Origin of the sequence: Methylocaldum sp. 14B (assembly GCF_002005105.1) — a bacterium.
GTDB lineage: Bacteria > Pseudomonadota > Gammaproteobacteria > Methylococcales > Methylococcaceae > Methylocaldum.
In genome coordinates this window covers 1-57,671 of the sequence record NZ_MSCV01000023.1, presented here as the reverse complement: position 1 = coordinate 57,671, position 57,671 = coordinate 1, and the positions used below count along the sequence as shown (strand labels likewise).

General features: G+C 60.3%; 47 protein-coding genes (1 of these 47 running past the window's edge). 24 read left to right on the top strand and 23 right to left on the bottom strand.

The annotated features are described in order from the left end of the window. The 5 genes from B2A78_RS16490 to B2A78_RS16470 all read right to left on the bottom strand — a co-directional run. Positions 1–326: the 5' portion of a CBS domain-containing protein gene (locus tag B2A78_RS16490; protein WP_077731108.1), read on the bottom strand. The gene continues 124 nt to the left of window position 1, outside the view; 326 of the gene's 450 nt are visible here — the first part of the coding sequence; its start codon is at positions 324–326; its stop codon lies beyond the left edge, outside the window. A gap of 132 nt (positions 327–458) precedes the next feature. Then, positions 459–785 carry a hypothetical protein gene (locus B2A78_RS16485; RefSeq protein ID WP_077731107.1) on the bottom strand — a complete coding sequence of 109 codons (327 nt, stop codon included), beginning with the start codon at positions 783–785 and terminating at the stop codon, positions 459–461. A gap of 739 nt (positions 786–1,524) precedes the next feature. Next, positions 1,525–1,836, bottom strand: coding sequence for an RNA-binding protein (locus tag B2A78_RS16480; protein WP_077731106.1), 312 nt, complete (start codon positions 1,834–1,836; stop codon positions 1,525–1,527). Positions 1,837–1,865: 29 nt separating this feature from the next. Continuing rightward, positions 1,866–2,171, bottom strand: coding sequence for a hypothetical protein (locus B2A78_RS16475; RefSeq protein WP_077731105.1), 306 nt, complete (start codon positions 2,169–2,171; stop codon positions 1,866–1,868). Between the two features lie 35 nt (positions 2,172–2,206). Then, on the bottom strand, positions 2,207–3,460 hold the full coding sequence (locus tag B2A78_RS16470) for a DEAD/DEAH box helicase (RefSeq protein WP_077731104.1): 1,254 nt from the start codon (positions 3,458–3,460) through the stop codon (positions 2,207–2,209). 739 nt (positions 3,461–4,199) lie between these two features. Here B2A78_RS16470 and B2A78_RS16465 point away from each other — a divergent pair. Next, positions 4,200–5,624 (top strand): UDP-N-acetylglucosamine-peptide N-acetylglucosaminyltransferase, encoded by a 1,425-nt coding sequence (locus B2A78_RS16465; protein ID WP_077731103.1) that lies wholly within the window; start codon positions 4,200–4,202, stop codon positions 5,622–5,624. A 933-nt stretch (positions 5,625–6,557) separates the two neighbouring features. After that, positions 6,558–9,635 carry a transglycosylase domain-containing protein gene (locus B2A78_RS16460; RefSeq protein WP_077731102.1) on the top strand — a complete coding sequence of 1,026 codons (3,078 nt, stop codon included), beginning with the start codon at positions 6,558–6,560 and terminating at the stop codon, positions 9,633–9,635. Positions 9,636–9,678: 43 nt separating this feature from the next. Here the strand turns inward: B2A78_RS16460 and B2A78_RS16455 are convergent, their stop codons facing one another. The 5 genes from B2A78_RS16455 to B2A78_RS16435 all read right to left on the bottom strand — a co-directional run bounded on the left by B2A78_RS16455 (position 9,679) and on the right by B2A78_RS16435 (position 18,069). After that, positions 9,679–11,304 (bottom strand): phosphatidylserine/phosphatidylglycerophosphate/cardiolipin synthase family protein, encoded by a 1,626-nt coding sequence (locus B2A78_RS16455; RefSeq protein WP_168175459.1) that lies wholly within the window; start codon positions 11,302–11,304, stop codon positions 9,679–9,681. A gap of 518 nt (positions 11,305–11,822) precedes the next feature. After that, on the bottom strand, positions 11,823–13,043 hold the full coding sequence (locus tag B2A78_RS16450; protein ID WP_156879985.1) for an endonuclease/exonuclease/phosphatase family protein: 1,221 nt from the start codon (positions 13,041–13,043) through the stop codon (positions 11,823–11,825). A 147-nt stretch (positions 13,044–13,190) separates the two neighbouring features. Next, positions 13,191–14,012: a nucleotidyltransferase family protein gene (locus B2A78_RS16445; protein WP_077731099.1), complete on the bottom strand. Its 822-nt coding sequence runs from the start codon at positions 14,010–14,012 to the stop codon at positions 13,191–13,193. Positions 14,013–14,020: 8 nt separating this feature from the next. Further along, positions 14,021–14,821 (bottom strand): metallophosphoesterase, encoded by an 801-nt coding sequence (locus tag B2A78_RS16440; protein ID WP_077731098.1) that lies wholly within the window; start codon positions 14,819–14,821, stop codon positions 14,021–14,023. A gap of 221 nt (positions 14,822–15,042) precedes the next feature. After that, the gene (locus B2A78_RS16435; protein WP_168175458.1) at positions 15,043–18,069 is read right to left on the bottom strand and encodes an MASE1 domain-containing protein; all 3,027 of its coding nucleotides are present in this window, start codon (positions 18,067–18,069) and stop codon (positions 15,043–15,045) included. 537 nt (positions 18,070–18,606) lie between these two features. On the opposite strand from B2A78_RS16435, the gene B2A78_RS16430 reads away from it, so the two are divergent. After that, complete coding sequence (locus B2A78_RS16430; protein ID WP_086133294.1) at positions 18,607–18,879, top strand: hypothetical protein; 273 nt, start codon at positions 18,607–18,609, stop codon at positions 18,877–18,879. Positions 18,880–19,165: 286 nt separating this feature from the next. Here the strand turns inward: B2A78_RS16430 and eutC are convergent, their stop codons facing one another. The 7 genes from eutC to B2A78_RS16395 all read right to left on the bottom strand — a co-directional run bounded on the left by eutC (position 19,166) and on the right by B2A78_RS16395 (position 26,898). Beyond that, positions 19,166–19,936 (bottom strand): ethanolamine ammonia-lyase subunit EutC, encoded by a 771-nt coding sequence (eutC, locus tag B2A78_RS16425; RefSeq protein WP_077731096.1) that lies wholly within the window; start codon positions 19,934–19,936, stop codon positions 19,166–19,168. Next, positions 19,933–21,330 (bottom strand): ethanolamine ammonia-lyase subunit EutB, encoded by a 1,398-nt coding sequence (locus B2A78_RS16420; RefSeq protein WP_077731095.1) that lies wholly within the window; start codon positions 21,328–21,330, stop codon positions 19,933–19,935. Before B2A78_RS16420 ends, eutC begins: the two co-directional genes overlap by 4 nt. A gap of 363 nt (positions 21,331–21,693) precedes the next feature. Further along, a complete protein-coding gene (locus B2A78_RS16415) occupies positions 21,694–23,172 on the bottom strand; it encodes an aldehyde dehydrogenase family protein (protein WP_077731094.1) in 1,479 nt (492 codons plus the stop codon). Positions 23,173–23,655: 483 nt separating this feature from the next. Next, entirely contained in the window at positions 23,656–23,925 is a 270-nt protein-coding gene (locus B2A78_RS16410; protein ID WP_077731093.1) for a hypothetical protein, read from the bottom strand. Between the two features lie 55 nt (positions 23,926–23,980). Then, positions 23,981–24,724 carry an AAA family ATPase gene (locus B2A78_RS16405; RefSeq protein ID WP_077731092.1) on the bottom strand — a complete coding sequence of 248 codons (744 nt, stop codon included), beginning with the start codon at positions 24,722–24,724 and terminating at the stop codon, positions 23,981–23,983. A 112-nt stretch (positions 24,725–24,836) separates the two neighbouring features. After that, positions 24,837–25,625 carry an HNH endonuclease gene (locus tag B2A78_RS16400; RefSeq protein ID WP_168175457.1) on the bottom strand — a complete coding sequence of 263 codons (789 nt, stop codon included), beginning with the start codon at positions 25,623–25,625 and terminating at the stop codon, positions 24,837–24,839. 535 nt (positions 25,626–26,160) lie between these two features. After that, positions 26,161–26,898 carry a DUF2272 domain-containing protein gene (locus tag B2A78_RS16395; RefSeq protein WP_077731090.1) on the bottom strand — a complete coding sequence of 246 codons (738 nt, stop codon included), beginning with the start codon at positions 26,896–26,898 and terminating at the stop codon, positions 26,161–26,163. Between the two features lie 165 nt (positions 26,899–27,063). Here B2A78_RS16395 and B2A78_RS16390 point away from each other — a divergent pair, with 165 nt between their 5' ends. Both B2A78_RS16390 and B2A78_RS16385 read left to right on the top strand, forming a co-directional pair. After that, positions 27,064–27,540: a hypothetical protein gene (locus B2A78_RS16390; RefSeq protein ID WP_077731089.1), complete on the top strand. Its 477-nt coding sequence runs from the start codon at positions 27,064–27,066 to the stop codon at positions 27,538–27,540. 26 nt (positions 27,541–27,566) lie between these two features. Continuing rightward, positions 27,567–28,208, top strand: a complete 642-nt coding sequence (locus tag B2A78_RS16385) for a DsbA family protein (RefSeq protein WP_240502566.1) — start codon at positions 27,567–27,569, stop codon at positions 28,206–28,208. A gap of 290 nt (positions 28,209–28,498) precedes the next feature. On the opposite strand, the gene B2A78_RS16380 is transcribed toward B2A78_RS16385, so the two are convergent. Continuing rightward, positions 28,499–28,738 (bottom strand): hypothetical protein, encoded by a 240-nt coding sequence (locus B2A78_RS16380; protein WP_143735199.1) that lies wholly within the window; start codon positions 28,736–28,738, stop codon positions 28,499–28,501. A gap of 109 nt (positions 28,739–28,847) precedes the next feature. Here B2A78_RS16380 and B2A78_RS16375 point away from each other — a divergent pair, with 109 nt between their 5' ends. The 3 genes from B2A78_RS16375 to B2A78_RS16365 all read left to right on the top strand — a co-directional run bounded on the left by B2A78_RS16375 (position 28,848) and on the right by B2A78_RS16365 (position 32,437). Then, positions 28,848–29,813, top strand: a complete 966-nt coding sequence (locus B2A78_RS16375) for an NAD(P)-dependent alcohol dehydrogenase (protein ID WP_077731087.1) — start codon at positions 28,848–28,850, stop codon at positions 29,811–29,813. 80 nt (positions 29,814–29,893) lie between these two features. Next, positions 29,894–30,109 (top strand): hypothetical protein, encoded by a 216-nt coding sequence (locus tag B2A78_RS16370; protein WP_077731086.1) that lies wholly within the window; start codon positions 29,894–29,896, stop codon positions 30,107–30,109. A gap of 57 nt (positions 30,110–30,166) precedes the next feature. Beyond that, entirely contained in the window at positions 30,167–32,437 is a 2,271-nt protein-coding gene (locus B2A78_RS16365; protein ID WP_077731085.1) for an autotransporter domain-containing protein, read from the top strand. 311 nt (positions 32,438–32,748) lie between these two features. Here the strand turns inward: B2A78_RS16365 and B2A78_RS16360 are convergent, their stop codons facing one another. The 3 genes from B2A78_RS16360 to B2A78_RS16350 form a co-directional block, all read right to left on the bottom strand. Continuing rightward, positions 32,749–35,700, bottom strand: coding sequence for a transketolase (locus B2A78_RS16360; protein WP_077731084.1), 2,952 nt, complete (start codon positions 35,698–35,700; stop codon positions 32,749–32,751). A gap of 233 nt (positions 35,701–35,933) precedes the next feature. Further along, a complete protein-coding gene (locus tag B2A78_RS16355; RefSeq protein ID WP_077731083.1) occupies positions 35,934–37,121 on the bottom strand; it encodes an FAD/NAD(P)-binding oxidoreductase in 1,188 nt (395 codons plus the stop codon). A gap of 70 nt (positions 37,122–37,191) precedes the next feature. Continuing rightward, on the bottom strand, positions 37,192–37,617 hold the full coding sequence (locus B2A78_RS16350) for an OsmC family protein (protein ID WP_077731082.1): 426 nt from the start codon (positions 37,615–37,617) through the stop codon (positions 37,192–37,194). A gap of 262 nt (positions 37,618–37,879) precedes the next feature. Here B2A78_RS16350 and B2A78_RS16345 point away from each other — a divergent pair, with 262 nt between their 5' ends. From B2A78_RS16345 to B2A78_RS16285, 15 genes are all read left to right on the top strand, one after another. After that, positions 37,880–39,418, top strand: a complete 1,539-nt coding sequence (locus tag B2A78_RS16345) for a serine/threonine-protein kinase (RefSeq protein ID WP_077731081.1) — start codon at positions 37,880–37,882, stop codon at positions 39,416–39,418. 378 nt (positions 39,419–39,796) lie between these two features. Continuing rightward, positions 39,797–40,351 (top strand): c-type cytochrome, encoded by a 555-nt coding sequence (locus B2A78_RS16340; protein ID WP_077731080.1) that lies wholly within the window; start codon positions 39,797–39,799, stop codon positions 40,349–40,351. Continuing rightward, positions 40,348–41,391 (top strand): cytochrome c oxidase subunit II, encoded by a 1,044-nt coding sequence (gene coxB / locus B2A78_RS16335; RefSeq protein WP_077731079.1) that lies wholly within the window; start codon positions 40,348–40,350, stop codon positions 41,389–41,391. The genes B2A78_RS16340 and coxB overlap by 4 nt, the downstream gene beginning before the upstream one ends. A gap of 345 nt (positions 41,392–41,736) precedes the next feature. After that, positions 41,737–41,862, top strand: coding sequence for a hypothetical protein (locus tag B2A78_RS26910; RefSeq protein ID WP_276205403.1), 126 nt, complete (start codon positions 41,737–41,739; stop codon positions 41,860–41,862). A 64-nt stretch (positions 41,863–41,926) separates the two neighbouring features. Further along, positions 41,927–43,879 carry a cytochrome c oxidase subunit I gene (gene ctaD / locus B2A78_RS16325; RefSeq protein WP_240502565.1) on the top strand — a complete coding sequence of 651 codons (1,953 nt, stop codon included), beginning with the start codon at positions 41,927–41,929 and terminating at the stop codon, positions 43,877–43,879. Beyond that, entirely contained in the window at positions 43,876–44,484 is a 609-nt protein-coding gene (locus tag B2A78_RS25730) for a cytochrome c oxidase subunit 3 (protein ID WP_143735197.1), read from the top strand. The genes ctaD and B2A78_RS25730 overlap by 4 nt, the downstream gene beginning before the upstream one ends. Before the next feature lie 13 nt (positions 44,485–44,497). After that, the gene (locus B2A78_RS26135) at positions 44,498–44,866 is read left to right on the top strand and encodes a hypothetical protein (protein ID WP_168175456.1); all 369 of its coding nucleotides are present in this window, start codon (positions 44,498–44,500) and stop codon (positions 44,864–44,866) included. Between the two features lie 8 nt (positions 44,867–44,874). Next, a complete protein-coding gene (locus tag B2A78_RS16320; RefSeq protein ID WP_168175455.1) occupies positions 44,875–45,831 on the top strand; it encodes a cytochrome c oxidase assembly protein in 957 nt (318 codons plus the stop codon). Positions 45,832–46,045: 214 nt separating this feature from the next. Next, on the top strand, positions 46,046–47,911 hold the full coding sequence (locus tag B2A78_RS16315) for a methanol/ethanol family PQQ-dependent dehydrogenase (protein WP_077731076.1): 1,866 nt from the start codon (positions 46,046–46,048) through the stop codon (positions 47,909–47,911). Beyond that, positions 47,892–48,317 carry a c-type cytochrome gene (locus tag B2A78_RS16310; RefSeq protein WP_077731075.1) on the top strand — a complete coding sequence of 142 codons (426 nt, stop codon included), beginning with the start codon at positions 47,892–47,894 and terminating at the stop codon, positions 48,315–48,317. Before B2A78_RS16315 ends, B2A78_RS16310 begins: the two co-directional genes overlap by 20 nt. A gap of 202 nt (positions 48,318–48,519) precedes the next feature. After that, positions 48,520–49,977, top strand: a complete 1,458-nt coding sequence (locus B2A78_RS16305; protein ID WP_077731074.1) for a hypothetical protein — start codon at positions 48,520–48,522, stop codon at positions 49,975–49,977. A 186-nt stretch (positions 49,978–50,163) separates the two neighbouring features. Next, a complete protein-coding gene (locus tag B2A78_RS16300) occupies positions 50,164–50,628 on the top strand; it encodes an MgtC/SapB family protein (RefSeq protein WP_077731073.1) in 465 nt (154 codons plus the stop codon). A 247-nt stretch (positions 50,629–50,875) separates the two neighbouring features. Further along, the gene (locus B2A78_RS16295; RefSeq protein WP_077731072.1) at positions 50,876–51,496 is read left to right on the top strand and encodes a glycoside hydrolase family 19 protein; all 621 of its coding nucleotides are present in this window, start codon (positions 50,876–50,878) and stop codon (positions 51,494–51,496) included. A 102-nt stretch (positions 51,497–51,598) separates the two neighbouring features. Continuing rightward, a complete protein-coding gene (locus B2A78_RS16290) occupies positions 51,599–52,189 on the top strand; it encodes a DUF1176 domain-containing protein (RefSeq protein WP_168175454.1) in 591 nt (196 codons plus the stop codon). 203 nt (positions 52,190–52,392) lie between these two features. Then, the gene (locus B2A78_RS16285; RefSeq protein WP_077731070.1) at positions 52,393–53,478 is read left to right on the top strand and encodes a hypothetical protein; all 1,086 of its coding nucleotides are present in this window, start codon (positions 52,393–52,395) and stop codon (positions 53,476–53,478) included. Between the two features lie 140 nt (positions 53,479–53,618). Here B2A78_RS16285 and B2A78_RS16280 read toward each other — a convergent pair whose 3' ends face one another. After that, a complete protein-coding gene (locus B2A78_RS16280) occupies positions 53,619–54,722 on the bottom strand; it encodes a hypothetical protein (RefSeq protein ID WP_077731131.1) in 1,104 nt (367 codons plus the stop codon). A gap of 623 nt (positions 54,723–55,345) precedes the next feature. Between B2A78_RS16280 and B2A78_RS16275 the strand changes: the two genes are divergently transcribed. Continuing rightward, positions 55,346–56,839: a hypothetical protein gene (locus B2A78_RS16275; protein WP_077731069.1), complete on the top strand. Its 1,494-nt coding sequence runs from the start codon at positions 55,346–55,348 to the stop codon at positions 56,837–56,839. A 75-nt stretch (positions 56,840–56,914) separates the two neighbouring features. Here B2A78_RS16275 and B2A78_RS26130 read toward each other — a convergent pair whose 3' ends face one another. Further along, positions 56,915–57,064 (bottom strand): hypothetical protein, encoded by a 150-nt coding sequence (locus B2A78_RS26130; protein WP_156881698.1) that lies wholly within the window; start codon positions 57,062–57,064, stop codon positions 56,915–56,917. Between the last annotated feature and the right edge of the window lie 607 nt (positions 57,065–57,671).

Genomic DNA, 57,671 nt, shown 5'->3' with positions numbered 1-57,671 from the left:
CTTCGATCGGCTACCGGCACACGCCGGATTCGATGTTCTTCCATCACCTTGCAGCAGTCTTCCAGCGAAGTTTCGGGTGTAACCGTGACGCACGGGGTGGACATGCATTCCCGTGCGGTCATGTCCATTGGATTCTTGCCCTGAGCCAAGCTGCGGCAGACGATATCGCGATCGGTGACGACGCCGACCAGCCGCATCGATTCCTCGTTCTCGACGACCGGTATCTCGCCGCAGTCGTGCCGTACCATCAGTCGTGCGATAGCTTCCAAATGGGTGTCCGGGGTACAGCAGACCGGGTTGGGGGTCATGATTTCTCTTACTTCCATGGGGTTTCCCTCCGTTCTCGGATTTTCATCATGCTGACGATCAAGAACCGCCTGCTTGCGGTCCGTAACAGTGGGACAGGGCGAGCCGACGAAGGTTCGGCACGCGTCGGCAGTTTGGGAGCGATCGGCCCCTCACGAGTGAAAGGGTTTTGAGGCGCGTCTCCGGCGCCCGACGGCCTCTTCCAATTGCTCGGGCGAGGACGGTTCGGCGCCGTTCGAGCATTCGGCATTCATCGGTGGGTTGAACGGAGCAGACCTGGAGCGGGAAGCGGAGCCGAAATGATAATGACGAGGGGGCGTGATCAGCGGATTTCTACCCTGCAATCTTTCGACGAGACCTAGGAGACGGTTAAGTCTGGCGCGGTTTCCCTGAGGATCGAGATAGATCATGTCGGCTGCATCCAATAAGCGTTGAATCAATTCCGGATGGTGGCACAGGCGATATTTTCTAGTCGCCATCGTTTCCCTCTGATTTCAAGATCTCATGTAAAAAACTGGCACCTAGTCTCTAGGTGCCGTCGATATTCGGAATTTCGGCTAGAAGGAGACCCACTCTGGTCGGAGGGGCTAGGAAAAGTTAAGGAAGCTCTGAACAAGTGGATTCCGTTCATGCCCTTCGACTTGGCTCAGGACAGGCCTGTCGAAGGACTTAATCAGAGCTTCCTTAACCTCTGCGGGGCTCCGACTTTCCGCCGAAGAACACTTGTGTGAGGAAGGTTCCCACGCCGGCATATTCGGGATAGCGACCGCGCCATGGGGGCTGCACCGGATGGTCAACCGTCACTGTCGATCTAGGCGTGAACCAACAGTAACACTTTCAATTTGAAATGAATTTGACATCAGTCACGAAATCTCCGTTTGACCGCCGCCATTAGAGGAGATCTACGTAAGAGCTCGCACGTATTTTTTTCGGCCGAAGCTCGGCGCTTAAATAAATCGCACTCGAAAGGGCGGTAGGGAAGCGGCATTCGAGCACAGAAATAGGGATGTCGCGTCGCCCCCCAGGAAGGGATAGGCCGACATCCCGCTAATTCATGTTACCACTGGCAACTGACCCGGCTAGCGGAAAAGCGAAGGGTTAAGGTTTTTATATTTCGATGGCAAAAAAGGCCGGCGGCGCGATGGCGCAGATCGGCCTTTTTTATGCGTTGATCTTTGTCGGCCGGGATAACGGCCGGCTTCCAGGCCGAAGCGGTTTTTAGTACCGGCGTCCACCCCCGAAACCACCGCGACCACCGCCAAAGCCGCCGCCGGATCTTTCCTCTCGCGGACGCGCTTCGTTGACGGTCAGACTGCGCCCGTCGACATCTTTGCCGTTCAGGGCGGAAATGGCGGCCTGAGCCTCTTGGTCGTTGCTCATTTCAACGAATCCGAAGCCTTTGGAGCGGCCGGTGTCGCGGTCCATGATGACATTCGCGGAGTCCACCGCGCCGTGCGTGGCGAACATCTCTTCGAGATCGCGGCTGCTCACGGTGTAGCTCAGATTGCCGACGTACAATTTCTTGCTCATAAAAAACTCCTAAAAGGAAAAATAAAAAATCAAAAGGATGGCTGCCGATACGGTCGATCAGCCGTTAAACGACGCCTTTTGCCGCCGCTTCGCCCACGGGGACGCTCTTCGCTGATACGAAGACAGTTGCCGCGCTGGGCGTACCTTTTCAGGACACTGATCGCGGCGCGGGCCTCGCGGCCCTTGATTCCAACGAGGCCGAAACCGGGGCAGCGGCCGCCGGAAGTGAGCCTTGCCAGTTCCATAGCCCGCACTCGGCGGTGCTGGCCGAACAAACCGGTGAATTCGTTTTCGGTGAAGTCGGACGGCGAATCGCCGGCATAGATTCCCTGCATCAATCGGTCTCCTCTCGGTAGCGCTCAGCGAGGTATCAAAGTGCGCGGCGAGGCGGGTTTGCAGTGCGATGGCGCGTATTCGCGCGGGCATTTGGACGCGGCATGGGCTTCGGCGGCGTGCGCGGAACCGCCGGCTCTGTCGTCATGGTCGACAGGATTTCTTCCGGCACCGGGTGGGCGGGCAATCGCCGACCGAGCAGGCGCTCGATGTCCCGCAACTGCGGAGCCTCATCCCTGCATACGAGCGAAACCGCGGCGCCGTCCGCGCCCGCACGGCCGGTACGGCCAATGCGGTGCACGTAATCCTCGGGAACGTGCGGGAGTTCGTAGTTGACCACATGGGGAAGCTGCTGAATGTCCAGGCCGCGGGCGGCGATGTCGGTGGCCACCAGAATCTGCACGCGGTCCGCCTTGAAATCGGCCAGAGCCTGGGTCCTCGCGGACTGGCTCTTGTTGCCGTGAATCACCGCGACGCGAAAACCATCCCGGTCGAGCTGCTCCGCCAACTTGTTGGCGCCGTGCTTGGTTCGAGTGAAGACCAGGGTCTGACCCCAGCGCCCGCTGGTGAGAAGATGAGCGAGCAATACCTGCTTTCCCGTCTTCGGCACGTGATAGATCGACTGACTGACCATCTCGGCCGGCGCATTGCGCGGTGCCACCTCGATGCTCAGAGGCTGATGCAGGAGCCTCGCCGCAAGCGTGCGGATGTCATCGGAGAAAGTTGCGGAAAACAAGAGGTTCTGGCGGACTTTCGGCAGTAATCCCAGGATACGCCTGATGTCATGGATGAACCCCATGTCGAGCATGCGGTCGGCCTCGTCCAGCACGAGATACTCGATTCCGGCGAGGTTTGCGTGTTGCTGAGCTATGAGGTCCAGCAGACGTCCGGGGGTAGCGATCAGAAGATCGGCGCCCCGGCGCAGAGCGGCCACCTGCGGCTGAAACCCTACGCCGCCGAAAATTACCGCCGTCCGGATCCCGGTGTATCGGCCATAGATGCGCACGCTTTCGCTGACCTGCGCGGCCAATTCGCGGGTAGGCACCAGAACCAGCGCTCTAGGGGAGCGGTCCGGCCGATGATGGGTTCCGCTGCTTTCGGTCAAACGCTGCAGCAAAGGCAGGGTGAAGGCGGCAGTCTTGCCGGTTCCGGTTTGGGCCGCGGCGAGCAAGTCCCGGCCGTCGAGTACGGCGGGAATCGCCTGGGCTTGAATAGGCGTGGGGGCCGCATAGCCTTGTTCGGCCACGGCGCGCAAAAGGGCCTTGGAAAGCCCCAGAGAAGTAAAAGCCATTATCTTTTTTTCCTGGCTCTGGCCTGCCGCGTGAAACGCACGGCACCGGTTGAGCGTGAGCGATTGGGTTGATGTGACCACAGGGTCGTCCGAAACGGACGCACCGCGTGCGGTTTGCAGGAGGAGGCGGGATTAACAGGTGCCTCGCGGCATGGACTGAGTGGGAAATTCCGTATCCTCGTGGCGAAGACCGGTCTTCAGCCGCGACAAACTAGCGTCAGGATACGCGCATTCTTCGGAATAACCTAATTAAATTTATTTCGCCCGTCTTCTGGACATTTCTCCGCCGAAAGCGCACTGTTCTAAGACCAAGGACAATTCGTACAGGAATGCTAGGGATCATTCGGAATGCCTTGGGCAAGCCTCCTCGGGCAGGCTGATGGCGAACCAAACTTCAGAGGTCGAGATGCTATCCACGAGTTCAACACCCTGCGATTCTTCTCTCACGGCCAGCAACTTCCAACAAACCTGCGGGTTTTGCGGCTGCGTGTTCCGTGTGGAAATCACGTGGCGAATATCCTATTCATATTCCTCCAAGGCCCTTCAGGACACACAAACTTATTCCTGCCCGGAGTGCCGGAGGGATTCCCAAATCAAAACGTCTACGGAGCCGCGTGTGAGCTTGATTTCAAGACGCACCGATGGCCGCAAGGGTCCCTGTCCGCTTAAATAAGGAGCTCAGCGCAAGACCGATGTATCTTTCGGCGGGTATCGGCGCCGGTTCCAGAGTGAAAACCCCATGAAGTTCTACGACTTGAGCCGACGCATGTGCGAGTGGGAGCGTCTCGACGAATGGCGCGGAAAGATACGAGCCATCCTCGCGAAAAGCGAGACAGGGATGATTTCGCCGTTTCACTTGCTGTCCCTGCCCGGCATGAGCGCGGGCGAGCAGCGCGCGTGTGCCGATCTCTGGATGAAGACGCGCATCGAGGCGTCCGCTGCGGAGCGGGCCGCTCTGGCGTTTACGTTCCGCTCGGCGGCGAGGCCGAAAATACGTTTGGGGTACCTGTCCTGCGATTTTCACGAGCATGCCACGTCGCTGCTGCTGGTGGAGTTGCTCGAATCCCACGACCGGGAGCGCTTCGAGGTATTCGCCTATTCATACGGCCCGGACGACGGCAAGGGCATGCGGGAGCGCCTCAAGAAAAGCTTCGACCGATTCGTCGACATCCAGACTTTGTCCACGTCCGAGGCCGCCCAGGCGATTCATCAGGACGAAGTGGACATTCTCATCGATCTCAAGGGCTATACCCAGGCTACCCGCACCGCCATTCTTACCTTCCGCCCGGCGCCCATCCAGGTGAATTACCTGGGGTATCCCGGAACCTTGGGCGGCGAATTCTGCGACTACATCATCACCGATCCGTTTCTGACGCCGCCCGGCAGCGCGGACGACTACAGCGAAGCCTTCGCGTACCTGCCCAACACCTATCAGCCTCACGGCCGCCAAAGCCCGATAGGGGTTCGGCCCACGCGCGCCGAGGCCGGATTGGCAGAACAGGGATTCGTGTTTTGCTGTTTCAACCAGGCTTACAAAATAACGCCGGACGTTTTCGACATCTGGTGCAGGCTGCTTGCCGACGTGCCCGGAAGCGTGCTCTGGCTGCTTAAGAGCACACTGGCGGAAGGCAATCTCAGAAATGAAGCCTATCAACGCGGGATCTCGCCGGATAGGCTCGTTTTTGCGGATGACAAGCCGCAGGTCGAACACCTGGGCCGCCTGGGGCTCGCTGACCTGGTGCTGGACACGCTGCCCTACAATGCGCACACGACGGCCAGCGACGCACTGTGGGCCGGCGTCCCCCTGGTGACCTGCGCGGGCGAAACCTTTCCTTCGCGGGTGGCGGGGAGTCTCTTGCACGCGATCGGTTTGCCCGAGCTGATCGCCGACGATCTCGAAAGTTACTACGACCTGGCGTTCGACCTGGCCACCCGCCCGGAGCATCTATCCCGAATCAAACACAAACTTGCCGCGAATCGGCTTAGCGCGCCGCTGTTCGATATCCGGGCTTATACGCGCCATCTGGAAGGCTTGTTCGAAGCGATGTGGCAGCGGTATCGCGATGGCGAGACGCCGGCGCTCATAGGGGAGACAACCGATTGGCATGGCTGGTCATTCCGGCCTCACGGAGAGACGACGCCGTCGGAATGCGAAAGGGCGTGAAGCTCACGCAATATTCCACTTAAATTTCTCAAGAAGTATGTTCATGAAAAAGCAAGAGAAAACCTATCTTCAGTCTTCCAAGTACCGATGTCCTTTGTGCAAGCAAATGGTTTTGTCATCCGACTACCTATTCTTGCGTCGGCGGTCCGCAAGCGGTGCCTGGACCATCGTCGAGTGTTGCCGGAAGTGCAAGGATTCCGGTTGTTAGGAGGTTTCGGCATCTGAAACGGGGCGGCGTGAAACGGATCAGGCTTTTATCGTTTGCCTTGCGGTCCTTTCGTGTCGGTAGGCGTCGGTCTTTCGCTTAAGGAAAACTAAAGCAAATAACCAAAGCCCGATGCCTCCGCCGTCCCTCTTCAATGCTTTCCGCCGGGTACGCGATAACGTCGATTTTCCGGCTTTCGGATTCTTTTCTGAAGCGACAAAATAAGCTCGGAGACAGTCGCAGACTGTCCGAGGGGGCTGATTCACGAGGCTTTCCGATTTTCGCTTCATGCGGCGGTACATGGGACACGTCGATTTGACACCCTTTTGGATATCCCGCTCTATGTCCTGCTCGGATCGGCAATGATGCGCAAAGACTTTGTCGGCTGAATCGGCGGATTGCACGTAACCGGTGGGTTGTAGACTGGCTGGAGTCGGCCAATCTGAGCCCAGGACATGAAACGTCGCACTCCCGTAGAATCTACCGCGGACCCCATTGGCATCGAATGGAAACTTGTCTTGCAATCGCGGCGCACGCACGATATTCGCGGCGCCCTGTTTGGGGCTATTATTTTGGTTAATCCGGGGCAGGGTTTCCTTAGCGCGGCGACAAGCCGCGTGAGCCAAGGTCGGGCCTGTACCGGCCTTGGCGGCGGCCCGTAAATACCAGGAGGGTATTTACGGGCCTGATTGATAAATTCTTGGCGGGCGGGAGGACCTTTAGCTTATATGAGCCAACGCAGCGGCGCACTGTTCAGGATCACCGTTTGGAGCACGGCCGGGGCATTGCTGGCGCTCACTGCCATTTACATCTTCCAGGAAATCAAGACATCGGATTTCCAATCACGCTATCTCTCTTCGATCGACGAGCATCTGCGCTTCCAGGTGGAGCCGGGAGGTAGCGCCGCCATCCGCTATCCGAGCGCCGGGCCCTACGATGAACGGCTCGGGTACACGGCCCTTCCGAGCTTTCAGCAGCGTCTCCGGAACCTCGGCTTCTCCATAACCGCGCAGGCACGGTTTTCGCCGCAATTGCTGCGTGTGGTCGACAAGGGCTTTTATGCCACCTATTTCGAGAAGATCCAGGCCGGTCTCACGATCTTCGATCGCGATAGCGAAGTCCTGTTCAGTAAAACCTACCCCACCCGAATTTATCCCGATTTCGACGCCATACCGCCATTGGTGATCAAAACCTTACTCTTCATCGAGAACCGGGAATTGCTCGATGACCGTTATCCGCACCTCAATCCTGCGATCGAGTGGGACCGCTTCGCGCGGGCGACCATGGAGCTGATCGCACGCAAGCTCGGAGCCGACATCAACGTGGCCGGCGGCAGCACACTCGCCACCCAGATGGAGAAATACCGCCATTCCCCCGGCGGCCGTACGGACAACCCCATGGAAAAGCTGCGGCAGATGAGCAGCGCCTCGCTGCGCGCTTACCTCTTAGGCCCCGACACCCGGAAGGCACGGCGCGGCATCGTTCAGGCCTACCTGAATTCCATGCCGCTCGCCGCCGTACCGGATTCCGGCGAAGTGCACGGACTCGGCGATGGTTTGCAGGCATGGTTCGGATCGGATTTTGCTGCGGTGAACCAGTTACTCGGCGCCGCGAACCTGTCCACCGGCGAGGGGATCACCGCGGAACAGGCGCTGGCCTATCGCCAGGTGTTGTGCCTCCTGCTGGCGCAACGTCGCCCCGCGTATTATCTCCTGGCAGGGCGTGCCGACCTGGAGAACCTGGCCGACAGCCATCTGCGCGTGCTGGCCGCGCAGGGGGTCATCCCAACGGCGCTGCGCGATGCCGCGCTGAGCGTGTCAGGCGCTACGAGCGTCCAGGCCAATCTGACGCCCGCGGCACCCCTCATCGATCGGAAGACCGAAAGCGTATTGCGCGCCCGGCTTGCCACCGCCTTGGGTGTGAGCCGGATCTACGACCTTGACCGGCTCGATCTGACCGCCCGCTCGACCATCGATTACGACATTCAGCAGGCGGTAGCCCAGGCTTTGCGCAGATTGCGCGAGCCCGAGCAGGCGCGTGCCGCAGGGGTTTTGGGTTTTCGGCTCCTCAGCACCGACAGTGATTTTGGCGAGATCGTTTACAGCTTCGTTCTGTACGAGCGCAGCAGCCAAGGAAACCTGTTGCGGGTGCAGGCCGACAACAACGAGCAGCCGCTCGATGTGAACGAGGGCATCCGGCTGGACCTCGGTTCGACCGCCAAGCTGCGCACCCTGGTGCATTACCTGGAAATCATCGCGGAACTTTATGACCAGTATGCCGGCCAACCGAGCGAGACCCTGCGCCGGGCCGAGATTCACCCGCGCGATCATCTGTCGCGGTGGGTTGTCGATCAGCTCCTTGCGAACCGCAAGATCGGGTTATCAGCCATGCTCGAGGCGGCGCTGGAGCGCCGCTACTCGGCCAGCCCGGGAGAGGCTTTTTTTACCGGCGGCGGGCTACACACTTTCGCCAATTTCAATAAGGACGATAATTCCAAGATTATGTCCCTGCGCGTGGCACTGCAGGAATCGGTGAACTTGGTCTTCATCCGGCTCATGCGCGACGTGGTCTACTACCACCTGTATAAGCCCGATGGCGTGGCACGCTGGATGGACGCGAAGGACAGCGAAAAGCGGCAGCAGTATCTGGAGCGCTTCGCGGACCAGGAAGGGAAAGCGTATCTGCGCCGCTTTTATGCCAAGTACCGGAACAAAACCCCTCAGGAAGCCCTGGATATCCTAACCGGGAGCGTGCACCCCGTTCCCAAACGGCTGGCCACCGTATATCGCTCGGTCTACCCGCGTCGCGACGTTGCCGCTCTTCGGGATTATTTGCAGGCGCACCACGTGGGCCAAGGCCTATCCGCCGAAGACATCACGGACCTTTACGAAAAATACTCCACGGAGCGCTTCGACCTGCAGGATCGCGGGTATATCGCGCGTATCCATCCCCTTGAGCTTTGGTTGGTGAGCTATCTGGTCGAGCATCCGAACGCCACCCTTGGCGAGGTCGTCGGCGCCAGCGCACAGGAGCGTCAACAGGTGTATCGCTGGCTATTCAAGACCAGCCGCCGTTACGCGCAAGACAAGCGCATTCGCACCTTGCTGGAGAACGAGGCTTTTGCCCAAATCCACCGGGCGTGGAAACGGCTCGGTTACCCGTTCGGGGCTCTGACGCCTTCCTATGCCAGCTCCATCGGCGCCTCGGGAGACCGTCCGGCCGCACTCGCCGAATTGATGGGCATCCTGTTGAACGACGGCGTGCGCCTCCCGATGGTACGCTTCGACGCCTTCCACTTCGCAGCGGATACGCCTTACGAGACACTCATGCAGCTGACGCAGGCACAAGGCCGACGGGTGTTGTCGCCGGAGGTGGCGGCGGCTGCGCGCAGCGCCCTGATCGATGTCGTCGAGCGCGGCACTGCGATACGGGTCAAAGGCGTGTACAAGGGCCCCACGGGTACGCCCCTCGTCATGGCCGGCAAAACCGGGACGGGGGATCATCAACGCGAGATTTTCGGACCCGGCGGACGGCTGATCGCAACACAGGTCATCAGTCGTACGGCGACATTTGCCTTCATGCTGGGTGATCGCCACTTCGGAACAGTGACTGCGTACGTGACCGGACCCGCCGCCGCGCGTTATCGCTTCACGAGCGCCTTGCCGGTGCAAGTGCTCAAATCCCTCGAGCCAACGCTGACGCCGCTGATCGCGCGTGCCTATTCCGAGCCGCCGGAGTCTCGTCCTCACACTGTCACTGCCGCCACCGCCAAAGGCTTCGAGCCGGCGCCGACGACACAGCGATAGACCGTTTCCCCGAGGCTTTGGCTATACGGTTCCGAGCAGCACTTTAGAAGAACGAGCGTCCGCTCACGGCCGCCAGTCCGCGAACCAGCCACCGGTAGCGCCGGACGGCTGTCCAGTCGTCCCGCTCAAGGTGATCGTTCGGTCCGAAAGCGACGATTATCCGTCCTTCTTCGTCGCGGCTAGGGCGGCCCTCATCGTCGCGCGCGATGCGGTATTCGTAGGCGGTCGGCGGGCCCGCGGCGATAAGTTGTCGTCCCGTTTCCAGCAGTTTTTCGGCGAACCGGGCAGACCATACGGCGGCAACCAGTTCGCTGTTGAGGGCCATGCTGAGGGGGTCGAGGTTGTAAGTCCCCAACAGGCCGAGCTGATCGTCGATCACGGCGAACTTGCCGTGCAGATTGTGGCGGTCCCCGGCGACGAACAGCCGCAGCGTCGGAACCCGCGCCAGGAGTTTCGGCCATTGCTCGAGGAAAAAAGCCTGGCTGAGGGGATTATCGCTGGACACGGGGCTGTTGGTGAGTACCGTGATTTCTACGCCGCGCCGAGCCGCATCTTCCAATACACTTACGGCTTGCTCCGAAAGCACCAAATACGGGTTGGCGACGAAAATCGATTTCTTGGCGCCGCGCACCAGCCGGCCAAGGCTGACTGTAATGGGATCGTCGGTTCTGATCAGGCGAGTGCGGCTGTCGAGAAAACGAACGGGCGCCTGCACCGATTCAGGGGCCGGTCTGGCCAGAGCGCCGTGGAGCATGGGACGAGCCTGAAGCTCGTCGATCCAGGGCAACCGGCGATCGCGAATCCGGGCGGACACGGCTTCGGGTATGGGTTCGCCCCGCAGCCAGTAATCCATAGCCTGGTAGGCGAGCAGCAAGTCACTGGTCGAATCGAGCAAGTCCACTGTTTCGCGGGTGACAGCATGAGCCTCTCCACCGTCGTATTGCGATTCGAACACGGCTTCGAGCACGGCTCCGGCCTCTCGTCCGGTCAATACCGCGTCCGCATCGCGAAACGCCTTGGGATCGAAGTTCAGGTCGGCAAAATACTCGGTCGCGATGTTCCGTCCTCCGATCAGGCCGTGAACGCCGTCCGCCAGGAGAATCTTGTCGTGGTCGCTGGCAACGATTGCCGCGGGATTCAGGGTGAGAAAGGCATCCTGGAAGCGATAGCGCAGCGGGCGGTACAGCTTTACGGTGACATTGGCCGTCTGTACCACTGTATCGAGGTAATCGTTCCCCTGGACGTCGCGCGACATCGTGGTGCCTATGGCGTCGAGCAGCACCCGGACCGTAAGGCCTTGACCGGCCTTGTGGACGAGATGGCCGAGAAAAGCGATGCCGAAGACATCCTGTTCCAGAATGAAATAGCTGATGTCGAGACGCTTTCGGGCGTTAGCCAACAGGCGCCAGCGTTCGACCCAGGCCATCACGTTATCGTCCAACAGGGTCACCTGGGACACGGTGGCGCCCTCGGCGGGCAAGGATTCGAAGATTTCGCGCATTGATCGATCCTCATCGTCGGGTCGCCCGGCATCCGTCGATGTAACGAGCGGATCGGGGAACTGGACGTCGAGCAGCAGATGACCGACGAGCCAGATCGCTATCACGCCGGCCAGAACAATTAAAACGAGGCGGCCGAATCGATGGGTTCGGCGTCCATATCGATTCATGGTCATCCTTGCATTTTGCAGCGTATACCTCGTTGTTCCAATGAAACGGCGAAAAGGCGGGTTACGCGGGTATGCTAACCCGCCCTACCATCGTACTTCGAATGGCAAACGGGCGTTTTGCATATTATTAACCCGGCCTATAAATATAGGCCGGGTTAATCCGGGGCAGGGATGCCCCGGCGCGGCGACAAGCCGCGTGAGCCCAGGCCGGGCGTGTACCGGCCTGGGCGGCGGCCCGTAAATACCAGGAGGGTATTTACGGGCCTGATTAATAGGATGCGCTGCACGAAGGGACAAATCGGCAGGGCAAGACGCAACGCGACGAGGCCGATTTACTCGTCTCATCCATGAGACTCGCCCTTCGGGCCGTGCTTCCCACGTTCCAGTTCGCTCCCGGCGAACTGGTGCACGGTAAGTCCGCCCGTAGGGTGCCGGACAGGGATTGTCCGGCATGAGCCGCATCGATCGCGAACTTTTCGACATCCTCAAACCGGGGAGAAGGCAGACGATGCAACAACTTAGCCCCCGTCCTGAGGAGTATCCTTTGATCCTCCGCCGATGCCCGAGAGGATACTCACGAACCCGGTGTTCGTTTTCAGCCATTCGAGAACGCGGTGCTTGTCCGGAATGCGCTTCGGGACGTCGCAGTCGACGAGACGTGCCAGTTGGTGCTGACGCACGGCATCGTGCCAGCGGATGAAGGCGGACTTCGCTTCGGGCGTCAGCCAGCCGTAGGTGACCGACAGTCCGCGGTGATCGGATTCGTCGGCGCCGATCACCTGAACGGCTTGAGGTATCAGATCGGGTGTGGCGAACGATCCGTCCAGAGGCCATACCGGAGCAAGGGCCGGGAAGGTTGCCCAACCCGAAAAATCGTTGACGCCCTCGCGCGCTGCGACGACAACCCGCGCATCCGCGAGGTCGCCGCTGGTCAACACGTCGTGAGTGCGGTCGGCGGCGAAGTGAGGACGTTGGTATGTCAGGGCGGTCGGAACCGTGTTCATGTCGCCGAGGAGAATCGAAGTCCGGCCGGACTCGACGAACCGCTGCAGGAGATCGGCCGCCTGCGCTTCCCGGCGCGCGGGGTTGAAGGCCTCGAGGTGGGTAACCAGGAAGTCCACCGGCTGGCCGAAGAACCGAATGCGTAGGTGAAGCGCTCCGCGCGGCTCGTTCAAGATCCGGTCCAGAGCGCTCACCGGGAAAGCCGAGGCATAACTCGTCTTTTGCGTCTTTTCCAGAATCCGGGCATCCACGGCAAGCGCCGAGTGCCGGAACAGTACGGCGTTGCCGAAGCGGACCTCCAGGCCGGGTGTATCCCGGCGCCAGGTTTCGCCGCGTGCCACCGCGTAGGCATGGCCGGTGCGACGCTCGAGTTCGTCCGCCAGAAATGCGGCTTGATCGATCCAGCCGCTACGGCGCGAGCCGAAGTCCACTTCGTTAAGCGCGACGACGTCTATGGGCATTTCCGGTGATGCTCCCGCGATCCGGTCGGCAATGCCGGTGAGATTGCGTTCGACCTCCCGGCGGTCGGCAAAAACGCGCCAGCGAGGCCCGAGTCCGGAATGGAGGTTATACGTGACGACCCGGAGTTCAGGGAGGTCGCTACGGGTTTCCAGTTGCGGAAACGGGGCGGCATGCTCCCAGTCGGTCGACGGGACCGTGCAGGAAGACGGTGCGTCCGGACGCCCGAGTGTGCTGGCCAACTGATAGCCGTCCCAGAAATCGGTCAAGGTCGTCATGGTCAAAGCGCCGGACACGGCGGTCAATAGAGCGATTCGAAGAAGTCGGAACACGTATGGTTAGATAGCAAGAATGGACTGATTGCGCTGCCAGATCGCAGCATTCGACATCCGCGATGAACCGGGTATTCGGTCGATCATGCGGATTTATTCTTTGACATCGATGGCGGCCGTCCAGTGGGCAATGTTTTCGTGGGTCATTCGCCCCTTGGGTTGCAGGCGGGCGTCCTGGTAACCCCAGCGCATGATGTCGGTCAGATATTGTTCCCGTGAGAGCAGCGTACCCTGGCAGAGGCGCTCGGAAGGCGGTGCGCTGCGAAGCTCGTCGGCCAAAAGGGCCAGCAGCCGCTGCATCACCCAATCGGGAATGCGGCTTCTTTCGGCCGGGTAGATGAAGCCGAAAAGAACGAGATGGCTGAGCAGTACCCGCCAGTGGGCGCCGAAGCGGTCCATCAGCCTAGTCCAATTCAATCGGTCGGAACAGACACGGAGGATATGGGCGATGTCTGCGCCGTCGTAACGCTCCCGCTCCAGTACGAAGGATTTCGACCAGATGATTTCCTCTATCGGGCAAAGCAATACCGGCACGCCCAGTATGTCCCGTCGGGGGGCGTGCTCGAACCACGCTTCGTCGACGGCGCAAATGCCGTTTCCGGAACTGAAGATGATATCGATGAAATATTCCCCGTAGTACGCCTTGGCGAGCCAGTGAGGATACGTGACGTCGGCTTGATAGCCCGCGCTTGCAAGAATTTCGATGATGCGATCCCGATCGTCGGGCCGCACGAAGATATCCAGATCCTTGGTGTGGCGCGAGATTCCGGTGTAGCACTCCAGTGCGTAGGCTCCTCCGACGAGAAACGGAACCCGGGCGTCGATTAAAAGCGTCAGCCCATGACAATAGAATGACCGCCCGGTCGGGTCGATCGGCGGTGGGCTGGTATCGGGCGCGGAAAACGGTGTGTCCATAAATATTGCTAGCCCTGTACGGGGTATGGTTTCTGGTTGAACGAGTGATGTTCCGTCTCGGCAGATGCTTCGACCGGAAGCTCGATCAGCCGGACCGGAGGTCGATCCGGAAAGGCGCGCCGCAGAAGCGGCAGGGCGACGTTGTAAACCGGAATATTGCCGCCGGTTTTTCCCGTGGGGTGTCCGCGATGGGCGTGCCCGTGAAACACCGCGGTTACCGAGTAACGATTCAAAGGTTCCTCGAGTCGGCTGGACCCCAGAAACGGATAGATTTCGACGGGTTCGCCCACAACCGTGGCTTTGACCGGAGCATAGTGAAGCAGGGCGATCCGATGCGGCATGCGCAATTTGGCGAGCGCCGACTCCAGCTTCAGTGATTCCTCCACGGTCTCGTGCACGAATCGCTTCAGCGTGCTTTCGCCCCATGGTTGCAGGGCATGCTCGCCGAAACCGCCGGCGAAGCCTTTGACACCGGCGAAGCCGATGCCATGCACTTCATGAGCGTCGCCATCGAGCAGGACGATTCCGGCATCGGAGAAAATATGCTGCACCTCGTGCACTTGGCCTGCTTCGTACTCGTGATTGCCGAGCACGCCGAGGATGGGAATCTTTACGCCGGCGGTCAGCTCCTTGACGAACAGCCGAGCCTCTTCCGCCCGTCCGTAGTCCACGATATCGCCGCAGAGCAACAAAATATCGGCGTTCTCGGAAACATAAGCACAAATGGTTTGAAGTATTCCCTGCGAGGACAGGGTGTAGTGAATATCGCCGACGGCCGCAATGCGGACCGTTTGTCTGTTCGAGGGCATGGCTGCTTATAGGTCTTGATTGCCGGAAGCCGGTGTCAATAAACCAAAGACAGCGATGCAGGGCAAAAGTGCCCACGCGAAGCAGGTTTGGCCCGCCTGATTTGGGAGGGGATTTCCGAGCTACTCGCCGGCGCAGGTCGGTAGGTCGGCAATCCTTTGCCGACGGATCTGCACGCCAACTCGTTTGTCGGGAAGGGATTCCCGACCTACTTGGCTAAGTCCTACTGCCGTGACGAATCGGCCGCGGCTGCGGCTTGTTCCGACGCAGGCGCTAAAGCGAGCGGTAGCTCGACGACGAACTCGCTGCCCTTGCCTGGACCGGCACTGAAAGCCTCTATGCGCCCGCCATGCAGTTCGACCAGGCGCCGAACCAAAGTGAGCCCGATGCCGAGGCCCCCTTGACTCCGGTCGAGAGAGCGCTCGCCCTGGATGAAGAGCTCGAAGACATGGGGCAATAGCTCGGGAGCGATGCCAAGGCCGGTGTCTCTGATACGGATGAGTGCCCGCTCTCCCTTGGCCTCGGTGCGGACCGAAATCGAGCCGCCTTCTTCGGTGTATTTCGCGGCGTTGTTCAAGAGATTGGCCACGACCTGGATCAGGCGGGTCGCATCCCCGACGATCAAGAGGGGTGCTGGTGCGACATCGACCGTTAGCCTGTGGCGCCGGGATTCGATCAAGGGCCGCGTCGCCTCGATCGCTCGCTCGACGACGGTATTGAGAGGTATGGGTTCCTTTCTCAGCGTCACCTTGCCCTGGGTGATGCGGGAAACGTCCAGCAAGTCGTCGACCAGGCGCGAGAGGTGAATGACCTGGCGGTCTATGATCTCCCTCGCACCCTGAAGCCTAGGCTCGTCGGCAGCGAGTTTTCGAATCAGCTGAGCGGCATTGCGTATCGGTGCCAGAGGATTGCGGAGCTCGTGGGCCAGCATGGCGAGAAACTCGTTTTTCCGTCGATCGGCATCGCGCAGCGCAGCCATGGCGCGGGCGCGCTCCCAAGCCATGGCGGTAAATAGGCAAAGCGTCCGCAGGAATTCGATTTCCTCCGGATCGAAATGCTCGCGCCGCGTACTCGCGAAGGAAAGCGTCCCGAGCGTACGGCCATCGCCCGCCATGAGCGGGTGGCAGGCATAGGCGCGCAAGCCCATGTTGCGAAGAAGGATGCTCTTGGGGTCGTTTTCGATGCGAGCGGTATCGGCGATCAGGGGAGTGCCCGTAGCGGCGACCGTGCCGCACATGGTGTCGCCGAGATCTAGCCTCTCCATGGCGGGAAGCAGCGCCTCGGAAATACCGTACGCAGCGATCAGGCGAAGGCTTCGGCCGTTCTCGTCAACCCGGTAGTTGAAACCTACGTCGGCATCGAGCAGGGCGTGTACTTTCTCGAAGACCATCCGGCTTAGTTCGACGTCGGTGGTTTGGCTGTCCAGCGCCGCACGGCTGATGGCCAGCAGCTCCGCCTGCCGTTCGTTATGGCGGCGCAAAGCCAATTCGGCCCTTTTGAGCTCGGTGATGTCTTGAGTGGTTCCGAATGCGCTCAGCACCTCACCCCGGTGGAATTCCAGCTCGGCTTTTTCGTGGACCCAGCGGATGTCCTTGCCGACCACGATGCGGTGTTCGATGTCGTAAGGCGTGCCACGGAGTGCCGCCTTCCATTGCCGGTCGACATATTTCCGATCGTCCGGATGGACGCAGCGGAGGAACGTCTGATAAGTCAGTGGCGTACCCTCGGGTATGCCGAAAATCCGATGGTTTTCGGCCGACCAGAGCAATTCGTTGCGCTGAACATTGAGCCGCCAGCTCCCGATCTTGCCGACCGCCTGGGCGCGGTTCAAATCGTGTTGGCTCCGCTGCAGCGCCTTTTCGGCCTCCTTGCGCACCGTGATGTCGTTGGCGATGCCGAGATAGCCGGTGATCGCCCCCTTTTCGTCGCGCATGACCGAAATCGAGACTTGGGCCGGAAACCGGCTGCCGTCCTTGCGGATCAGACTCCACTCCGTTTCGGTCGATCCGCAGGCTTCGATCAGCGTCGGCAAGAATTTGATGGACGATGTAGCGGGACGGCCTAGCGTATCGGCGAGCGCTTTCGCATGGGCCTCGAGCTCGGCGGGATCATGAAAGATCGCCGGCGTCTCCTTGCCGACGAGTTCTTCGGCGGAATAGCCGAGCGCTTTCGCCGCGGCTTTGTTGATGGTCTGGATGATGCCTTGCCTATTGACCGAGACGATGCAGTAATTGGCCCCGTCCAGAATCGCCTGCTGCAATCGGAGCGTGTCGCGCAAGGTTGCCGTGCGTTCGTCGACTTCCTTCTCGAGATGATTGCGGGCATCCTGCAACGCCGCCAGCGCTTGCCGCCACTGGTTCGCCAGGGCACCCAGCACAAGTACCGATATCGAGAACAGCACGACCAGGGACTGTACCAGGAGAGCCTGGACGGAAATCTCGAACTGCGCTCCCGCGAAAGCGCCTTGCCCCAGTGCCGTGTATCGCGCGGCGATGATTCCCAGGACGAGAATCGCGAACGAAACGCCGGGGATGCCGAAACGCACGCCTATCCAAAGCAGGGGTGGCATGATGACGTAGGTGAACGGAATGCGGTCGGTGAAAACAGCGAAGGTCAGTCCCGCGACCGACGCCAGGGCGGCTAGCGCTTCGATCCGCCTAGCGGGCGGCAGCTTGCGCCAATACGAGCGGGTAGCCGGCAGTGCGAGGCAAAGAGGAGCCGTCACCATGATCCCGGCGATGTCGCCGGTCCACCATGTGAGCCAGGCCGCAGCGAACGGTTCGCGGTCGACCAAAGCGATCGGCGCAGTCCCCGCCGTGGCGGCTATGGTCGCACTCAGCAAGGCTCCCAGTATGGTCAGCGCCACCACATCCTGTACCGTTTCCAGGCGTAATGGCATGCCGACCGTGCGTCCCAATAGCCATGCGCCCGTCAACGCTTCCATGGTGTTGCCGAGAGAAAAAGCGGCGGCAATTGCATAAGGCTGGTCGAATACCCATAGATTGACGCCGAAATTGACTGCGAGCGCCGTCATAACGAACGCCGGCCAAAGGGTCCGAGGACGGGTAGCGAGCGTAGATAGGTAAAACCCGCTAGGCAGCCAAAACGCGACAAAGTGGTAAGGCTTCGGGGAGATCCAGTGGCTGAGCAGAGCCAGACCGAAAAAGCAGACCGCAAACCCGAGCAGCGATCGGAACGACGGCCACCGCAGGGATGTTTCACAGCCTGATGAAAACCTTTCGCTTTGCATACTTACAGTAGTGTCCATACAATTCGACCAGTTCCATGGCGGTTTCTCTCAGGTCTCGATCGTTTGGGCGCGTCCCTTTCATCCTACGGATACCTTACGGCTTGCGCAATCCGCTGCTTGCCGGAATCCGGCTAGAGCATTTTCCGATTCGGTGTCAGAGGGCCCGATAGTAGGTCGGCAATCCCTTCCCAATCGCAAACGGGCCTTTAATCGGCCCCTTCCAATCGCAAACGGTCGCTTTAGTCGCGACCCTTCCAATCGCAAACGGTCATCCGGGGAGCGCCCGAATGACCCTTCCAATCGCAAACGGCCATCCTGGGAGCGCCAGGACGCCCCTTCCAACAAAATCCCTTGCCGAGCCGATAAGTCGGCAAGGGATTGCCGACCTACGTTCTTCCCGCCCGACACGAAGCCGTACACCGGGATGAAAAACGCTCTAGCCTTTCGGTCGACATCGCCGGTACATTGCCGGTAGCACGGTTTCGGTCGAATTTCCGGAAACATAGACAACTATCGAGACTCGGACAGGAGGGTCATATGGCGAAGATTACGGTAAAGAAGCTTACTGAATCCACTTTCGAGGTGACAGTGGAGGCGCAGGCCACGACGACGCACACGGTTACCGTGGATCCGGGATATGCCGCCAGGTTGACGGACGGAAGAGCGCCGGTCGAGCGACTGGTGAGCCGTTCGTTCGATTTCTTGCTGGAGCGGGAGCCCAATACCAGCATCCTGCGTCGCTTCGACCTGCCGGTGATCGGCCATTATTTCCCGGAATACGAGCGGACGATCAAGAACATGCTGGCCTGATCCGATTTACTCCAAATCGCTTTCAATCAGGCATTCATTTTGTAGGATGGGTAGAGCGAAGCGAAACCCATCGATGGCGAGTTAGGCCGAAAAGCCGTAACCCACCGAGCGACCTCGGACCTGTCCTGAGCCCAGTCGAAGGGTCGGTGGGTTATGCGGAGCCTGTCCTGAGCCCTTCGACGATGCTCAGGACAGGCTTGTCGAAGGGCCTGCCCCGAGCGGAGCCGAGGGGCTAACCCACCCATTAATGCTCACTCGAATGCCGAATGGAATTAGGCTGTCGCCGTCATTTTTTTAGGCCCAGCGGCTCGGGAGACGGCGGTAAAACCGTATCCAGTTCGTCCTTGAGAGCGACCCCGGAAAGCCGGCGGCGCATGGCTTCCTCGGTCAGGTAGAGCAGTTTCGCGGCGGCGGCTTCGTAGCTCAATCCTTCGGGCGGTCGGATATTGGAGATGCAGTTGCGCTGCGCATCGCTGTTGCCGGGCCGCGGTGCATAGGCGAAATAGATGCCTAGACTGTCGGCGGCGCTGAGCCCCGGCCGTTCGCCGACCACAATGACGGCCACGCGCGCGCCGAGGGCGAAGCCGATTTCATCCGACAGGGCCACCCGGCCGTTCTCGACCAGACTGATAGGCCCGACCTGGATGCGCCGTGACCGATATCGACCGATCACCGCCTCCAGCAGGGGCAGACCGTGCCGTTCGACGGCGGTGGAGGACAGCCCGTTGGTGACGATCAATGCCACATCCATACCGCCGCCGTCCATGTCATCCAGCCGCGTGCGGGAATCGGAGTCGAGAACGCGACCCCGATCGGGGCGACGGAGGTATTCGGCGCGACTTCGGATCGGCGTTCGCAAAATCAGACAATCTTCGCCCATTTCGCGCAAGCTTTCGGCGAACCCCTCGATGTCCCAAGGGAAGTGCACGGCATCCCGTGCTTGAGCGTGGGCGAGCTGAAAGTCGAGCAGGGCTTCGGTCGGAACGGCATGGCCCGCGCGTCCCAAGCCTATGCGGGCCTGGGTGAAACGCTTGAGGGCGAACCAGGGATCGGTCATGGGCTGTCCTCCGTCAGTGCGTCCATCGCATTGAGCAGGCGAGGGGGCATGGGACCGAGGCTCAGCGCATTGCGGCCGTCGAAAATGCCCATGCGGTCGAGCCATTCCTCGAATTCCGGGGCGGGCCGGAGCCCCAAAACCTTGCGAAGGTAAAGGGCGTCGTGAAACGAGGTGCTCTGATAGGCCAGCATGACGTCGTCGGCGCCGGGCACGCCCATGATATAGGTACAGCCGGCCACCGCCAGCAGCGTGATCAGATTGTCCATGTCGTTCTGGTCGGCTTCGGCGTGATTGGTGTAACACACGTCGCAGCCCATGGGCAGGCCCAGCAGTTTTCCGCAGAAATGATCCTCGAGCCCCGCGCGGATGATCTGTTTTCCGTCGTACAGATATTCCGGCCCGATGAAGCCCACCACGGTGTTTATCAACAGCGGCGAAAACGCGCGGGCGACGGCGTAGGCCCGCGCCTCGCAGGTCTGCGCATCGATGCCGTGGTGAGCGTCCGCAGACAGGGCGCTGCCTTGGCCCGTCTCGAAATACATCAGATTGTCGCCCAGCGTGCCGCGTTTCAGCGACAGCGCCATTTCGCGCGCCTCGCGCAGGAGGGAAAGATCGATGCCGAAGCTCCGGTTCGCGGCTTCGGTCCCGGCGATGGACTGGAACACCAGGTCCACCGGCGAACCGCGCCGCATCAAGTCCATGGTCGTCGTGACATGGGCGAGCACGCAGGACTGGGTGGGGATGTCGTGCTCGACGATGATCTCGTCCAGCAGGCGGAGCAGGGTGTCGACGTTCTTCGGACTATCTGTCGCGGGATTGATGCCGATAACGGCATCTCCGTTGCCGTAGAGCAGCCCATCCAAAATGCTGGCTGCGATGCCGCGCGGGTCGTCGGCCGGATGGTTCGGCTGCAATCGCGTGGAAAGCCGTCCCGAGAGGCCGATGGTGTTCCGGAACCGCGTGGTGACCGTGCAGCGCTTGGCGACGGCGATCAAATCCTGGTTGCGCATGATCTTAGATACCGCGGCGGCCATTTCCGGCATCAGGCCCGTGCGAATCCTCGCGATGGCTTCGTCGGCGGTGGTGTCGGAAAGAAGCCATTCTCGAAACTCGCCGACCGTCAGCGCCGAGATGGGCGCGAACGCGGCATTATCGTGCGTCTCGAAGATCAACCGGCTGACCTCGTCCTCTTCAGGCGGAATCAGCGGTTCTTCGAGGAAGCGGCACATGGGAACCTCGGCCAATACCCGTTGCGCGACGGCACGCTCCTCCTCCGACTCGGCCGCAATTCCGGCCAGTTCGTCCGCTGAGCGTAGGGGCGACGCCTTCGCCAGCAAAGTCTTCAGATCGGCGAAGGCATAGCCGCGTCCTTGGATGCTTGCGGTGTATTTCATGGCGGTTCCAATTTCCTTCTCGTTTCCATCCTAATCCTTAATGCTGTTAAGACACCTTTGTCGGCAAGGGATTGCCGACCTACCAAGCTTGCACGCACCACGCCGGAGTAGGTCGGGAATCCCTTCCCGACGCCTTCTGCCGCCTCACGTGGCAGACGATTTCGTCGGCACAGGATTGCCGACCTTCAACTGGCTTTCGATAGTTCCGCTGCCTTGCCTGGTGGGTTACGGCGCGCGGAAACATCTTGGGAACTTTCCAGACTCGGTGCGATGCGCGCCTAACCCACCCTACAGCCGCGATAATGTCGTAGGGTGGGCAAAGGCCGATAGGCCGTGCCCACCGGAATTTGCTGGGCGTTGCCTCTACAGCGCCACGGTAACGGTCTTGACCTCGGTATAGTTCTCCAGGGCATAGCTGCCGAGTTCGCGCCCGATGCCGGACATCTTGAACCCGCCGAAAGGAGCGGCCGTGTCGAAGATATCGTAGCAATTGATCCATACCGTTCCCGCCTTCAGTTCGGCCGCCAGGCGATGCGCCTTGTTGATGTCCTTGGTCCACACCGCCGCCGCCAGACCGTACATGGTCCGGTTGCCGTGACCGATGACTTCGTCCACGTCCTTGAACGGAATCATCGACAGCACCGGCCCGAAGATTTCCTCGCGGGCGATTTTCATGTCTTCGCCCACGTCGGCGAAGATCGTGGGCTCTATGAAAAAGCCCCGGCTGCCGATGCGGTTGCCGCCGGTCAGAAGCTTGGCGCCTTGTTCCTTGCCGGAGCGGATATAGCCCATGATCTGATCGAACTGCTCCTGGCTGACTTGCGGTCCCTGGGTAGTTTTCGGATCGAACGGATCGCCCACGACCTGCTTGCGGGTGCGCTCGACCAGCCTTGCGGCGAAGTCGTCGTAAATCTTTTTCTCGACGAAAACGCGGGAGCCGGCGCAGCAGCACTGACCCTGATTGAAGAAGAGTCCCTGGAATGCGCCTTCGAGCGCCGCGTCCAGATCGGAATCGGCGAACACGATGTTCGGGCTTTTCCCGCCGAGTTCCAGCGTGACGCGCTTCAGATTGGAACGACCGGCGGCCTGCATGATGAGCTTGCCCACTTCGGTCGAGCCGGTGAAAGCCACCTTGTCGATGTCCATGTGCTCGGCTACCGCGGCTCCGGCGGTTTCGCCGAATCCCGGCACGATGTTGATGACGCCTTCCGGAATGCCGGCTTCGAGAGCCAGTTCGCCCACCCTGAGCGCGGTCAGCGGCGTCTGCTCGGCGGGCTTGAGCACGATGGTGCAGCCGGCCGCGAGAGCCGGGCCCCACTTCCAGGCCTGCATCAAGAGCGGAAAATTCCACGGAATGATCTGCCCCACCACGCCGACCGGCTCATGACGGGTGTAGGTGAAGAAGGGGCCGTTGATCGGAATGGTCTTGCCCTCGATCTTGTCCGCCCAGCCCGCGTAGTAGCGGTAACAATCGATGGTCAGCGGCAGGTCGGCCGATTTGCTCTCGTTGATCGGCTTGCCGTTGTTGAGCGTTTCCAACGCCGCCAGTTCGTCGAAGTGCTTCTCGATCAGGTCCGCCAGGCGGTACAGGCAACGGCCCCGTTCGCGCGCGTTCATCTTCCGCCACGGGCCTTCCTCGAAAGCCTTGCGGGCGGCGCGAGCGGCCTTGTCCACGTCCTCGCGGTCGCCTTCCGCGACGCGGGCTATGACCTCGCCGGTCGCCGGGTTGAGCGTTTCGAAGGTCTTTCCGCTGGCCGAATCGATCCACTGGCCATCGATCAGCATTTTCGTTTGAGAGATCTTGATCTGGGACGGGTTGATCTGTTTTGGTTCCGCGCTCATCTGATTTCCCTCGTCGGTTGAATTGAAACGGGTCCCGGTTCGACCCTGATTCTGACTACAGGTGTGCCGCCGCCTGCACCCATGGCTTTGACAGACGGCGCCGCTCCAAAAATCCGCGTTATCCGATTCCGGATGGCGCCCGCTTAGATTACACCCCTAGCCAAAAAAATCCTGCATCCGGCCTTTACGGCGGTTTTCGACGACCGAAAACCAGGGGCACCATCGATTTGTCGCTGCCATCTGCGGAGGGGGGGAATAGGGGAGATAGGACCATAGGATGCGGTAAGGAACGGACCGCCCTTCGACTAGGCTCAGGACAGGCCCTTCGACTGGGCTCAGGACAGGCATCGTTCGCGCTTGATGCGGTTCCTGTCGTCACCGCATCCTACAGGCTGGCAAATTTGTTCCGGGTGGGATAGCGCGGTAGATACTCTGTTCCAGCGCAAGTCCTATTTTGCCTCCTGTCCCTCTGCCATCGAGCCGTCAGGCTTGGCCCGGAATCGGGTCGTCCAAGGCAAACAGGCGACGGCCGTCGAACGGGGTCCGTTGGGTCAGGATGGCGTGCAAGCCGGTGAGGAGCTTGCGCATGACGGCACACACCGCCTGGATCTTCTTGAGACCGCGGTGCTCGATCAAGTGCCGGTAAAAGCCGCGCAGATGCGGTTCATTGCGGGCGGCGCTCAGGGCGGGCCTATAGCGCGGTAGGGCGCAATAGCGTACTCGCGTATTGCGCCGCGTGGCGGCCAAATCCATCCGGCGGAATACGGGAGTACCCTATTCCGCCATACGCGCGCTGTCGAACGACCCATTAGGCGTCTGCGTCGTCTTCAAACAGTTGTTCAAGGCGCTTGGGGTAATTATTGAGAAAGTCCTTTGTCACGGCAAAGTGCTCGGTGTCCTCAAATGCAACCTCACTTACGCCTGATTTGTCGAAAAGAATAATCCTCGCGTTCGGATAAGAAAGCAGAATGGGCGAATGTGTGGCGATGACGAACTGCGAGTGACCTTCTACGAGCTGGTGAATGGCGCTAAGTGCGGCGATTTGTCGGCTGGGTGATAAAGCGGCCTCAGGTTCATCAAGGAGGTAGATGCCATTGCCGCGGAGCTTGTTTAGAAGAACCGCCATGAAGGACTCGCCATGAGACTGCGTATGCAACGACTGACCGCCGTAGCCTTCAAGGTAGCCCGTTTCGTCCATATAGCTTGCGACGTTAAAGAAGCTCTCTGCACGGAGAAAGTATTCATCGCGTGGCTTCGGCACGCTCCGAGCGAGACGCAAGCTGTCGTGTAGCGTGGATATGGAGCCTGCTGACTGGAAACGCACATTCCTTGTGCCGCCTTCAGGGCTAAAGCCAAGTGCGACCGCAATACCCTCCATGACGGTTGACTTTCCCGATCCGTTCTCCCCGACGAAGAAAGTCACGTTTGGATGGAAGTCAATATTGGCGATATCCCGCACAGCAGGAATGTTGAACGGGTAAGACTCATAGTCAACATCGGCGTCAGGGCGAATCGACGCATGAAGTAGATAGGGCTTTGTACGCTTTGCCATACGAGTTCGGACGCCTAACGTTTGAGGTAATCGGCCACCGGAGCGCGAAGCGTGGAGGGAACCCGCAAGCGCAGCTTGCGGGCGGTCCGGTTGACCGCAGGGTTGGGCATCTTCACAGGCCACGACACCGGCGGATCTCCTTGACCGAAAGTGGATACGCTCTGGAATGGGCAATTCGGTGACATGTCGGGCAGAGACAAACGAGGTCGCTTACTTTCGTGACTCGGACACCCGATGAATGCCTCAATGGAATCTTGTGATGGCAATCGATCAACGGTCTTCCATCCACTTCGAGGAAGAATCCGCAGGCTTGGCACCTGAACCTATCTCGTTTCTTTGCTGCATCGATGATTTTTCGATTTCGCTTGATGAAGGAAGATTGTCGGTCTTGACGATACCCCTCCTCCACTTCTGTTTCGTTAAGTGCTATCTCATCGCTTGAAGGGCCGCCATCGGAATGGTTAGCCCAGTATCGCCAGCATGCTTTCTGGGCCTCTTCATGATCCTTGTATGGTGCGGAAATGCCTGAGAGCTTCTTGAGATGACCTTTAATCCCTTGAACTGCATTTCCCCATGGATCTTTCGGTACTAGCTTGTTTGTGGGGGTGACGATTTCATTCAACGGCGGCCGGCCGTTCTGAAGCTCGACTGCCGATATGTGCGTTATCCACTCCACGACATCCCACGTATGCCCCTGGCCCCACTTGATGTCGGGGTGAATGTGTTCCCAAACTTCCTTGTAGGAGATTCTTCCCGTCCGGCGCGCAACAGATTCGCCCCTTGCGACTCGAATGAGCAATTCGCGGATTCTTTTCTCAGTGGCGGATAGTGGCACGGTAGCTCCTTTAAGACACCCAACTAAAAAGTCGATCTCAAAAATGAAATCGAATCCAAGATTCACCAATATCCAACGTTTTTCTTTGCGTCATTCCTGAAATCTAATCCGGCCCGAGTAGGGCAGAATCGGGTGCTTCCTTATTCCAGTCGCAAACGGCGTCTTCGGGAGCGCCGAAGCCCCCCTTCCAATCGCAAACGGTCGCTTTAGTCGCGACCCGTCCGCCGCATGGAAACAATCCATTCGGCATACCGCGCCAAGAGCTATGCGCCCTCCGCGAATCGGTATGAATTCAAGAACATTAAAGAATGTCCGCCAAAGGTAGCGCCCATTTATTCCCGTGTGTTCCGTAGCCGGAATCTCCGTCCAATTGAGCCGGACGTAAAACGAGCACGTTTTTCGACCTGAGGGGCGTCTTGACTCATGAGGCGGAGATACTTGAACGATAAAGCAGGAGCGTTGACTGAGTTACGGATAAATAACCCTAGCACAACCCACCGTATTTGCCGTTCTTATCAACCTGGAAATGCCGTTGGACGCGCCGGAATGCGCGCCGCACCTATTCGCATGTAAAGAAAGAAATGTCCGTTTTATCCGTCATTTACAAGCGGTTTTCGATGACCACAAACCAGGGTCTTCGAGCGACCGGTTGCAGATGGCCGTTCTTGTCGAGTTTCAAAATGTTCTTGGAAACGGAGTTTCTGACGTTTCCGCCGATGGCTTCCAGGGTCCGACCGTGTTTTTCGACGACGATGTCGCAGTGGAGTTTGGTGTGCTCGATGGTTTCGAGGAAAGGGGATTGTACGAACGGAGGAGTGATCGAGGACCCGCGGCTTGCGCAGATCAGATCGCCAGGACGCGGCGCGTAGTCGTGTATGCGTCTGGGCACGAAAACGGCGTTCGGCGACTCGGCGTTGCGAATAATCCGTGAAAGGTACATCCAGTGGGCTTCCGAAGGCGGAAACCGCTCTTTCGGAACGCCCGCAGTGGCCATGACCCAGCTGACGAAAGCCGCCGACCACGGTTGTTCGCAATTTCGGCCGGTACGTTCCGGCAGGCCGACCGCTCGCCAATACTGGTTGATTCGTTGAGCGTAGGGGGATTCGTCCTCCCAGAACCCGACCAGCGGGATGCTTTCCTTGTCGCCGTCGTAAATGACCGATTGCCGACCGAAGTAGAACCATTCGCTGATGGCTAGCGCGAGAATTCGGTCTTTTGTGGGCGGAAGTTCGATGCCGGTGCTTAAGCGAGGGCTGATTTCAGCGTCGTGCGCCTGCTTTTTGGGCAGCCATCCGCAGGCCGATAAAGCGAGAAAAATAAGAACCAGTACGATTTTCATGGTTGCCGATTTTGGGCGATTTTCGGTAGGCTGGCGTACCGGGAACACGCTGCTCGTTTCGGGTTACGCCGACGATTTCACGGCAGGCCGTTATGAGTCCGTGTGGGCAGCTACGGGGCGGCAGCCGTTCCCGGCAAAGACTCTCATTCTCACGGATACGTACCAATGATTCACCATATTTCTATCGCCGCCAGGCACCCCGAGCACGCAGCGGCGGTTCTTGCGGAGTTGCTGGGGGGACGGTCATTTCCATTTCCCGTATTCTCCGGCAGCTACATTGCACTGACCGATGATCCGCACCGTACGGCGATCGAGGTTTATCCGCTCGGCACGGAGCTCAAGCCCGGCCTGGAGCACGAAGAGGTAAGCTCAATGAATAACGAGGCATCCTCGCCGTTCACCGCCACCCACGCCGCCGTCTCGGTCGATCTCACCGAACAACAGATCAAGAGCATCGCCGCCCGCGAGAGCTGGCGCGCCGTGACGTGCAACAGAGGGGGGCTTTTCGATGTCGTCGAATTGTGGGTGGAGAACCGCGTTCTGATCGAATTGCTCACTCCGGAAATGGCAAAAGCTTATCTGAATTCGATGTCTTCAAGACAATGGGCGGACTTTTTGAAGCAGAATGCGGGCACGGATTAGCCGGTGAGTTCATCCGGTGAAAGGCAGTGTTACACAATCGACCTAAAGCCGCCGGTCCGGCGCTGCTCTATTTTCACGATCCTATGTGCAGCTGGTGCTGGGCGTTTCGACCTGTATGGCAGAGTGTACGGACCCGGTTGCCGGATGCCGTGGAGATCGAACAGTTTCTGGGCGGTCTGGCGCCGGACAGCGCGGTGCCCATGCCGGCCGAGATGCGCGAAAACATTCAGGACATTTGGCGAACGATAGAACGTTCGGTGCCGGGCACCCGGTTCAATTTCGATTTCTGGACGAAATGCGTTCCAAGGCGTTCCACCTACCCGGCCTGCCGCGCCGTGATCGCCGCGCGCCGGCAGGGCGCCGGCTTCGAGGACGCCATGATCTTCGCGATTCAACAGGCCTATTACCTGCAAGCGCGAAATCCGTCGAACGACTCGACTTTGATCGAGCTGGCGGAAGAGATCGGTTTGGACAGAGGCCGCTTCGCGGCGGATCTCCGGCATCCCGATACTCACGTGGAATTGCTCGAAGAAATCCGCTGGGCGCGAGAGCTCGGGGTCCGCAGTTTTCCGACCTTGCTCCTGTCTCATGACGAAGGATACTCGGAAATGCCCGTGGATTACGGCGACGCAAATCGGATTTTGTCGGCTATTGCCGCCCATTTATAGTGCCGCCACATCCAAGCGATGTGAGCGTTTGTGGGAGCGAGCCTTTCGACATCGCTCAAGACAGGCTTTAGAGCGTTTTTCACCAGGGTTTAGCGATGTGGATCGGGAAATGGTAGCCGCTTTCTCGACCGTTGTGTCGGGAAAGGATTCCCGACCTACAAACTATCGCCGCGCGTTTATAGTGCCGCCACGCTCAAGTAGCGCGATTAATAGTAGGTCGGCAATCCCTTGCCGACAAACCCGCTTAGCAAGTTGTTAACGTCGGGAAGGGATTCCCGACCTACAACACTCTAACCGCGCCGAAGCCGTTGTCGCACATCGTTTTCCAATTGCCGCCATTGCCCGCCGTTCAGCCATTTCTCGCACCAGTACGCCAATTGCGCCGGGTTGGAGCTCATGATCTTGTACTCCTGTTTGGCCTGATCCGGTCCTTCCTTCGGCCACCACGAAAGCGTGTCGAATTGCTGCTGAATATGGGCCTTGGCCGCTTCGAACGTGTCCGCATCGATTTGCAAATGACGTGTCGTCACAATGGATCTCCCGTAAAGTCAGTCATGAAATCGCGGTTTCAACTATTTTGACGCTCCATCTTAAATAAAATCGTTTTTCGCATTCACTCATCGAACAAAGGAGATGTCCATGAAAGCCATGCAATACACGGGCTACGGCGATCCGTCGAAAATTCATCCGGCCGAAGTGCCCGCGCCGAAACCGTCGTCCGACCAACTGCTCGTCAAAGTGGCCGCGAGTTCCGTCAATCCGATCGACTGGAAGCTGCATAACGGCAGTTTACGCGTTATCGTTCCGGTCCGGTTTCCGTCCATACCCGGCATGGACCTCGCCGGCGAAGTCGTGGAGATCGGCGCGAAGGTCACGCGTTTTCGGCCCGGCGACCGGGTGATGGCGTGTTTGCGCTCACGGGGTTTCGGAACGGCAGCCGAGTTCGCCGCGGTGGATGAACGCTTGGCCGCCTTGGTGCCGAAGACGATGAACGACCATGAAGCCGCGGCCTTGCCCTTGGCCGGACTGACCGCTCTCCAGGCTCTGCGCGATCTCGGCCGCCTGAAGGAGGGCGGCAGGGTGTTGATCGTTGGCGCTTCCGGCGGTGTCGGGCATTACGCCGTACAGATCGCCAAGGCGCTCGGAGCCAACGTTTCCGCGGTATGCAGCGGCGCCAACGCGCCCTGGGTACGTGAGCTCGGGGCGGACGAGATCATCGACTATACTCAGACGACCGAGTTCGGTCCCTTGGCCTCTTTCGATCTGATCTTCGATACCGTGGTTTCGGAGCCTTTCGGGCGTTATCAGGGTTTACTGAAACCGGACGGCATCTATGTATCCACTCTGCCCGCGATCGGTCTGATGGTTCGCTCAGTGTTGTTCCGGCTTTTTTCGAAGAAGAGGATCAAGACCGTCATGCTCAAGTCTAACGGGGAAGATTTGGCGTTCTTGAGCACACTGGCGGAACAGGGGCAGTTGCGTTCCGTCATCGATAGCGTGTTCCCGCTGTCCCAGTTGGATCTTGCGCATCGTCGGAGCCAATCGGGACACGCACGGGGCAAGATCGTCATCGACATACTCGGCGCATCTGCGGGATCGACCTGACACCTTCAACATCCGGGGATCGGTCCGCCGGGAATTATCGGAAAGACCCTATTCACTTCAATCGTTTTGGCTACAGATCTATGCGCATCGATTCATACGGCAACATGGAATTAACGGCGGAAGAAAACCAAGACCTCATGGATCGGCTGGACATACCCGAGAGCGATTACGACGATCCGCCCGTCGAAATCGAGTGTGTCGGAATAGAGAACGAGGTCGCCACGTTCAAGGCCACGAACACGAAAACGGGAAAGTCGGTTCAGATGGTATTCGACTTGATGGACGAGGAAGATTAGGTTTTTCGTCGCGTATAAGTCGGCCGAAACCGATATGAATCTGTAGCCGCCGGGCTGATGTCGAACTTCCTTCGCGGAACGCCCGGCGTTTGCCGCTTTTGCGGTATCGCAGCCGCGCTATGGCTTGCGTTGGGCCAAACGGCGGCTTATGCCGACTTCGTTCCTTTCGCCGATCAGATCGCGACTAACTTCTATTCCCTGCAATTGCGGGGCATTTCTTTCGAATCGGAAGGACAGCTTGCCGAGGTTTACGTGGCCGAGGGGACCATGGATCCCGCCTCTTTCGGTCACATCCGGATCACCGATTTAAGCGCCAACTCGATTCTTTTCGAGCAAACCTACGGAGATCTGGGGGGCATTTGCTGCAGTCCGCAGATCCGGGGCAGCTTTGCTCAGCAGCTCGTATTGCCCTATGCCACACCGCTCCAGATCGACATGAACGGCCAGGAGTTCAGCGGGATGTCGGTCCTCTACGGCAATACGGTGGTTGCATCGGGAAGAACATTTGACAATCAGTTCCCTTCCTTTTCGACAAGCTTGACGATTAATACCAACGTGCCGCCGACGGCAACCGACGATAGCGTCGCCATCCCGCGCGACCAGGCGACGGCGATCGGGGTGCTGAACAACGACGGCGGAGCACAGCTCCAGCTGGCCGGCGTTTCGGCGCCGGCCCACGGCACCGCTGTTCCGAGTGGCTCGTCGGTGATCTATACCCCCGACGCGGGATACGTGGGTATGGATTCGTTCGTCTATACCGTCACCAACCCGGCCGGAAGCGCCAATGCAACCGTGAGCATCACGGTCAATCCACGCCTGCCGACCGCCGCCAGTCACAAAACCAGCACCACGACCGGGCAGCCGGTAACCGTCACGGTAGTGGACAGCAATCCCGATCAGATCGTCGTGACCTCGGTGTCCCAGCCGGCCAACGGCACAGCAACGGTGAGCGGAACCACCCAGGTCGTGTATACGCCGAGAGCGGATTTCGTGGGGGAGGACCGCTTCACTTACACCGTCGCCAACTCGATCGGCGAGAGTACCGGCACGGTGACCGTGGTGGTCGGGGCCACTCTGAACACGGCCGGGGACCTGGTGCAGCAGGAATCCTTGGCCGGTACGCTTCAGAGCATCGTCAGCACCAACAGCGCGTCCGAAGCCTTGCGGGAGCGCATTCAAGGGCTTACCGAATTGCTGAATCAACCCGGCGGGCTGGAAAAGGTGGCGACAGCCCTCAGCAGCATCAGTCCGGAAGAAACCGCCGCGCAGGCCCTCGGCGGCGGGCGGATCTCGCAGATTCAGGTCGGCAACGTCAACCAGCGGCTGGTGGAACTGAGAGCCGGAAGTTCGGGTTTCAGCGTGAACGGATTGACCCTGAATCTCGACGGGCAGACGCTGCCGGGCAACCTGCTGGCAGCTATGCTTCCGTTCGGCAGCTCCGGCGGAGCCGGCGGAGACGAGGACAGCGGATTCAGCAGGCTGGGCGTCTTCGTGAACGGCCAGTTCGAGTCGGGAGACCGAAACACCACGCGCTTGCAGCGGGGATTCAATTCCAAGGTTTACGGCTTCACGGCGGGCGTCGATTATTGGTTCACCCGGCAGTTCCTGATGGGCGTGTCCGCGGGTTACGGCTATACCGAATCGAATACCGTCCGAAAAGGAGGCGACCTCGAAATCGACGGCACGACGTTTTCCCTGTTCGGCAGCTATCAGCTCACCGATCGCTGGTATCTGGACCTGGTGGCCAACGGTACCTACAACCAGTACAGTTCGACCCGGAACATCGCCTATATCGACGCGTTCGGGCCGGTGCGAATGACCGCCAAGAGCGATACGGAAGGCTGGCAGCAGCGCTACAGCGTCAACAGCGGCTACGATTTTCCTCTTGGCGCGTGGACACTGGGTTTGCGCGGGCGCACGGAATACGGACGGACCACCATCGACGGCTATACGGAGCGGGGCGCGGACCCGCTCAATCTGGCGATCGACGCGCAGACGGTGGATTCGGTAACCACGGCCTTGGGCGGAATCGTGTCTTATACCGCCGGCACGGCCGTCGGTGTGTTCGTATCGCAGCTCGGTGTGGAATGGGAGCACGAATTCGCGAAAGACAGCCGTCTGATCGGCGCCCGTTTCGCCGACGACGCCGGCGGGCATCGATTCACCGTGAGCACCGACAGTCCGGACCGGGACTATGTCAATCTCAGAACCTCCGTTTCGGCGGTGCTCCCACACGGCGGATCGGCATTCGTCCAGTACGAGACCCTGGTCGACAACCGCTTCGAAACACGCCATTCCGTCAATGCCGGCGTGCGGTTGGAGTTTTAGAGCATTTTCCGGTTGGGTGCGGAGGATGCGTCGGCAAGGGATTGTCGACCTACGCATCGGTGCCGCCAAGTAGGTCGGGAATCCTTTCCCGACACAGCCCATGGTAGGGCGGGTTAGGTGCGCACCATACCTTCCGCGCGTAACCATACGAGTCATGCGCACACCGTAACCCGCCGAAGGACGGCGTGGCGGGTAACGGCGCACGCAAAGCGTAGTGATCGATAGCTAGCTTGTGTTGGAGTGCGCCTAACCCGCCCCACGAAATCCGGTTTCGGTAAGCCGTCGAAACGGGCGGGGCTCGGTTCGTTAACCTATTCAAACTCCAAAATCTTTTCTTCGATCGCTCGCCGGGAGATGCCGTGCCGATCCAGCAGTTCTTCCATCGTTCCCGATCGGGGCTCTTTGCTTACGGCGAGACGATGTACGGGTACCGTGGAATTCAAGGCCGCCGCGACCGCATCGCCGAGTCCCCCGTCGCGCCAGTGGTCCTCGACCACCACGACGCCTTGTGTTTCCCGCGCCGCCTGCTCCAGGGTCGCCACGTCCAGCGGCTTGACCGAATAGGCATCGATGACGCGCACCGATATTCCTCGCTGCTTCAGGCTGTCATGGGCTGCGAGCGCCTCGTGCACGGTGATGCCGGCGGCGACGACCGTGAATCGGTCGTCCCCGCCGGAGCGCAGGGCCTTGCTGCCGCCGATCGGAAAATCTTCATCTTCGGAATAGATGACCGGGGTTGAAGGGCGCGTGGTGCGGAGATAGACGATGCCCGGCGTCTTCACCGCCAGTTCGGTCAGGCGTTCGGCGCTGACGGCGTCGCACGGGTACAGCACGGTGCTGCCGGCTAGGGCGCGGAACATGGCCAGATCCTCAAGGCCCATCTGCGAAGGGCCGTCCTCGCCTATGGACACGCCGGCATGACTGCCGCAGAACACGAGATGCGGCGGACGGCTGTGGCCCGCCATGCGGATGAAGTCGTAAGCACGCGAGAGAAAACAGGCGAAGCTGGCGGCGACCGGAATCTTGCCGGACACGGCCAGGCCGAGCGCGGTTCCGACCAGGTTCTGCTCGGCGATATAGCTTTGGAAGAAGCGCTTCGGATAGCTTCGGGCGAAAAATTCGGTGTACGTCGAGTTGCTCACGTCGCCGTCGAGCACCACAATTTCCGGCATGAGTCCCCCGAGCTTCTTGAGCGCATTCCCGAATCCCTTGCGCGTGGCGACCTTTTCGCCCGGCTGGTAGCCGACTTCGAGGCGCGGCGCCGGTTCGGGGTCGGAGCGCCGGATCTGGCCGACCCGCCGCGATTCCACCGTCATGTGCACGCCCGTATCGCCCAGTTCCTTGAGCGCCCTGTCCATCTCCTCCCGGCTCAGGGCCTTGCCATGCCAGCCGTGAGCGCCTTCCAGAAAGGGAACGCCGTGGCCTTTTTCAGTTCGGGCGATGATCGCCGTCGGGCCGCCTTTTCGGGCCCGATACAAGGCGTCGAGAATGGCTTCCATGTCATGCCCGTCGATTTCGATGGTCGACCATCCGAAGGACTGAAAGCGGCGTGCGAATACCTCGGTGCGGTGCCCATAAGGCGTGGGTCCGGTCTGGCCCAGGCCGTTGACGTCGACGATCGCGACCAGCCCCGACAGCTTGTTGAGAGACGCGAACTGCGCCGCTTCCCACACCGAGCCCTCGGAGCACTCGCCGTCCCCCACGAGGCAGAAGACCCGGCTGGCGATGCCGTCCAGGCGGTTGGCCAGCGCGATCCCGTTGGCGGCGGCCAGCCCCTGACCCAGCGAGCCGGTCGCCACTTTGACCCAGGGATTGGTCGGCGTCGGATGGCCCTCGAAGGTGCTGTCGATTTTGCGCAGCGAACCCAAGTCCTCGTGACTCGCGCCGGACTCGTGGAGCGCGGCCCATAAGATCGGGGCCGCATGGCCCTTGGATAAGATGAAGGAGTCCACGTTGCGGGCGCTCGGGTCGCTCGGGTCCCAGCGCATTTCGTGAAAGAAGAGGGCGGCGACGATATCGGCGCAGGACAGGCTCGAGGTCGGATGGCCCGATCCCGCTTCGGTCGTCATCATGACGACGTCGCGGCGGAGTTGGCGCGCCATTTTCTGCAGGAGGGCGATGCCGCGGCGATTCGAGTATTTCTGGCACTTGTCCGCCAGGCTGTTCATCAGGGCGTCGTACGGTTCGATGAATTTCTGTACGCCCTCGTTTTCGAGCTGGGCGGTAACCAGGCCGAAATCGATTCCGAGCTTCGAAAGCCCCTCCATCACCCCTCGCGCCTCGTCCGAGCCTTCCTCGATCGTGTCGCGCACCGCGCCGTGATCGGCGAAGGCGTCGATGGTCGTTTCCGGCATGGTGTTGACCGTGTGGGGCCCGATCAGCGGTTCCACGTACATGACATCCGAGTAGTCCGGATTTTTCGTGCTGGTGCTGGCCCATAGCATGCGCTGCATGCGCGCGCCCTTGTTTTCCAGAGCTTTCCATCGATCGCTCGCGATGATTCGCTTGAAGCTACGGTAAGCCAGCTTGGCGTTGGCGATCGCCGTCTTTCCCAGCAGCGTTTTCGGGTCCGGCTCGAGGTCGCGGGCAATCTCCGGGGAGATTCGCTGACTCAGGAGCTGATCCGCCAATACATCGATCCGGCTCAGAAAAAAGCTGGCCACGGAGGCGATGTTTTCCAGCGGGAGACCGGCCTCGGTCCTCCGTTCGAGCGCTCGGAGATAGGCCTCGGCGACGGCTTGGTAACGCTCGACGGAAAAGAGGAGGGTGATGTTGACGTTGATGCCCTCGAACAGAAGCTGCTCGATTGCGGGCAGGCCGGCGAGGGTGCCCGGAATCTTGATGAACAGATTGGGCCGATCGACGATGCGGGACAAATGCCGCGCCTGTTCGATCGAGGCCTCGGGGTAATGCGCGATGTGCGGAGACACTTCGAGACTGACGTAGCCGTCCAGTCCGGAGGTTTCGTCGTAAACGGGACGCAGGATGTCGCAGGCGTCTCGAATGTCGGTGGTCACCAGCGCTTCGTAGATCTCGCGCACGTCGGGGCATGGACGGCCGCCGCAGGTGAGGCTTTCGATTTGCTCATCGTAATCCTTGGTTCCGGCGATGGCTTTCTGGAAGGTCTGCGGATTGGAAGTCACCCCGCGCAGGCCTTCGCGGCGGACGCGGCATTCGAGTTCGCCGCTGGTGATCATGCGCCGCGTGAGATTGTCGATCCAATAGCTTTGGCCGTGCTCGATGAGTTTTAGTAGAGCGTTCATTATGTCTTCCGTCCTATAAGGATAACGGCGCCGGATACTGCCGAAACGTTCTGGGGCGTGAGGCCGAAACAAGCTGTGGTCGGTCGGCAAATCCCTTGCCGACAAAGAGGCGGTGCGTCGGGCAGTTGTAGGTCGGCAATCCGTTGCCGACGAAGCGGTGCGTCGGGAAGGGATTCCCGACCTACTCCCGAGCTGTGGTCGGTCGGCAATCCCTTGCCGACGAAGGCGTCTCATCAAAGCCTTCCCTTCAGGCTGCGAGGGTCGATCGGGCCGGGTTCGGCAATCAGCTCGCGGGCTAAGTCGACGCGTTCCCAGACGTTCCATAACAGCACGCCTCTGACCCGACCGTCCCGCAGGTAATAGACGACGCCTTTTCGGTTCGGCTCCGACCAATCGGCCACCGTTTCGAGGCGGGAGTCGGTTTCTCCGACGGCTTCGTATCCCAGTTCGAACAGATCCGAATAGAAAAACGGAAGATGGTGATACGGAACGGTTTCCCCGGCCATGTTTCGACCGGCGTGCTTGCCCATGGTATTGGCATTGTCTTCATGTTCGACCCGCAAGCGTGTGTCCAGGGCCGGATTGTAGAAATTGGCGACGTCTCCGCTGGCATACACGTCCGGAGTACCGGCTTGCAGGAGGCCGTTCACCACGATGCCGTTTTCCACTCGAAGGCCCGCGCCTTTCGCGAGCTCGATGTTGGGGACGATACCGATGCCGGCCACCGCGGCATCCACGGAAATCGCCCGTTCGTTGGTGGTCTTCCCGTCGCATAAGGTCAAGACGAGCTGGTTGTCCGACTTTTGAAGATCGGTGACCTGCTGTCCGGGCAGCACCTCGACGCCCTGCTGTCGATAGTAGTCGTTCAGGAACAGGCTGAGGTCGGGCGGGAACAGTCGCGCCCCTATCCCTTCTTCGGGAAAGGCCATGACCACTTCCTTGCCGTTCATCGCCAGAGCGGCCGCGATCTCGGAACCTATGAATCCGCCGCCGATGACGGCAAAGCGCTGTTTTTCCTCGCTCAGCGCGCGAAGACGCTGATAGTCGTCGAGGGTTCGAAAATAAATGATGTCGTCGCCGCCGAAGGGGAGTCGCCGCGGGGTTCCGCCCGTCGCCAGCAGCAATTTATCGAAGGTGTAGGCGGTCCCTTGATCGTCGTCGATGCGCTTGGCCGCGAGATCCAGCGTGCTGGCGATCCGGCCGAGATGCAGAGCGACATTCCGTTCGACGTTCTTCCGCCAGATGCGCTCGAACGGTTTTCCTTTCCAGAGTCCTTTGGAGAGGGGCGGGCGGTTGTAGGGAGGGTGCGCCTCCGCGCCGATCAGTCCGATCGTTCCCCCGGTATCGATCTCGCGTATGCCCCGAATCGCGGCGTCCGCCGTCATTCCGCCGCCGATGATGAGATAGTTGTAGTGCGGCATATCATTCGCCTCCGTCGGCGCCCTCGTCCATCAAAGGTTTCGGCCGCGAGCGCCTTGAACTGTTTGGGCGCTAAACGAGCTTCGCCCTGAGCTTGATTTCGGCGCCGGTGAGAAGCCGGGAGACCGGGCAATTCCGTTTCGCGTCGTCGGCGAACGTCTGGAATGTCGCTGCGTCGATTCCGGGTACGTCGCCCTCGGTATCCAACTCGATCGCGGTGATCTTGAACCCTTCGCCCACCTTTTCGAGGTGGACTTTCGCCGTCGTCGCAATGCGCTTGGGCGTGTGCCCGGACTGCGCCAAGCCGTGTGCCAGCGCCATGGAAAAGCAACCCGCATGCGCCGCGCCGATGAGCTCTTCGGGATTGGTGCCTTGTCCCTCTTGAAAACGGGACGAAAACGAGTAGCTCCCGGTGAAGGCGCCGCTGCCCAATCGCATGCTTCCTTTTCCCTGAGCGAGATTGCCTTCCCACTCGGCCGATGCGCTTCGTACCGCCATGTTCCCTCCTTTAAGATCTCTAGGTCTAAGACGGTGGGTGGGAAGCTACTGCACGTCCCGATGGCGGCCCTTCGACTAAGCTCGGGATGAACTTATCCTCGGACCACTCGTGACGTTCCCCGCGCACCGTTTAAGGTATGAGACTTTTCTCCGAAAAGAGAGTTGCACGTTTGTTTTTCCGCATCCTTCCGGGGAGGGTCTATCATAAAGAACGCCACCGAGCTGCGATGTGTTTGCAAAACAATCTTCCCTGATAAGAAAAATGACAGATATTCAGCAAACGTCTGGTGATGATGCACTCGACAAAACCAGGATCTTGCCCTCGTCCACCGGCAATCGTCCGGGTCCGACCGCGGTTGCCGCAGACGACGATGCGGAAAAGACGCGGCTGGCGACCCTCGCCCCTGGGGTGTCGGAGGCGCCGCGTCCCGTCGCGGCGCCCGCGCCGAGCGATGATGGCGATTCGACTCGGCTGAGTACCCGGACCGGCCACAGTGTCCCGCTGCCGGTCGAATCCGCGTTAACGGTAAGGCCTTTGCAAATCGGCGACGTCCTCAAGGACCGGTTCGTGCTGGAGCAGGTGCTGGGCGAGGGCGGAATGGGCGTAGTGTTCAAGGCACTGGACCTGCGCAAGAAAGAGGCCAACGACAAAGAGCCCTACGTTGCTTTGAAGGTCCTCAACGAGGATTTTCAGCAAAATCCCGTTTCCCTGATCGCGCTCCAGAGGGAGACCAAACGGGCTCAGACGCTTTCCCATCCGAACATCATCAACGTATATGACTTCGACAGGGACGACCGGCACGTCTTCATGTCGATGGAATACCTCGAAGGCCAGCCCCTCAACCGATTGATCCGAGAGCTTCCCGAGGGGGGCATGCCGTTCAAGAAGGCCTGGCCGATCATACAGGGCATGGCGGAAGCGCTGGCCCACGCCCACAAGAAGAACATCGTCCATTCGGATTTCAAGCCGGGCAACGTCTTCATCGACGAGAACGGCGAAGTCAAGGTGCTCGACTTCGGCATCGCCTGCGCCGCGGGCCGAACGGACAAGAAGGGCGGCGACGCGACCGTATTCAATGCCCGCGATCTGGGGGCGCTGACGCCGGCTTATGCGAGTTACGAGATGCTCAAGGACGAGGAGCCGGACCCGCGCGACGATATTTACGCCCTGGCCTGCGTGACTTACGAACTTTTGGCGGGGAAACATCCGTACGCAAAAATTTCGGCGGACGTCGCGGTCGAACTGAAATTGCAGCCCAAGCCCATCTCCGGCTTGAACGGCAGGCAATGGAGAGGTCTCAAGAGAGCCCTCGCCCTCAAGCGCGAGGACCGTACCCCGACGGCCGAGGATTTCATCGGCGATCTGCAGAAGCGGTCGCCGGTGTTCTACGGAAGCTGGGCCGCCGCCACGGTTGTCGTCCTGGCCATCGGCAGCAATGTTTACATGGGCCTGCATAAAGCCAAGGAGCCGCCCAAGATCGCGACCACGCTCACCGCCGAGCAGCACGCGAAAGTCGCGGATCTGCTGGAACTGGCGGACATTCACTTCGAGGTCGGCTATTTGACCGCCCCGACCGGCGCCAATGCTTTGTGGGCCTACCGCGAGGCGCTCAAGATCGATCCCTACAACGAAAAGGCGGCCAGCGGCATACAAAAGATCGCGAACGCCCTGGAGCTGGAGGCATGGAAAGCGTTCGAGCAAGGCAACCGCGTCGATAGCCTGAAGAAAGTATTGGAGGGGCTGGAAGCCGTCCCGAATCACGATGGTCTGCTCAAACTCAAGGGCAAGCTTGAACGTTGACAATGGAGCGTCCCGCGTTTCCGCTCCGTTTCCGGATACGCGGTTCGGGCTCGCACGCTGAGCGCCGGTCCCGAGGGACGGCAAGTCTAGGCATTTGTCATCCCGTCTTTCCGCCATCTCCCGCTATTCCTTGACAGCATTTCAGAAAAATCCGGTCTATGCGCGGAAATGCCGGAGCTCTGTACGAACTATTGCGTATTTTTGGATAGAACGAAGGGCGGCCTGATCGAAATTATTGGATACGGAGACGTAAGTCCTCGTGTAGCGTCCTGGTAGCTTATCGGATTGGAGTGCCGTAACAAGAGCGGTCCGAGATAGGCGCGCAACTCCGAAAGTACGGAGTACCCTGAATCGAAGGAACGCAGAGGGTCGTCCCGCATGAATGACCGATGTTTTCGCCGAAAATTGCCGCTGGGGGCGCTGGCTCTGTCGGGCGTTTTCGGTTTGGGTCTTGTTGCCGGCTGCCGGGAAGAACGGGGCATAGGCGAGTTCAGGCAGGCGCCGCCGGCAGGGGGAACGCCCACCGGCGCGCCCATGGTTGATTTGCGCCCCGGCCCCGAGATGCCGGAGCTGCCGCGATTCCGAAATCCTTTCGCGGGGGACCGGCAGGCCATCGCCGAAGGCAAGGAGCTCTGGGACTGGTTTAACTGCTCCGGCTGTCATGCCAGCGGCGGCGGGGCAATCGGTCCGCCGTTGATGGACGACGAGTGGATCTACGGTCCTCACGACGACAACCTGTTCGCCAGCATCGTCGAGGGCCGGCCCAAGGGTATGCCTGCCTACGGCGGGCGGATTACCGATGTACAGGTCTGGCAGATCATCGCTTACATCCGCACGCTGCAACCCGAGTACGCGGCGACCGGCGCGCCTGAACCCAGGCGCCGGGAATCGGCGGATGAAAGCGGGAAATCGCCCGGCGAGCCGAAACGATGAACCAAGGCGCATGGAATCCGGGCCGGAGCGGGGGGGCACGATGCCGGGTGAAGCGGGTCGTCCTTCCGATTTTCGTCTTGCTGTTCGGCGGCTGTTCCGGGGTTCAGGACGCCACCAATCCGATGAGCCCGCAGGCACAGATGCTGGCCAACCTGTGGTGGGCCATGTGCATCGTGGCCACGCTGATTCTGCTGGCGGTCATGGTTGCGCTTCTGACCGGCGTGTGGCGCTCGCGGGGCCGGCGCGGGGAAGCGCCTCTGAATCGGCGCCAGAGCCGCAATCTGGTGCTCGCCGGCGGCGTGATACTGCCGGCTATCGTACTCCCGATCGTTTTGATTTCCAGCGTGTCGATTCACCGAGAACTTTCGGCGGAGCCGCCGGAAAATGCGCTGACCGTGGAGGTGATCGGACGCCGCTGGTGGTGGGAGATCCGTTACCTCGACGAACAGGATAGGGCGGTCGCGGTTACCGCCAACGAAATCCACATCCCGGTCGGCCGGCCGGTGAAATTCCTGCTCAAATCCAGAGACGTCATCCACAGCTTTTGGGTGCCCAATCTGAGCGGCAAGATGGATCTGATTCCAGGTCAGACCAACGTCGCTTGGCTCACCGCCGACCGGACCGGGGAATTTCGCGGCCAGTGCGCCGAGTTCTGCGGCATACAGCATGCGAACATGGCTTTTTGGGTGGTTGCGGAGCCGTCCGAAGTCTTTTCGAACTGGCTGGCTCGGGAGCGCGCTCCGGCGGTCGAGCCCGCCGATCCGGTTCTCGCCAGGGGACTGCAGGTCTTTCTTTCATCGCCGTGCGTACTCTGTCACTCGATCCGCGGGACCGCCGCGCTCGGACGGGTCGCGCCCGATTTGACCCACCTGGCCAGCCGGCGGACTCTCGCGGCCGGAACCCTGCCCAATACTCGCGGCAACCTCGCGGGCTGGATTCTCGATCCTCAGCACGTCAAACCGGGCAACAAGATGCCTCCCGTCAATTATGACGCCGAGAGCCTGCATCCCTTGCTGAGTTATCTGGAGAGCCTGAAATGAAGGAGAAATTTTACACGCAGTCGCCGGCAAGGGATTGCCGGCCTACAAAGGCTGGCGCTTGTTTCGGCCTACATGCTCGCGCCCGAGGTAGGTCGGGAATCCTTTCCCGACAGCTTCGTCGGCAATGGATTGCCGACCTACGATCTTCCCGACTGCCTCGGGACAGGCTCCGTGTTCCCGGCATGGTGGCCTTCCCGCCGTTGATTGCCGGAAACGCTGACGCTTATTCCGGCCTACCAGCTTGCGCCCCAAGCAGGTCGGGAATCCCTTCCAATCGCAAACGGTCATCCGGGGAAGGGGCTGGCCGGCGCTCCCGGCCAGGCCGTTTGCGATTGGAGCACCCGAATGACCGTTTGCGATTGGAGCGCCGAAGCCCCCCTTCCCGACGCCACGTCCCGGCCGCGCGTGTTCGTCGGCAATGGATTGCCGACCTACGATCGAGAAGTTTACGGACAGGGGCATCCTACATAGGCCGAGATAAGCCCCTTGGCTCCAGTCGGGACAGGCTTCGCGTTCGCGACAAAACGAAAAGGGCATGCCCATGACCGCGAGCACCGAAACGGATCGGCCGGGAGTCGGGGAGCAGGCGTCGGTGCGCCCGGCGATGTCCCGCAAGGCGGAAGAACTGGACCGGACCTGGTACTCGCCATCGGGGTTCTTCGGCTGGTTCACCCAAGTGAACCACCGCATGATCGGCAAGCGATTCATCATTACTTCCTTCATCTTCTTCCTGATGGCGGGAATCGAATCGCTGCTTCTGAGAACCCAGCTCGCGGTGCCGGAAAATTCGTTCCTCACGCCGGATCACTTCAACCAGCTTTTCACCATGCACGGCTCGACCATGATGTTTTTCTTCGCCGTGCCCATGATGGAAGGGCTGGGCATCTATGTCGTGCCGCTCATGATCGGGACCCGCGACATGGCTTTTCCCCGCCTGAACGCTTTCGGCTATTACGTATACCTGATCGCCGGCGTGACGCTTTACGCCGCGGGCTTTCTGGGCCATGCGCCGGACGGGGGCTGGTTCGCCTACGTGCCGCTGACTTTGACCCAATATTCGCCCGGACTCGGTCTGGACTTCTGGGCGACGATGATCACGTTCATCGAAATCTCCGCGCTGGTGGCGGCGGTGGAACTGATCGTGACCATATTCAAGCAGCGCGCGCCCGGCATGTCGCTCAACCGGATGCCACTGTTCGTGTGGGCCATGCTGGTGACCATGTTCATGATCGTGTTCGCGATGCCGCCCCTGATGGTGGGCAGCGTCATGCTGGCCTTGGACCGCACGGTGAGCACCCATTTTTTCATGACCTCGGGAGGCGGCGAGCCGCTGCTCTGGCAGCATCTCTTCTGGTTCTTCGGCCATCCGGAGGTCTACATCATCCTGGTGCCGGCGCTCGGCGTCATCTCGTCCATCGTCGTGACCTTTGCGCGGCGGCCGATCTTCGGCTACACCGCCATGGTGCTCTCGGTGGTGGCCATCGGCTTCGTCGCCTTCGGGCTGTGGGTGCACCACATGTTCACGACCGGCCTTCCGACACTCGGCGTCAGTTTCTTCACCGCGGCAAGCGTGATGATCGCCGTGCCGAGCGGCGTGCAGATATTCTGCTGGATCGCGACGCTATGGGGAGCGAAGCTGCGGTTCGCGACGCCGCTTCTGTTCGTGCTGGGTTTCTTCTTCATCTTCGTGCTCGGCGGGCTGACCGGCGTGATGGTGGCCTCGGTGCCGTTCGATACGCAGGTTCACGACACTTACTTTTTGGTCGCGCACTTCCACTACGTGCTGATCGGCGGGGCGGTGTTCCCGGTGTTCGGCGCGATCTACTACTGGTTCCCCAAAGTCTTCGGGTGCATGCTGAACGAGACCGCCGGCAAGTGGAGCTTCGTCCTGATGTTCGTCGGTTTCAACATGAGCTTTTTCCCGATGCACCAGCTCGGCTTGCAGGGCATGCCGCGCCGGGTCTACACCTATCTGTCCGAATCGGGGTGGTTCGAATTGAGCCTGCTGGCGACCATAGGCGCGTACGTCTTCGCCCTCGGCGTGCTCGTCACCGCGGTCGACGCCCTGCTGAGTTTCCTGCGAAAACCCGACGCACCGGACAACCCCTGGGGCGGGGATACTCTGGAATGGGCGACAAGTTCGCCGCCGCCCAATTACAACTTCGAGGATATCCCTGTGGTGCGCGGCCGTTGGGCGCTGTGGGAGCGCGGCGAGGAGCCGGCGGGAACGGTGGTGGGACTCCGCTCCGGGCGGCGCGAAGTGCTGGTCACGACGCTGCTCGATGCCGAGCCGCACGCCGTGGCGATTCTGCCGGGACCTACGATCTGGCCTTTTCTTTCCGCCGTCGCGGTGGCGGCGGGTTTTCTCGGCTTCATCCGTCATCCGATCTGGTTCCCGATCGGCTTGCTGCTGACCTTCGTCGGATTCGTCGGATGGCTCTGGCCGCGCGCGGTCGGAGGTTCCGCCGAGGAGGAGCAAGCCCGATGAACGCCGAAACCCGCTTCGATGCCGGCGAGCTTCCGCGTCTGCCCGCCGACTACAGAGCACCCTTGTGGTGGGGCATCGTCGGTCTCATCCTGGTCGAATCGGTGGTGTTCGCCACCCTCATCACCAGCTATTTCTATCTCGGCATCGATCAGCCGGAATGGCCGCCGGCGGGCACCAAGACGCCCGATCTGGTCAAACCGACCCTGGGCACGCTGGTGCTGATGGCCAGCAGCCTGCCGATGCACTGGGCCGACCGCGGCATCACCCGAGGCGACCAAACGGCCCTGCGCTGGGGGCTGTTGCTGAGTATCGCGCTGGCGGTGACGTTCTTGGTGCTGAAATACATCGAGTACAGCGAAATGGGGTACCGATGGTATACCCATTCCTACGGCTCCATTTCCTGGGCCATCATCGGCTTTCACAGCACCCATGTGGTTGCGCTGATCCTGAAGACGGTCGTGGTCAGCGCTCTCGCATGGATAGGCTACTTCAGCGAGCGGCGCAGTCTGGCGGTGAAGGTCAACGGGATTTACTGGCACTTCGTGGTGGCGGTCTGGATACCGCTGTACGCCACGCTGTACTGGATGCCGCGCGTTTTAAAGTGAGGGAAGAAAGGTGTTGCAGGCCGATACGGAACGGTATTTCTCGGAGCGTAGCGGTATCGCCGCGCTATGGGCCGGTTTGCTGGCGGGTCCCGTCGCCTGGGCCTTGCACCTTCAAACCAGTTACAGCATCACGCCTTTCTTCCACGGCCCCGGGTCGACTCTCGCCCTGTATCTGGCGACTTTGGCGGCCCTGGCGATCGCCGCGGCCGGCGGGTTGGTTTCCTGGCGGAATTGGCAAAGGGCAGGGGCGGCGTGGCCGAGCGGAGAAGGCGGGGTGATCGCGCGGAGCCGCTTCATGGCGCTCTCCGGGATGATCATCAGCGCCTACTTCTTCGTGACCATCCTGGCGCAGGCCGTTCCGATCATGATTCTGCGCTCGTGAGGCCTGCCATGGCACGAAACCGTATTGCGCGCCGAACCGTCTTTCCCTGCTTGTCCACTGCGTTCGGTGTTCCCGCATGCGGACATGCTCACGAAGGGAGTTCGGCGATTTCCGGCTTTCAGTGGACCGCCTGGAATTTCGAGCCTTGGGTCCTTTTTTGTCTTGCGTTGTCGGCCGGACTGTTCGTGGCCGGATTGCGGCGGCTGTGGCCGAAAGTCGGCACGGGCCGTCGGGTGCTCATCCAAAAAGCGCTGGCTTATGCCGGGGGATGGCTGCTCATCGCTCTGGCCCTGATTTCGCCCCTGGATCGGCTTTCGAACGAGCTTTTTTCGGCACACATGGTCCAGCACGAGATCCTGATACTGCTCGCCGCGCCGCTGCTGGTCTTGAGCCGTCCGATCGCCTTTGCCCTGTGGGCGTTTCCGCGCGGGTGGCGGAAGTCTCTGACAGGCTATTGCAAAACCGGCTGGGTCGGGCGTTTCTGGCGCAGAATGACCGTGCCCTTGGCGGCCTGGACGATACACGGGGCCGTCATATGGATCTGGCATGCGCCGGTCTTTTTTCAGGCGGCGCTGAGACATGAGGACGTGCACACGCTGCAGCATCTGAGCTTTTTCGTTTCGGCACTGGTGTTCTGGTGGGCGATCATCCGAGGCGGCGAAGGGGCGAGAGGGTACGGGGCCGGGGTGCTATACGTGTTCTCCACGACGGTGCATACCAGCCTGCTAGGTGCGTTGCTGACCTTCAGCAGCCAGCCGTGGTATCCGGCCTACGGCGGCTCGGCGGCGGCCGGACTGAGCGCGCTCGAGGATCAGCAGCTCGCGGGGCTCATCATGTGGGTTCCCGCCGGCGCTATCTATCTGGTCATCGCCCTCGGGATGTTCGCCGCCTGGCTGGAGGCGATCGGAAAAAACGCGGGCGGCGCGGCGGGGCACAGCGGGAGCCCGCTCCCGAGGGGACCATGATGTTGAGGGAGTTTTGAAAAAGTTATTTCCCTTTGGAGGGTGTCATAAAAATAGGATGTGCTGAACGCAGTGAAGCGCGGCAATCGCGAACTCTGTAGCTCTGTAGGATGGGTAGAGCGAAGCGAAACCCATCGATAGTGGGTTGGCGAAGCGTAACCCACCCTACGCGGAGTGTGTCCGAGCGGAACGGGGCGTTATACAAGGAGGATTCGACATGGAGCAGCCAAAAACCGGTCAGAGTCCTGTGGCCTATGCTTTGCCCGGCAAGATCGGAACGCGTCTCGGTGTGATGCTCGTCGCGCTCGGCGGTCTGGCCGGGTGGCCGGGAGTCGTGTCGAGTCAAGTTCCCGAATCCCGGGTCCAGGCACAAGCCGTTCCGCCTGCCGAGGCGGAGGACGGCCAATGGACCATGCCGGCCAAGAACCATGCGAGCACCCGCTACAGCGGACTCGACCAGATCACGCCCGAGAACGTCGGGAATCTCAAGCTCGCCTGGTCCTTTTCGACCGGCCTGAACAAGGGGCACGAGGCGGCGCCGCTGGTGATCGGCGATACGATGTACGTCGTCACGCCTTATCCCAATGTTCTCTACGCGCTGGACCTCAAGGAAAAACCGGGCGCGATGAAATGGAAATTCGAGCCGAAACCGGCTGCCGCCGCGCAAGGGGTCGCTTGCTGCGACGTGGTCAATCGTGGGGCGGCCTACGCCGACGGCAAGATTTTCTTCAACACCCTCGACAACCATACTTTCGCGGTGGATGCGAAGACCGGAAAACAGGTCTGGAAGACTAAGCTCGGCGACATCAATCGGGGCGAATCCATGACCATGGCGCCCCTGGTGGTGAAGGGCAAGGTGCTGGTGGGCAACAGCGGCGGCGAGTTCGGCGTGCGCGGCTGGCTCACGGCGCTGGACGCCAATACGGGAAAAATCGCCTGGCGGGCCTATACCACGGGTCCCGACAAGGACGTGCTGATCGGTCCCGAATTCAAGGCTTTTTATCCGGAGGACAATGGCAAGGATCTCGGCGTCACGACCTGGCCGCCCGATCAGTGGAAGATCGGCGGCGGCGCCGTGTGGGGCTGGATTTCCTATGACCCGGAGCTGGATCTGATCTATTACGGCACCAGCAATCCCAGCCCGTGGAACCCGGAAATGCGGCCTGGCGACAACAAATGGACCTGCGGCATCTTCGCTCGCCGCCCCGCGACAGGCGCGGCGGTATGGGCCTACCAGTGGAGCCCTCACGATCTCTACGACTACGACGGCGTCAACGAGAATATCCTGGTGGATCTGCCGGTTAATGACCGGATTCGGAAACTCCTTCTGCGCGCGGAGCGCAACGGGTACGTCTACGTCATGGACCGGACGACCGGGGAAATCCTGTCGGCCGACCCGTTCGTGCCGACCAATGTCACCCGCGGCATCGATCTCGAGACCGGACGGCCCATTCACGTCGAGGAAAAGAAGCCGCAGACGGGAAAAACCGTCACCGACATCTGCCCGGCACCGCCCGGCGCCAAGGACTGGCAGCCCGCGGCCTGGTCGCCGCGGACCGGTCTGCTTTACCTTCCGCACAATAACCTCTGCATGGACATCGAGGGATTGGAGGCCAATTATCTCGCCGGCACTCCCTACGTGGGGGCACGGGTGCACATGCACGCGGGACCCGGCGGGCATCGCGGCGAGTTCACCGCCTGGGACCCCCTGAAACGGCAGGCCGTATGGAAGATCAAGGAGCGCTTCCCGGTGTGGAGCGGCGCGGTGGCGACGGCGGGCGACGTTGTTTTTTACGGCACCATGGACCGCTGGTTCAAGGCGGTGCACGCCCGTACCGGAGACGTTCTGTGGCAGTTTCAGGTCGGTTCCGGAATCATCGGCCAGCCGGTGACTTACCGGGGACCCGACGGCAAGCAATATGTCGCGGTGCTTGCCGGAGTCGGCGGCTGGTCGGGCGCCATCGTGTCGGGCGGGCTGGACCCGCGCGACGGCACCGGCGCGCTCGGCTTCGTCAACGCCATGAAGGACTTGCCCGAACACACCAACCCCGGAGGGACGCTGTATGTATTCGCCCTCCCGTAATGCCGGACGGGCGCTACCGGGAGAGGGGACGCGTCACGGAAGCGGGATCGCCATGGTTTTCGTGTTGTGCCTGCTCGGAGCTTGCGGGGGCGGGAAAGAGTCCGACGCCATCGCCCTGACCGGCGGCAATCCGGAGCGGGGTAAGGACGCCATCCGCGCCTACGGCTGCCCGTCCTGCCACACTATCCCCGGCGTGTTCGGCGCGGATGGCCTGGTGGGGCCTCCTCTCGGCGGAATCGCCAAGCGGGTCGCCATCGCGGGCATTCTGCCGAACACCCCGGAAAATATGATCCGGTGGCTGCAAAATCCTCCGGCCGTCAATCCGCAGACCCTGATGCCGAACATGAATGTTCCGGAATCCGACGCGCGTGACATCGCGAGCTATCTTTACACGCTGCTCGATTGAAACGCTTGCGTGGCGGTGTCGCCGGCTGTGGATTGCTCTTCTTTTGTGCGGATGCGCGGCCGAGTCCCGGTTAGCGGATGAATCCGGGGGAAGCGGCGTCCGTCCGGCGGCATCGCTTGGTCTGCAATTAGAGAATTTTCCGATTCGGTGTCAGAGCGCCCGACCTACGTGCTTCTCGCCCGACACGAAGCCGTGCACCGGGATGAAAAACGCTCCAGGCGAGGCCGGCCCGCTGCGGACGGCGGAAGGCTTGCGCTGGAGCGAGGTGCCGGACAAGTTATATGCCGGTCCTTTTTCGAAAGGCGCCCTGACCGGAGAGCGCTTCGGGCTGTTGCCGAGTTCCTCCTTTCGGCTCGCCACCGGGCGGTGCACGGATTGTCCGGTGCCCGAGGCGGCGCTCTGGTATTTTCGCGACGAACTCATCGCCGTTCCTGATGGACTTCGGCCGATCACCGGCACGGCGCTTTTCGAGCCGGAGCGGAGCGAAACGCCCCATCCGCCGCTGGTCTGGATCGGCGCTCCCGAGATCGTCGAACACGCGACCTTGTCCGAAGACGGACAGTTTCTCCGCGCACCGGCGGGTGAGATCGCGTTTGCGGTCACCCCGGCGATTCCCACCAATCGGGCCTATCTCGATCGTTCCACCGTGGCTTTTCTTTCGAAACGGCCGCTGCGCATGCGTGGCGTCACACTGAGCGATCGGGGGACTCCGGTTTTCGTCGCCCGGACGATCTGGCCGGAAGATACCCGTATCGACATCGATGGAGCCCGATTTGAGCCGTTGAAAGAGCGGGAAACCTTGACGACCTTGATCCGGGCACAGACCGGCGGCGTGACGGGCATCTACGCCGCGCGGGTGTTATGGGAGCGTCATCCGGGACAGCCCCGCCGCTGGGCGAGCCGCCCGGTGCTCGCCTTCGTGCTCGACGGCGCCCAGGGCGACGATGACGGCGCGCACGGCGGCCATCTCGCGCCCGCCGCCGGGATATTGGGCCCGCAAGGCGAATGGAGCGATTGGCTGGCCGCCAACTTCTATCCCATAGACGACAAGAACGCAAAAGGCATTCTCTCGGCCATGGTGCCCATGGACAATTACCTCGCGGATCTCAACAGCGGACAGGCCTGGTACCGTCCGAACTACATGCTCGTCGCGGTCATGCGCGATTCCCGAATTCCGCGCCGGGTGCAAGCCACCTTGCAACAGGTGCTACACGGCTATTACTGCCATGTCATCGGTTACGACCGGGCCGCCAACAACAGCACCGCGCTGGTCATCGATCCCTTGCGCTGGCTGGGCTGGAACATTCCGGAGACCGGTCCGACCAGCTATCTCGCCGCCGTGGCCGCTTTCCCGGTGGCGGCCCTGGTTCAGATGAGCCTCGCCGGCGGCAGGGATGTGTTTCGCACGCTCGCCGCGGAGAAGACCCGGCTCGTGCCCAGAGAGGCCTTCGAGACGATAGGCCGAGACCTTCTCGATCTCGTCGAGGGGAGCGCTCCGACGCGAGAGCTGACCCCTTTCGAGCAGATGCTCGCGGCCGATACCGAGGCTGTACTTTTCGTCCGGATACCGCAGATTCCGTCCAGCCGCCGCTTCGGAACCTATCCGGCGGGTTCCCTGACCGAACTCGCCGGCCGGGTGCCGTGGAGCCGGAATGAATGAGAAACCGCCCCGGACCCCGGCGAACAGCCTTTTCCGGAACGGCTGGTAGGCTCGTGCAGATGAGCAGCGACCGATTTGCCGGCGCGCATCCAGGCACGGCGCCCGGGGGGGCTATGGTCTCCCCGGGCAGTGGAAAAGACGGAAATCGGTCGGACCGAGAACGCTGTAGCACAGCAGGACAATCAGATGGATCTACTGAACTGGAACTGGAGCGAATTTCTGTCTCACGTGCTCAAGCTTGCAGGAGCGTTCGTACTCGCTCTGCCGATCGCCCTGGAGCGCGAAAGAACGACCCGCACCTTGGGATTGCGGACTTTCCCTCTGGTTGCGCTAGCAAGTTGCGGTTATATCCTGGTCGGGGAGTCGGTCGTCGGTACCGCTCAGGATGCGCAGGCGCGCATCATCTCCGGATTGATGACGGGTATCGGCTTTATCGGCGGCGGAGCGATTTTGAAGACGTCGACAGGTGTCCGGGGAACGGCCACGGCGGCTAGCCTATGGTCGACCGGCGCAATCGGCGCTTCGGTCGCCCACGGCTTGTATGAGATCGCCGTGCTGATCAGTACGATCAATTTTCTGACTTTGCAGTTTCTGACGCCGATCGAGCGTCGAATGGGCAAAAAGGATCGGCCGGATTTGGAGGACTCTTGACGCGCAGATCGACGTTTTCGGTCAGCCGCCGCACATTCTGACGTTGCAGAGACCGTGATTTGTGAGGGGGCGGCTAGCGTGGAAGCGCTCCCGACGGGAATCGAGGGAGGCGATGTTTCCGGACAGATCGGATTCATGATGGAATAAGTTCACCGCTTGATCGCTCGCTGCCTCGGGTGAGGTTTCGCGCGCTCTCTCGGCGGTGATCGTGATTTTTCAAAAAAGAAGAAAGTGGGGGGGGCAAGTTATGTTCGTGTTCGACAGGAATGAGTTTTTCGAGGACTATCGTTCCGCGTTCGGACCCATGACGCAATACCGGGTCGACGCGCTGGAGTTTCTGCTTGGCGAAATCGAACAGGATGTCCGTTTCGACGGGACGGACACGGACCGGCAACAGTTGGCCTACTGCCTGGCGACATTCAAATGGGAAACGGCAAACACGATGAGGCCGATCGACGAGCACGGCTCGGCGGCCTACTTTGAATCCCGCTATGGACCGCATACCTCGGTAGGCCGGCGGCTCGGCAATCTTTACCCGGGCGATGGCAATCTTTTTCACGGGCGCGGCTTTGTACAGCTGACAGGCCGAAACAACTACGAGAGAGCGGGAAGATTTTTGAACGTGGATCTGATCTCGAACCCCGATAAAGCAAAGGAGCCCAAGCTGGCCTATCAAATTGCCGTCCAGGGAATGAAGGAAGGATGGTTCACGGGCAAAAAGCTCGGACATTTCATAAAAGACGGAGTATCGCCCGATTATGAGAATGCTCGAACCATCATCAATGGCCACGACAAGGCTACAACGATCGCCGACATCGCACGCCGATTCGATGATCTCTTGCGGGTTTCGGCCCTTCAGCGAGCATAGCGGAGATGGCATCGGTCGATTTAGGATTCCGTCGGATCGGCGGCGCTGCCGTATGAGTCCATTTCGGGAATGTCATGGAGCGCACAGGGAGTTGGGATCGCTATGAAATTGTTCGGGTTCGGCATCACCGCCGCTTTTGTAGGTCTGTTTCTGGTTGCTTCGGGAGTAAAGGCCGGAGGCGATCAAAAAAAGTCCGATTTGACTCGAGAGGAGCGAAGCGCCTGGTATCAGAGACTGAAATGGCCCGCCGACTGCGAGGAGAGCTTCCAAAGCCAAGCCGAGGATATTCCCGATGCCGGCCTTACCTTTCATCGCCTGAAGGACAAGCAGTATCTCGTGGAGATACAGTGCTACCTGGGCGCTTATCAACCCGGTTTTGTTTTCATGTTTTATGACGAAGCACGGGCGAAAACGGCATTGTTGAAATTCAAGCGTTATGAGCGCGAGACGGATGGCCGCGTCTCCCGCTATCTTGAAACGGAGCTGAGCGGATTTCCCGAATTCGATGACAAAACGAAGGAACTGAAAGTCTGGTCGAAATCCCGCGGCATCGGAGACTGCGGCTCGATCGTCGTTTACACTTTTCGGAACGGCCAGCCGGTCGTCGAGGAAGCTCGGGCTCAAGCCTGTCAGGACGACCCCGACGCTCCATTCGCGGAGCCGGAAGCCTGGCCGAGAGTCAGAAATCCTTAAAGCCTTCGGGCAGGAGACTTGCGAAGCGGGCCGAAGCCGAACGCCGGTGTCGGTGAGACGATCGCCATGGTCGTTGACGCTAGCCGGCCTGGACAAAATAACAACAACCGGACTTACGCATTTTGCCCTTTTTCCCTCGGGAGACGGAAGAAGAGTCCATTTTCGTAAGTCCTGAACAACGTCGAGACTGGAGGGGTGCCATCATGCTGAAATCGATCGATATCCTAATCGGGCTTTCTGTCGTCATGCTGATCGTCAGCATGGCGGTGACTCTGATGACTCAGGCCATGCTGGCTCTGCGTCAAAGTCGCGGAAAGCACTTGCTGGCCGGACTCGTGGACCTGCTCGAGCAGCTCGATCCCGGCGTGGAGCGGCGCTGCGCCGAGGAGATAGCGAAGATGATTCTACGCAGTCCAATCCTCAATGGCGGCAAAATATTCGGTTTGATCCGGTATGGCGAGGTGATTCACCGCGAGGAGCTCACCAAGATGCTGCTCGACCTGGCATCGCGAGACCCGAAGGACGTGACGATGACCGAGCTGCAACAGACAGCGCTCAAGGGATTGAAGAAAGTGATGGCGGAAAACGGTATCTCCGACCCCGACCAAACGCTGAAGAATATCCATATGGCGGCCCTCCAACTGGAGAAATCCAACCCCGAACTCGCCCACGACGTCCGCCAGAATATTGCCCTGTTACAGGAAGCCGCCAGCCAATTCTTGGCGAAAATCAACTTGCGGTTTGATTCGGTCATCGATCGCGTCAGCGAACGCTTCACCTTCGGTGCCCGCGTTTGGACTTTCGTCAGCGCTACGGTGGTAGCCGTCGTGCTGCAACTGGACACGGTGACGCTGGTGAACCGATTTGCCATGGACGACGCCATGCGAACCGCTTTTGTCGAGGAGGCGATGAAGATCGATCAGGCACAGTATGTCGTAGCCAGCTTGGAGGCTCAATCCGCCACGCCGTTGCCCGTGTCGGACAAAATCGAGAGGCAGTATTTCACGTTCCTGGCCAAGCAGGGCGTGATATTGCCGCCTACCTCTCTCGAGCTATGGTTTGACAACTGGAAAAATGTGAACCTTCCGGGGCTGATGATCTCCATCCTGCTGCTCAGCCTCGGCGCGCCTTTCTGGTACAGCGTACTGAACAGGTCATTGCAATTGCGATCGGTCCTCGCGCGAAAAGACGATATACAGCGCGTCATTCGGCACACCACTCAGCCTGCGGGAGAGGTCTCCGACGGCGGTGTCGGCGCAAGCGGCGGCAGCCGTTCGAGCGGTCTGTAAAGGCGGCGATGTCAGGCGGTGCCGGAACCGGCCCGTCACTTTGAATAGTCGGGTACATCCCTTTGGGAACACGGTGTCGTAACACGTGATCAGCCGATCACGCTTCGCTCCCCGACACCGTGTTCCGAGGCGCGTCACGTTTACTTTGCGATGGTGATGCTCGGAACGCCCGGTTTCGGAAGTTCGGTCACCGTCATCTGAAAAATCTGCGAGAGCACCCGAAAGGCCGTTTGGTTCCACGATGAATCACGGCTTGGACGCACGGCGAAGTATCTCCCCCGATAATTCACCACAACGTCCGCATCTGCGGGCGGCCTGCTGGATTCCGAAATCTCAATGACCGAGACCGGATTTTCGCCGACCGGCGGTGTTCGCGGATCCTTGGGAACGTCCCTTTCGGGTTCTGCGGCGAGGGTTCGGCCAATGAAATACATGATGTTGCTAAAGCTTCGCAGCCTGAATTTGCCGTGCAGCGGATATTCGCCGCCCGGATAGCCGGGACGAATATCGACCAGGAGATCGTTGGGTGCATTTTTTTCGGCCTCGTCATTCAGCCGGATTCGCTCCTCATTGCTCAAAAGGAGGGGATCGTAGTTCGTCAGAACCGTTCTACCGACGACTTGCTTGGTCAGATGATAAATCGGCCTCGTTGAATCCGGCGCAATGGAATACTCCTGCTCCAATGCCTGGAATTCCTTTCCGCTAATCGACTCGGAAGGCAGCGTCCAGTGACGCTCGAAGATCAGGGGCTCCGCGTACAACTGGTCACGATCCTGAATCGATGACAGGTGCAGCACGATGCGCCGAAAAGCGGCGTAATCGCGCCGGTTTCGAGGCCGATTGTGAAATACCGCTTCTTCGCCTTGAGTGCGAAATTCCAGCGTCACCAAACGCAGCAGATCGACATCGATATTCTGACGCAGCAGCAAGGTCAGCTTGTCTTCGGATAATGGCGTCAGCAATCGCTGCGTAAATTGTTCGCCTTCCATGGGAACGATACTGATGGTCGGATTTTCCGACGCCGAGCCGCCGAAAATGGGCATCAGCGTGGTGCCGCTATTCCCCGTAAACGGCGGGGTGGCCCCCGCATTGACCTGGAAATTCAGCGTCGCGGCAATATTCGAAATCCCGGAAAAATATATCGGCTGATTGAAGCGGGCACGCGCGATATCGAGCAGGAGTTGCCTCGACATCACGTCCGCACTGGATTCGTTATAGGCGATCGCCAGATGATCAAGCGCCATGGGTGACAGACAGCTCGAAAGTCCGGCCGCGAAAAAGGCTAAAGCGAGCAGGCGAAATAGCGGTGCGGCGCTTCGCAGGCCGCGAACTGCTGAACAGTCTCGCAGCATGATGACCGGCACAGGCTATGGATTCGGGAATTCATCAAGCCAGGATACTGTACGGATACTCTGAATCGAGGCCATTGATATTCGTCAGGTTCCGGCCGGGAGTGACTTGGTTCCCAGTTTACTGAAGCGTATCCGCTCTGCCGCATAACCCGATCCTCCACGAACATATGCCGACCGGCAGGAGTCGGCCAACCACTACCCCGTAGCTGACGTTCGGCTCGAGATCGTTTTTCGGGTGGGATAACCGGCACTTCCGTGCCGAATGTGGCGGCGAACTGAGCTGAACGGATAGTTAGGGCCACCGAAGTGAACTTCTGCTGTTCGGCCATTTCTGCCGTTCGCATTTAGTTTTCAGCCGGCTTCGAATGTCGGCTTTATGGAACCATGAGCGAATTGGTACTTTCCGCTAGTGCAGGCCGCTCGCGGCAAATATTCCGGGAGGCTACGAGAGAAATCTCCGAGTGTCCCGGTCTAATTTAGCCAATCTCTCTATTTTGCTGCGGGAAGAAAACGTCATGAAAGGAAAGAAGCCCATGGGGCTGCCCGGCTTGCTGGTCGGTTTGACTGCGGTGTTTGGCACAGTTACAACAGGTATATCTCATGCGCAAAGCGGCACCCCGGATCCCGCCTTTGGTGTCATCGGACGGGTGCTCACGACCTTCGAGACCGCTACTGATCAGGCGTTTGCTGTGGCCATCCAGCCCGACGGCAAGATCGTGGCGGCCGGATTCACTACTTCCCCCATTGCCAATGGCGACAACAACTTCGCCGTAGTCCGCTATAACCCCGATGGCACCATGGATCCGACCTTCGGCACGGGCGGCGGAGTCATCACGAATTTCCGGACTGACGTACCCACGGGTGACCCCGATAGCCCCAGCAGAAACAGCTCGGATACGGCGCGCGCCGTCCTGATTCAACCCGACGGCAAGATCGTGGTTGGAGGGTTTTCCGACGCGCCCAATGGCGACAACAACTTCGCCTTGGTTCGCTATAACCCCGACGGCAGCGTGGATCCGACCTTTGGGGATAATGCCATCTTCCCAGGCACGACACTCACGGATTTTCGTCAATTACCCGATGGGACTCGTTCGCTTGACCAACTCAGAGCCCTCGCCCTCCAGCCCGACGGCAAGATTGTGGCGGTAGGTTTTTCGAATGCGCCTAACGGCGAGGGTAATTTTGCCTTGGTCCGGTACAATCCCGATGGCATCATCGATCCGACCTTCGGCGATAATGCCATCTTCCCAGGCACCGTGCTCACCGATTTTGGCAATCGTAGCGTGGATGACGCCTTTGCTGTGGCCATGCAGTCCGACGGTCAGCTCGTGGTGGCAGGCAGCACGTCCCCCGCCCCCGATTGTCCGGCGGCCTTCGGCCTCGTTCGATACAACAATGGCGTTCCGAATACCAATTTCGGGCCCAATAACCGGGTAGCGACCTGTCTTCGTGGCACAAGCGCCCAGGCCAGCGCGCTCGTCGTCCAGCCCGATGGCCGGATCGTGGCGGTCGGAACGACCAACGGTCCCAACGGGGATCTTAACTTCGGTTTGGCGCGGTACAATCTGGATGGCACCCTCGATCCGACCTTTAATGCCGACTCGATCAACCCTGGGCTCTCGATCACGGACTTTGATAACCGTGCGCTTGACGATGGGACCGTCGAGCGCAGCGCTGACTTTGCGACTGCGGCCGCGATGCAGGCAGACGGCCGGATCGTGGTGGCAGGAACGTCCAACGCCCCCCTTGGCGTGGGCAATACCAACTTCGCCCTGGTCCGCTACGATCTGAATGGTGTCGCGATAACCGACTTCGGGTCCAACAACCGGGTGCTGACCGATTTGGCCAACACGACCGGCGACCACGTCTTGAATAGCAGCACGGACCAGGTCCAGGCCATCGCCATTCAGCCCGATGGCCTGATCGTGGTGGCAGGCGGTTCTGACGCGCCTATCGCCGCTGTCGGCGGTCCCAGCTTCAACTTCGCCCTGGTGCGGTATCTCCCATAAGGGGCGTACGCTTGCGAGACAGCAACCGAGTGGCTGCCTATTGAGTAGTGTCCCGGAAGCCTAAGCTTTATCAGCTTACAGAAAGCGTCTATCGACCTTGCCGCAGTGCTGCAGCAGGCGATTGAAACCTGCCAGCCGCTCATTCAAGCCCGCCGTCACAAGCTGATCGCCTCGCTGCCCGATCAGCCGCTCGGGCCGGACGGGGATAGCCTGCGCTTGGCCCAAGTGGTGTCGATCTGCTCAACAATGCCGCCAAATATACGCCCGAAGGCGGCACAATTTGGCTGGAGGCGGCGTGTGAGCAGGATGACGCCGTCATTTGGATCCGGGATACCGGCGAAGGCATTCCGAAGGCGTTGCTGCCCTACCTGTTTGATGTCTTCACCCAAGCCGAGCGCACCCTGGACCGGTTCCAAGGCAGGTTGGGGCTCGGCCTGACTATCGTCCAGCGCTGTGGCGCTGCACGGAGGCCCGGTGGAGGCCAAGAGCGCAGGCCCCGATCAGGGAGTGAATTCATCGTGCGGCTGCCCCTGAGCGAAGGGCAGGCTTGACGGGCGCTGGCCTTGCGCGACTCCAGGCGCAACGCGGTTGACGATGATCTGGCCACATATTCGGCGCTCGAGCCAACGTTGGAAGTGCACAGCCCGCACGTTGTAGTTCCAGCGCCGCGTCGTGGCTGGCCCCGGTCCGCTGTGGTTATTGAATCGAATGACCGCTGCGGGCACGAACCACTTATAGGAGGCAACCGCACGGAATGTCGGAAGTCGACCGCGTTAGCGAGGATGCTTTCGCCGCTAGAATGTAGGAATGAGATCGAAAGCCAGCTTTAGAG

Bases quoted from the DNA above. Each gene is read 5' to 3' on its own strand.
- B2A78_RS16370 (WP_077731086.1), top strand. From the start codon at position 29,894: ATGCGCATCGATTCATACGGCAACATGGAATTAACGGCGGAAGAAAAC.
- B2A78_RS16355 (WP_077731083.1), bottom strand. From the start codon at position 37,121: ATGCCGCACTACAACTATCTCATCATCGGCGGCGGAATGACGGCGGAC.
- B2A78_RS16390 (WP_077731089.1), top strand. From the start codon at position 27,064: ATGATTCACCATATTTCTATCGCCGCCAGGCACCCCGAGCACGCAGCG.
- B2A78_RS16480 (WP_077731106.1), bottom strand. From the start codon at position 1,836: ATGAGCAAGAAATTGTACGTCGGCAATCTGAGCTACACCGTGAGCAGC.
- B2A78_RS16430 (WP_086133294.1), top strand. From the start codon at position 18,607: ATGGCGAAGATTACGGTAAAGAAGCTTACTGAATCCACTTTCGAGGTG.
- B2A78_RS16375 (WP_077731087.1), top strand. From the start codon at position 28,848: ATGAAAGCCATGCAATACACGGGCTACGGCGATCCGTCGAAAATTCAT.
- B2A78_RS16365 (WP_077731085.1), top strand. From the start codon at position 30,167: ATGTCGAACTTCCTTCGCGGAACGCCCGGCGTTTGCCGCTTTTGCGGT.
- B2A78_RS16300 (WP_077731073.1), top strand. From the start codon at position 50,164: ATGGATCTACTGAACTGGAACTGGAGCGAATTTCTGTCTCACGTGCTC.
- B2A78_RS16320 (WP_168175455.1), top strand. From the start codon at position 44,875: ATGGCACGAAACCGTATTGCGCGCCGAACCGTCTTTCCCTGCTTGTCC.
- eutC (WP_077731096.1), bottom strand. From the start codon at position 19,936: ATGACCGATCCCTGGTTCGCCCTCAAGCGTTTCACCCAGGCCCGCATA.
- B2A78_RS16450 (WP_156879985.1), bottom strand. From the start codon at position 13,043: ATGACGACCTTGACCGATTTCTGGGACGGCTATCAGTTGGCCAGCACA.
- B2A78_RS16395 (WP_077731090.1), bottom strand. From the start codon at position 26,898: ATGAAAATCGTACTGGTTCTTATTTTTCTCGCTTTATCGGCCTGCGGA.
- B2A78_RS16350 (WP_077731082.1), bottom strand. From the start codon at position 37,617: ATGGCGGTACGAAGCGCATCGGCCGAGTGGGAAGGCAATCTCGCTCAG.
- B2A78_RS16310 (WP_077731075.1), top strand. From the start codon at position 47,892: ATGTATTCGCCCTCCCGTAATGCCGGACGGGCGCTACCGGGAGAGGGG.
- B2A78_RS16340 (WP_077731080.1), top strand. From the start codon at position 39,797: ATGAATGACCGATGTTTTCGCCGAAAATTGCCGCTGGGGGCGCTGGCT.
- B2A78_RS16295 (WP_077731072.1), top strand. From the start codon at position 50,876: ATGTTCGTGTTCGACAGGAATGAGTTTTTCGAGGACTATCGTTCCGCG.
- ctaD (WP_240502565.1), top strand. From the start codon at position 41,927: ATGCCCATGACCGCGAGCACCGAAACGGATCGGCCGGGAGTCGGGGAG.
- B2A78_RS16275 (WP_077731069.1), top strand. From the start codon at position 55,346: ATGAAAGGAAAGAAGCCCATGGGGCTGCCCGGCTTGCTGGTCGGTTTG.
- B2A78_RS16405 (WP_077731092.1), bottom strand. From the start codon at position 24,724: ATGGCAAAGCGTACAAAGCCCTATCTACTTCATGCGTCGATTCGCCCT.
- B2A78_RS16485 (WP_077731107.1), bottom strand. From the start codon at position 785: ATGGCGACTAGAAAATATCGCCTGTGCCACCATCCGGAATTGATTCAA.
- B2A78_RS16360 (WP_077731084.1), bottom strand. From the start codon at position 35,700: ATGAACGCTCTACTAAAACTCATCGAGCACGGCCAAAGCTATTGGATC.
- B2A78_RS16470 (WP_077731104.1), bottom strand. From the start codon at position 3,460: ATGGCTTTTACTTCTCTGGGGCTTTCCAAGGCCCTTTTGCGCGCCGTG.
- B2A78_RS16305 (WP_077731074.1), top strand. From the start codon at position 48,520: ATGAAAAACGCTCCAGGCGAGGCCGGCCCGCTGCGGACGGCGGAAGGC.
- B2A78_RS16420 (WP_077731095.1), bottom strand. From the start codon at position 21,330: ATGAAATACACCGCAAGCATCCAAGGACGCGGCTATGCCTTCGCCGAT.
- B2A78_RS16440 (WP_077731098.1), bottom strand. From the start codon at position 14,821: ATGCCCTCGAACAGACAAACGGTCCGCATTGCGGCCGTCGGCGATATT.
- coxB (WP_077731079.1), top strand. From the start codon at position 40,348: ATGAACCAAGGCGCATGGAATCCGGGCCGGAGCGGGGGGGCACGATGC.
- B2A78_RS25730 (WP_143735197.1), top strand. From the start codon at position 43,876: ATGAACGCCGAAACCCGCTTCGATGCCGGCGAGCTTCCGCGTCTGCCC.
- B2A78_RS26910 (WP_276205403.1), top strand. From the start codon at position 41,737: ATGACCGTTTGCGATTGGAGCGCCGAAGCCCCCCTTCCCGACGCCACG.
- B2A78_RS16445 (WP_077731099.1), bottom strand. From the start codon at position 14,012: ATGGACACACCGTTTTCCGCGCCCGATACCAGCCCACCGCCGATCGAC.
- B2A78_RS16315 (WP_077731076.1), top strand. From the start codon at position 46,046: ATGGAGCAGCCAAAAACCGGTCAGAGTCCTGTGGCCTATGCTTTGCCC.
- B2A78_RS16415 (WP_077731094.1), bottom strand. From the start codon at position 23,172: ATGAGCGCGGAACCAAAACAGATCAACCCGTCCCAGATCAAGATCTCT.
- B2A78_RS16290 (WP_168175454.1), top strand. From the start codon at position 51,599: ATGAAATTGTTCGGGTTCGGCATCACCGCCGCTTTTGTAGGTCTGTTT.
- B2A78_RS16435 (WP_168175458.1), bottom strand. From the start codon at position 18,069: ATGCAAAGCGAAAGGTTTTCATCAGGCTGTGAAACATCCCTGCGGTGG.
- B2A78_RS16410 (WP_077731093.1), bottom strand. From the start codon at position 23,925: ATGGATTTGGCCGCCACGCGGCGCAATACGCGAGTACGCTATTGCGCC.
- B2A78_RS16460 (WP_077731102.1), top strand. From the start codon at position 6,558: ATGAGCCAACGCAGCGGCGCACTGTTCAGGATCACCGTTTGGAGCACG.
- B2A78_RS16285 (WP_077731070.1), top strand. From the start codon at position 52,393: ATGCTGAAATCGATCGATATCCTAATCGGGCTTTCTGTCGTCATGCTG.
- B2A78_RS16345 (WP_077731081.1), top strand. From the start codon at position 37,880: ATGACAGATATTCAGCAAACGTCTGGTGATGATGCACTCGACAAAACC.
- B2A78_RS16455 (WP_168175459.1), bottom strand. From the start codon at position 11,304: ATGAATCGATATGGACGCCGAACCCATCGATTCGGCCGCCTCGTTTTA.
- B2A78_RS16475 (WP_077731105.1), bottom strand. From the start codon at position 2,171: ATGCAGGGAATCTATGCCGGCGATTCGCCGTCCGACTTCACCGAAAAC.
- B2A78_RS16280 (WP_077731131.1), bottom strand. From the start codon at position 54,722: ATGGCGCTTGATCATCTGGCGATCGCCTATAACGAATCCAGTGCGGAC.
- B2A78_RS16465 (WP_077731103.1), top strand. From the start codon at position 4,200: ATGAAGTTCTACGACTTGAGCCGACGCATGTGCGAGTGGGAGCGTCTC.